This is a genomic window from Paenibacillus pectinilyticus (assembly GCF_001700435.1).
GTDB lineage: Bacteria > Bacillota > Bacilli > Paenibacillales > NBRC-103111 > Paenibacillus_E > Paenibacillus_E pectinilyticus.
In genome coordinates this window covers 288,736-346,406 of sequence record NZ_LYPC01000027.1, presented here as the reverse complement: position 1 = coordinate 346,406, position 57,671 = coordinate 288,736, and the positions used below count along the sequence as shown (strand labels likewise).

At 45.8% G+C, this 57,671-nt stretch carries 48 protein-coding genes and 1 riboswitch (2 of these 49 only partly in view); of the genes, 13 read left to right on the top strand and 35 right to left on the bottom strand.

Annotation, left to right across the window (positions count from 1 at the left end):
- Window positions 1–1,738, bottom strand: partial view of a glycoside hydrolase gene (locus tag A8709_RS23220; RefSeq protein ID WP_065855630.1) — the 5' portion only. The gene continues 602 nt to the left of window position 1, outside the view; only the first 1,738 of its 2,340 coding nucleotides appear in the window; it begins with the start codon at window positions 1,736–1,738; its stop codon lies off the left edge, out of view.
- Window positions 1,739–1,926: 188 nt separating this feature from the next.
- Here A8709_RS23220 and A8709_RS23215 point away from each other — a divergent pair, with 188 nt between their 5' ends.
- Both A8709_RS23215 and A8709_RS23210 read left to right on the top strand, forming a co-directional pair.
- Entirely contained in the window at window positions 1,927–2,574 is a 648-nt protein-coding gene (locus A8709_RS23215) for a response regulator transcription factor (RefSeq protein WP_065855628.1), read from the top strand.
- Window positions 2,567–3,946, top strand: a complete 1,380-nt coding sequence (locus A8709_RS23210) for a sensor histidine kinase (RefSeq protein WP_065855626.1) — start codon at window positions 2,567–2,569, stop codon at window positions 3,944–3,946. The genes A8709_RS23215 and A8709_RS23210 overlap by 8 nt, the downstream gene beginning before the upstream one ends.
- 12 nt (window positions 3,947–3,958) lie before the next feature.
- Here the strand turns inward: A8709_RS23210 and A8709_RS23205 are convergent, their stop codons facing one another.
- The 14 genes from A8709_RS23205 to A8709_RS23140 form a co-directional block, all read right to left on the bottom strand.
- Window positions 3,959–4,885 (bottom strand): SPFH domain-containing protein, encoded by a 927-nt coding sequence (locus tag A8709_RS23205; RefSeq protein ID WP_065855624.1) that lies wholly within the window; start codon window positions 4,883–4,885, stop codon window positions 3,959–3,961.
- Window positions 4,886–4,889: 4 nt separating this feature from the next.
- Entirely contained in the window at window positions 4,890–5,318 is a 429-nt protein-coding gene (locus tag A8709_RS23200; RefSeq protein ID WP_065855622.1) for an NfeD family protein, read from the bottom strand.
- Between the two features lie 202 nt (window positions 5,319–5,520).
- Entirely contained in the window at window positions 5,521–6,870 is a 1,350-nt protein-coding gene (locus tag A8709_RS23195; protein WP_084225347.1) for a glycoside hydrolase family 30 protein, read from the bottom strand.
- Between the two features lie 14 nt (window positions 6,871–6,884).
- Window positions 6,885–9,176, bottom strand: a complete 2,292-nt coding sequence (locus A8709_RS23190; RefSeq protein ID WP_065855620.1) for a beta-glucosidase family protein — start codon at window positions 9,174–9,176, stop codon at window positions 6,885–6,887.
- Window positions 9,177–9,277: 101 nt separating this feature from the next.
- Complete coding sequence (locus A8709_RS23185; RefSeq protein WP_065855618.1) at window positions 9,278–11,389, bottom strand: glycoside hydrolase family 52 protein; 2,112 nt, start codon at window positions 11,387–11,389, stop codon at window positions 9,278–9,280.
- A gap of 60 nt (window positions 11,390–11,449) precedes the next feature.
- Window positions 11,450–12,997, bottom strand: coding sequence for a glycoside hydrolase family 43 protein (locus A8709_RS23180; RefSeq protein WP_065855616.1), 1,548 nt, complete (start codon window positions 12,995–12,997; stop codon window positions 11,450–11,452).
- 106 nt (window positions 12,998–13,103) lie between these two features.
- The gene (locus tag A8709_RS23175; protein ID WP_065855614.1) at window positions 13,104–14,642 is read right to left on the bottom strand and encodes an ABC transporter substrate-binding protein; all 1,539 of its coding nucleotides are present in this window, start codon (window positions 14,640–14,642) and stop codon (window positions 13,104–13,106) included.
- Between the two features lie 123 nt (window positions 14,643–14,765).
- Window positions 14,766–16,358, bottom strand: coding sequence for a response regulator transcription factor (locus A8709_RS23170; RefSeq protein WP_065855612.1), 1,593 nt, complete (start codon window positions 16,356–16,358; stop codon window positions 14,766–14,768).
- Window positions 16,333–18,120 (bottom strand): sensor histidine kinase, encoded by a 1,788-nt coding sequence (locus A8709_RS23165; protein WP_065855610.1) that lies wholly within the window; start codon window positions 18,118–18,120, stop codon window positions 16,333–16,335. Before A8709_RS23165 ends, A8709_RS23170 begins: the two co-directional genes overlap by 26 nt.
- Window positions 18,121–18,299: 179 nt before the next feature.
- Window positions 18,300–20,741, bottom strand: coding sequence for a glycoside hydrolase family 3 N-terminal domain-containing protein (locus A8709_RS23160; protein WP_065855608.1), 2,442 nt, complete (start codon window positions 20,739–20,741; stop codon window positions 18,300–18,302).
- Window positions 20,742–20,755: 14 nt separating this feature from the next.
- Entirely contained in the window at window positions 20,756–22,216 is a 1,461-nt protein-coding gene (locus tag A8709_RS23155; RefSeq protein ID WP_065855606.1) for a sulfatase, read from the bottom strand.
- Between the two features lie 54 nt (window positions 22,217–22,270).
- Complete coding sequence (locus A8709_RS23150) at window positions 22,271–23,161, bottom strand: carbohydrate ABC transporter permease (RefSeq protein WP_065855604.1); 891 nt, start codon at window positions 23,159–23,161, stop codon at window positions 22,271–22,273.
- Window positions 23,162–23,174: 13 nt separating this feature from the next.
- A complete protein-coding gene (locus tag A8709_RS23145) occupies window positions 23,175–24,044 on the bottom strand; it encodes an ABC transporter permease (protein WP_084225508.1) in 870 nt (289 codons plus the stop codon).
- Window positions 24,045–24,310: 266 nt separating this feature from the next.
- Window positions 24,311–24,898 carry a TetR/AcrR family transcriptional regulator gene (locus A8709_RS23140; protein WP_065857293.1) on the bottom strand — a complete coding sequence of 196 codons (588 nt, stop codon included), beginning with the start codon at window positions 24,896–24,898 and terminating at the stop codon, window positions 24,311–24,313.
- Window positions 24,899–25,063: 165 nt separating this feature from the next.
- Between A8709_RS23140 and A8709_RS23135 the strand changes: the two genes are divergently transcribed.
- From A8709_RS23135 to A8709_RS23120, 4 genes are all read left to right on the top strand, one after another.
- Window positions 25,064–25,954 (top strand): ABC transporter ATP-binding protein, encoded by an 891-nt coding sequence (locus A8709_RS23135; RefSeq protein ID WP_065855600.1) that lies wholly within the window; start codon window positions 25,064–25,066, stop codon window positions 25,952–25,954.
- On the top strand, window positions 25,951–26,763 hold the full coding sequence (locus A8709_RS23130) for an ABC-2 transporter permease (RefSeq protein ID WP_065855598.1): 813 nt from the start codon (window positions 25,951–25,953) through the stop codon (window positions 26,761–26,763). The genes A8709_RS23135 and A8709_RS23130 overlap by 4 nt, the downstream gene beginning before the upstream one ends.
- A 153-nt stretch (window positions 26,764–26,916) precedes the next feature.
- On the top strand, window positions 26,917–27,669 hold the full coding sequence (locus tag A8709_RS23125; protein ID WP_065855596.1) for a hypothetical protein: 753 nt from the start codon (window positions 26,917–26,919) through the stop codon (window positions 27,667–27,669).
- A 24-nt stretch (window positions 27,670–27,693) separates the two neighbouring features.
- Window positions 27,694–28,374 carry an NAD-dependent epimerase/dehydratase family protein gene (locus A8709_RS23120; protein ID WP_065855594.1) on the top strand — a complete coding sequence of 227 codons (681 nt, stop codon included), beginning with the start codon at window positions 27,694–27,696 and terminating at the stop codon, window positions 28,372–28,374.
- 623 nt (window positions 28,375–28,997) lie between these two features.
- Here the strand turns inward: A8709_RS23120 and A8709_RS23115 are convergent.
- On the bottom strand, window positions 28,998–30,284 hold the full coding sequence (locus A8709_RS23115) for an MFS transporter (protein WP_065855592.1): 1,287 nt from the start codon (window positions 30,282–30,284) through the stop codon (window positions 28,998–29,000).
- A gap of 42 nt (window positions 30,285–30,326) precedes the next feature.
- Entirely contained in the window at window positions 30,327–31,082 is a 756-nt protein-coding gene (locus tag A8709_RS23110; RefSeq protein ID WP_065855590.1) for a PIG-L deacetylase family protein, read from the bottom strand.
- Between the two features lie 352 nt (window positions 31,083–31,434).
- Here A8709_RS23110 and htpG point away from each other — a divergent pair, with 352 nt between their 5' ends.
- Window positions 31,435–33,315, top strand: a complete 1,881-nt coding sequence (gene htpG / locus A8709_RS23105) for a molecular chaperone HtpG (protein WP_065855587.1) — start codon at window positions 31,435–31,437, stop codon at window positions 33,313–33,315.
- Between the two features lie 56 nt (window positions 33,316–33,371).
- Here htpG and A8709_RS34730 read toward each other — a convergent pair whose 3' ends face one another.
- Complete coding sequence (locus A8709_RS34730) at window positions 33,372–33,545, bottom strand: hypothetical protein (protein WP_167357158.1); 174 nt, start codon at window positions 33,543–33,545, stop codon at window positions 33,372–33,374.
- An 84-nt stretch (window positions 33,546–33,629) separates the two neighbouring features.
- Window positions 33,630–33,727: riboswitch (cyclic di-GMP riboswitch) on the top strand.
- Between the two features lie 42 nt (window positions 33,728–33,769).
- Between A8709_RS34730 and A8709_RS23100 the strand changes: the two genes are divergently transcribed.
- Together A8709_RS23100 and A8709_RS23095 are read left to right on the top strand one after the other, a co-directional pair.
- Window positions 33,770–33,958: a hypothetical protein gene (locus A8709_RS23100; RefSeq protein ID WP_141692631.1), complete on the top strand. Its 189-nt coding sequence runs from the start codon at window positions 33,770–33,772 to the stop codon at window positions 33,956–33,958.
- Between the two features lie 283 nt (window positions 33,959–34,241).
- Window positions 34,242–34,664 carry a DUF4183 domain-containing protein gene (locus A8709_RS23095; RefSeq protein WP_065855583.1) on the top strand — a complete coding sequence of 141 codons (423 nt, stop codon included), beginning with the start codon at window positions 34,242–34,244 and terminating at the stop codon, window positions 34,662–34,664.
- A gap of 89 nt (window positions 34,665–34,753) precedes the next feature.
- Here A8709_RS23095 and nrdR read toward each other — a convergent pair whose 3' ends face one another.
- Window positions 34,754–35,233, bottom strand: coding sequence for a transcriptional regulator NrdR (gene nrdR, locus A8709_RS23090; protein WP_028557296.1), 480 nt, complete (start codon window positions 35,231–35,233; stop codon window positions 34,754–34,756).
- A gap of 111 nt (window positions 35,234–35,344) precedes the next feature.
- Here nrdR and A8709_RS23085 point away from each other — a divergent pair, with 111 nt between their 5' ends.
- Window positions 35,345–35,554, top strand: coding sequence for an alpha/beta-type small acid-soluble spore protein (locus tag A8709_RS23085; RefSeq protein WP_065855582.1), 210 nt, complete (start codon window positions 35,345–35,347; stop codon window positions 35,552–35,554).
- A gap of 66 nt (window positions 35,555–35,620) precedes the next feature.
- Here the strand turns inward: A8709_RS23085 and A8709_RS23080 are convergent, their stop codons facing one another.
- The 5 genes from A8709_RS23080 to polA form a co-directional block, all read right to left on the bottom strand.
- Window positions 35,621–36,202, bottom strand: a complete 582-nt coding sequence (locus tag A8709_RS23080) for a lytic transglycosylase domain-containing protein (RefSeq protein ID WP_341833436.1) — start codon at window positions 36,200–36,202, stop codon at window positions 35,621–35,623.
- Window positions 36,203–36,222: 20 nt separating this feature from the next.
- Window positions 36,223–36,819 (bottom strand): dephospho-CoA kinase, encoded by a 597-nt coding sequence (gene coaE, locus A8709_RS23075; protein ID WP_065855578.1) that lies wholly within the window; start codon window positions 36,817–36,819, stop codon window positions 36,223–36,225.
- A 43-nt stretch (window positions 36,820–36,862) separates the two neighbouring features.
- A complete protein-coding gene (locus A8709_RS23070) occupies window positions 36,863–37,612 on the bottom strand; it encodes an MntP/YtaF family protein (protein WP_065855576.1) in 750 nt (249 codons plus the stop codon).
- Window positions 37,613–37,710: 98 nt separating this feature from the next.
- Complete coding sequence (gene mutM / locus A8709_RS23065; protein WP_065855574.1) at window positions 37,711–38,571, bottom strand: DNA-formamidopyrimidine glycosylase; 861 nt, start codon at window positions 38,569–38,571, stop codon at window positions 37,711–37,713.
- A gap of 53 nt (window positions 38,572–38,624) precedes the next feature.
- Window positions 38,625–41,288 (bottom strand): DNA polymerase I, encoded by a 2,664-nt coding sequence (polA, locus tag A8709_RS23060; RefSeq protein WP_065857291.1) that lies wholly within the window; start codon window positions 41,286–41,288, stop codon window positions 38,625–38,627.
- A 225-nt stretch (window positions 41,289–41,513) separates the two neighbouring features.
- Between polA and A8709_RS23055 the strand changes: the two genes are divergently transcribed.
- Window positions 41,514–42,263 (top strand): HAD family hydrolase, encoded by a 750-nt coding sequence (locus A8709_RS23055; RefSeq protein ID WP_065855572.1) that lies wholly within the window; start codon window positions 41,514–41,516, stop codon window positions 42,261–42,263.
- A gap of 36 nt (window positions 42,264–42,299) precedes the next feature.
- On the opposite strand, the gene A8709_RS23050 is transcribed toward A8709_RS23055, so the two are convergent.
- Window positions 42,300–44,042, bottom strand: coding sequence for a GGDEF domain-containing protein (locus A8709_RS23050; protein WP_065855570.1), 1,743 nt, complete (start codon window positions 44,040–44,042; stop codon window positions 42,300–42,302).
- A gap of 187 nt (window positions 44,043–44,229) precedes the next feature.
- Between A8709_RS23050 and A8709_RS23045 the strand changes: the two genes are divergently transcribed.
- The gene (locus A8709_RS23045; RefSeq protein ID WP_065855568.1) at window positions 44,230–45,801 is read left to right on the top strand and encodes a response regulator; all 1,572 of its coding nucleotides are present in this window, start codon (window positions 44,230–44,232) and stop codon (window positions 45,799–45,801) included.
- A gap of 99 nt (window positions 45,802–45,900) precedes the next feature.
- On the opposite strand, the gene phoU is transcribed toward A8709_RS23045, so the two are convergent.
- The 5 genes from phoU to A8709_RS23020 form a co-directional block, all read right to left on the bottom strand.
- On the bottom strand, window positions 45,901–46,560 hold the full coding sequence (gene phoU, locus A8709_RS23040; protein WP_065855566.1) for a phosphate signaling complex protein PhoU: 660 nt from the start codon (window positions 46,558–46,560) through the stop codon (window positions 45,901–45,903).
- Between the two features lie 23 nt (window positions 46,561–46,583).
- Window positions 46,584–47,345 (bottom strand): phosphate ABC transporter ATP-binding protein PstB, encoded by a 762-nt coding sequence (pstB, locus tag A8709_RS23035; protein ID WP_065855565.1) that lies wholly within the window; start codon window positions 47,343–47,345, stop codon window positions 46,584–46,586.
- Window positions 47,346–47,348: 3 nt separating this feature from the next.
- Window positions 47,349–48,206 carry a phosphate ABC transporter permease PstA gene (gene pstA, locus A8709_RS23030; RefSeq protein WP_065855563.1) on the bottom strand — a complete coding sequence of 286 codons (858 nt, stop codon included), beginning with the start codon at window positions 48,204–48,206 and terminating at the stop codon, window positions 47,349–47,351.
- A complete protein-coding gene (pstC, locus tag A8709_RS23025; RefSeq protein ID WP_065855561.1) occupies window positions 48,203–49,138 on the bottom strand; it encodes a phosphate ABC transporter permease subunit PstC in 936 nt (311 codons plus the stop codon). The genes pstA and pstC overlap by 4 nt, the downstream gene beginning before the upstream one ends.
- A gap of 160 nt (window positions 49,139–49,298) precedes the next feature.
- Window positions 49,299–50,201 carry a phosphate ABC transporter substrate-binding protein gene (locus A8709_RS23020; RefSeq protein WP_065855559.1) on the bottom strand — a complete coding sequence of 301 codons (903 nt, stop codon included), beginning with the start codon at window positions 50,199–50,201 and terminating at the stop codon, window positions 49,299–49,301.
- Between the two features lie 256 nt (window positions 50,202–50,457).
- Here A8709_RS23020 and A8709_RS23015 point away from each other — a divergent pair, with 256 nt between their 5' ends.
- Window positions 50,458–52,410 (top strand): methyl-accepting chemotaxis protein, encoded by a 1,953-nt coding sequence (locus A8709_RS23015; protein WP_065855557.1) that lies wholly within the window; start codon window positions 50,458–50,460, stop codon window positions 52,408–52,410.
- Window positions 52,411–53,225: 815 nt separating this feature from the next.
- Here the strand turns inward: A8709_RS23015 and motB are convergent.
- The 5 genes from motB to A8709_RS22990 form a co-directional block, all read right to left on the bottom strand.
- Window positions 53,226–54,032: a flagellar motor protein MotB gene (gene motB, locus A8709_RS23010; protein ID WP_065855555.1), complete on the bottom strand. Its 807-nt coding sequence runs from the start codon at window positions 54,030–54,032 to the stop codon at window positions 53,226–53,228.
- On the bottom strand, window positions 54,029–54,826 hold the full coding sequence (motA, locus tag A8709_RS23005) for a flagellar motor stator protein MotA (protein ID WP_065855554.1): 798 nt from the start codon (window positions 54,824–54,826) through the stop codon (window positions 54,029–54,031). Before motA ends, motB begins: the two co-directional genes overlap by 4 nt.
- A 376-nt stretch (window positions 54,827–55,202) precedes the next feature.
- Window positions 55,203–56,012: a carbohydrate ABC transporter permease gene (locus tag A8709_RS23000; RefSeq protein ID WP_065855552.1), complete on the bottom strand. Its 810-nt coding sequence runs from the start codon at window positions 56,010–56,012 to the stop codon at window positions 55,203–55,205.
- Window positions 56,009–56,884 carry a carbohydrate ABC transporter permease gene (locus tag A8709_RS22995; protein WP_065855549.1) on the bottom strand — a complete coding sequence of 292 codons (876 nt, stop codon included), beginning with the start codon at window positions 56,882–56,884 and terminating at the stop codon, window positions 56,009–56,011. Before A8709_RS22995 ends, A8709_RS23000 begins: the two co-directional genes overlap by 4 nt.
- A 68-nt stretch (window positions 56,885–56,952) precedes the next feature.
- Window positions 56,953–57,671, bottom strand: partial view of an ABC transporter substrate-binding protein gene (locus tag A8709_RS22990; protein ID WP_065855547.1) — the 3' portion only. It continues 625 nt past the right edge of the window; the window shows 719 of its 1,344 coding nt (coding positions 626–1,344); the start codon falls outside the window, past its right edge — the gene reads right to left on this strand; it ends in the stop codon at window positions 56,953–56,955.

The following is a 57,671-nucleotide window of genomic DNA, read 5'->3' as shown; positions in this document are numbered from 1 at the left end:
GCGCATAGGCAATCACACTTGCAGCAAAGTCATTTCCTCCCTCTGAGCCTACAACCATGTTCTTCTCTTTCGCGAAATAATCCAGCCGCGCTAACCTATCATTCAAATCCTGCTGTTGTGTAGTTAGATGAGCGGGTGTGTAATCATCATAGATTTCCCCTGTGGCATCGCAGTCCACGAACCAAGAATTGAAACCGATGCCATCCTGCAAAATCCCGGCAACACGGTCCTTGACACTTGGCATAGCAAGCGTAGGATTCAACTTGCGGCCACGCTGCAAGAATCCAGCGACCTTCTTCCCATTTTGCCCCGTGATCGTTGCATTTTCATAAAGAGACGTGTCCGGGAAGAAAGCCGTATTCCATGATGGATCCCCTTTTTCTTGGATAGAATGATAAGAATCGTAGGGTGCGATGAGATAGCCGATCTTATTCGCCTCACTGACCATCCGCGGGTTCATCAATCCGCTAGACCAGTTCGGAAGGCCCAACCATGCGTTTGGGATCCCCGCTTCTTGCATTTCCTGAATGACTTTCGTCGAATCCGCTTGCCCCCAATCCAATACGGGTGAAACGGCCTCCTTTAAGACACTTTTAAGAAGCAGCTTATTCAAGTCATACAGCTTTTCCTCACTTAGTTTGTCTACACCCAGCCCAATGAGCTTGCGCGCTTCCTCGTCAGGGGTAGGGAACTGGGTTGGATTGTACAATTCACGCATTTTCAAAACTTGATTCAAGGCGGTCAGAACCACTTTCTTCTGGTAATTATCCAAGTAATCCTGTTTGGATAGCTGCTTTACGACTTGATCAAACTCAGCACTGCCATCTGTTGTATGGGAAAGAAGCTTACTAAGCCAAGGTCCCAACTTCGGGAGTAGCTCGCGCAACTGTGTCCATTTCACATCAGGATCCGTCAGAATCGTTTCACTCCACAAGTAAATTTGAGGTGCTCCATACAGCTTCGTGATATTCGGATTGAGCTTGGCCTTCTCCTGAAGCGTGACGATCTTACCGTGCTCTGATACATAATTTTTGTAAGGTTGGACAATTTGCTGCGGATCATTCTTCGTTACATAGAGGCGGAATCCATAGCTTTTATCCTTATTCAGGCTGGGGAAGTCATGTGTAAATTGAAAGGTGACATCCGGCGACGCATCAAAATGAATGTCATTATTGAATTTATTCGTTACGACATAGACAAGCGATAATTGACTCTTACTCTGAGCAAAAAAATCCATCGAGAACGACTCACTCCAGCTCAGAGTCTGATCCTTCAAAAATTCGCGCCAGCTAACGTCGGCTGCCGGGATTTGTTTCCCTTCTCCGAAGGGCAGTATATAACTATCCGATTTGACTGATGGCCACTGGAACTGTGCGGCTCCGATTGACTCAATTCGGATGTCGAGGTACTCGTTTTGTTTAACGACACTCACATTAACTTGATTCGGATAGGTCCATTTGACGCTATCCTTTATCCTGACCACATTCGTAACGGGAGCTTTGGGAAGCGGCACGGATGCTGGGATGTGTACCCCATCTTTGATGATATCTATCGCAAATGTTTCGGGATCGACTTCGAATGTGAATGGCTCTATCGCGGTTTTCACAGAAGCCGTTTCACTTGGTGTAGAGTGCACATCTATCGATGGTGAGGGTTGTGAAGAATCCCCGCCCCAACATCCCGTCAAGGACAGACAGAGTATACTTGTCGCGCACAGCGTAGTGAATTGTTTTTTCATCGTTCATCCTCCAATTTCAGTGATCATGGTTCGAGATCATTGTAATGGAGCATTGTTACAGCAATGTGCCAAATGACTGAGGAAGTTGCGTAGCACCAACTTGATTCGTGATTTCAGCATCTGTCATACTGATGTAACAAAGGGATGGTATCGTAACAACCAAAGCCATATAGATGGAGGGATTCAATATGAACGTGCTGCTTGCAGACGATGAGACACTAATGCTGCAGATTTTAAAAGCCTATTTCGTCGCGGAAGGATTTAACGTGCTCCTCGCGCAGGACGGTGATGAAGCGATCGACCTCTTCTATCAGCATAAAGTGGACTTGGCGATATTGGATTGGATGATGCCCAAACGCAGTGGCATCGAGGTATGCCAAGCTATGAAGAAAACGAGCCGTGTGAAAGTCCTTCTACTTACAGCCAAGGGAGATCCGGATGATGAATTTCATGCGTTGCAGTCGGGGGCGGATGATTATTTGCGCAAACCATTTGATCCTCGTATTTTACTTATAAGAGCGAAAAAATTGCTTCACCTCATGGCACCAACCGTAATTGGCGATCTGACTGTGGACATAGAAGCTCAAAAAATATATCGCGATGGCAAAGATATCCTTGCTACGAATAAAGAATTCGAATTGATGAGATATTTAGTCGTCAACAAAGGGCATATCGTCACACGCAAGATGCTGTTAGATCAGGTCTGGGGTTTCGATTATTTCGGGGAAGAACGGACGGTTGACACACATATACGCAGGCTAAGAGAGAAAATTGGCGAGCATTGGATCCGAACATATCGTGGCATGGGGTATGCCTTGGAGGATCATCATGAGTAGATTGACCCGTAAGCTTCTCGTACAGATCACACTGACGCTCTGTGTTGTATTCCTGCTCTCCTTTGCTGTGAACACCTACCTCTTGCCCAAATACTTTTTATATGAGAAAAAACACAAGCTGGATGAGCTCGTTACGGAGCTCAAGCCGATGGATCTCAAGGTGTTATCCGGGCAAATGAGTGCCATTGAGGAACACCATCAAGTTACGATCGTTGTCAGCTCCTTATCGGAGTCGGTTGATGATTTGAATAGCGACTTATTAACGCAGCTGGGCCGAAAAGGCATTACATTAAGTAAGTTTTGGTTAACCGAGGACAGTGTAAGAATCCTCCGTGAGGGAGGACGGGTCAATAAAATCTTCGATCAAGCCAAATTGAAGTCAAGTTTTCTCGTCAATTTTATGAGTGTCGATGGCTCGGTAATCGCCATTGGGGAATCCATCTCCCACTCCGCGGATACGATTGGGATCGTAAATCGATTCAATGCGTATCTGTGGATCGCCATGTTTCTACTGCTCGTCCTGTTGTCCGTCCTGTATACCAAACGTATCGTGAAGCCTCTTGCCGATCTCATGCAGACAGCTGAATCGATCTCCAACTTAACCTTCAGTAGGTCAAATATTCAGACAGGCGATGAAATTGAATCGCTGGCACGCAGTATCAATCAAATGAGCGATAATTTGAGAGAAGCCCATCAGACTTTGGAAGCGAAAAATGCCAATCTCCGGCACTTTATCTCCGATATTTCGCATGAATTGAAAACACCTTTAGCTTTAATCCATGTTTACGCTTCTGGGCTTCAAGATGGTTTAGATGATGGTACCTATGCCAGCGTCATTCGGAAGCAAAGTGAAGACATGGCAGGGCTCATCGACCGATTGTTGGAGCTTGCGAGGCTGCAAGAAGAAACTTTGCTATTTGAACCTTTAGCTTTCCAAAGCCTTTTACAAGATACAATGGCTGCTTATCATACCGCTTTTCGCCAGATGGGTCTCGAGCTGCGAGTCGACATGGCTGTAAAAGAGGAAATGTGGGTGATGGCGGATCGGGGTAAATTGGAGTCGGTGCTGAACAACTGGATAACCAATGCGATGACATACACAAGCAGCGACTACGTTTCGATCAAAGTCGAGACCATCGAGAATGCCGTGCGCTTCCAAATCTCGAACCCAACGCAGCACACCAAAGAAGCCGATTGGGCGCGTGTATGGGAGCCCTTCTATGTGCTAGAAAGCTCCCGCAGTAAAAAGTTTAGCGGTACAGGACTTGGGCTATCCATTACTCGCGCCATTTTACAGCAGCACAACGCCTCATTCGGCTTGACGGTGGAGGAAGGGATGGTTACGTTTTATTTTGTTATGGCTGTTCTTTAATTTGCCAGGAATTTAGTCTATCTTGAACACTTTGGCCATCGCGCCTACTGAGCCTAATGTACTGACAACATCCGTTGGGATGAAAATCGTAGAAGCGGCTCCTTTGGCCATCTCTGAAAGTGCTTCGAAGGACTTATATGTAAGAATCTCTGAAGTAAGACCGGCCTCATTTAAGGCTTCGATTCTTGAACGTTCTGCATTCGCCACTAGTCGAATGGCTTCTGCGCGTCCTGAAGCTTCCAGCTCCTGTGACGTTTGCTTCGCCTCTGCATCCAGAATTTGGCGCCGCTTCTCCGCTTCCGCAGCAAGTATGACAGCAGATTGCTGAGCTTCTGCTCGAAGAACAGTGGCTTGTTTTTCTCCTTCTGCCTGCAATATATTCGCCCGTTTTTCCCGCTCCGCTCTCATTTGCTTCTCCATGGAGGTCTGAATATCAATAGGGATTTCCAACTGTAATATTTCTACCCGATCGATTCGAACTCCCCAATTTTCTGAAGCATTATCTAGCGCTTGTCGCAATTCAGCTTGAATTCGATCACGATTCGAAAGAATTTCATCAAGCTCCATTTTACCTATCGTAGAGCGCAAAGCGGAAGCAACGATATTATGGATACCTTGCACATAGTTAGCAATCCCATACGTAGCTAATTTAGGATCAACGACGGAGAAAAAGGTTGCAAGCTCGACACCAATAGCCACGTTATCTTTGGTAATAACGGATTGAGATGGTACTTTCTCCTGTTGAATTCTCAAATCATGTCGACTGCGAATCGTATCAATGATGGGGATGATGATGTTTATTCCTGCATGAAGCGTTTTGTAAAACTTTCCTACTCGCTCAACAATCGCAACGGTTTGTTGCGGTACAATCCTAATCCCTTTCACAATCACAATAATAATTAATACAATGAGAACAAGCACCATAATAATCCCTACCATACGATTACATCTCTCCTTTTTTCACATATAACTTCGAAACTCTAACCTCGATTACAACCACTTCTTCACCTTCCTGTATCCGATCATCCGCAAATGCACTCCACATCTCGAAATTCACCTTCACTAAACCGCCTTCACTAGGCTTAATTTCACTTATCACGTAAGCTTTTTGACCGATTAATTGATGCGGTGAAGGCAAAACTTCTTTGGAAGATGAAGGTATTAACCTACGGGCAATTGGCAGCAAAAATACATAGATTACAAACGCAAAGACAGTAAATACACATAGCTGTATGAGGAAAGAAAACTGGGAAATAGCAGCAATCATTGCAAATAAAGCACTGGCTGCGAGTACTAACATGTAAAACGTACCTGTGTGAAGTTCTAGAATCACAAATAAGACGACCAACACAAACCAAGCTATCCACAGCAATTGGTTACCGCACCTCACTTTCTACTGCAAGCTATGTTAAGAATTATGTATAATCAGGCTTGACTATGTATTTATTTTCGCTAGATTAATTCATCACCTCAGCCAAACATACAAAAAAAACCACAGCTTACACTGTGGTTTCAGGGGATGAAGCTCTATTAGCTAAAACAAATTCAAGTAGCGATCTTCCAGCATCATTTTCTCAATTTTCAAAAACGATCGTGTTGAACGATTCCGGCTCCAACCTAAATGTCTGAACAGTGTTTCCGTTCGACACCCGAACGTCCCGAGAGTCTTTGAAAGGATTGGCGATCACGATGATGATGCCGCCATCCGGCTTCTCAAAGGCGAGGGCATTGCCTGTCCAATGACCTATCGTACCGATCCGTCTTGTGCCCTCGGGTACGAAATGAGAGAAATGCTTCATTACGTAATACTCCGGATTGAAGATGGCTCGTCGTTCCGCGGGGTCCACCGTAATCATCGAATTCTGCTCCCAGCCCCATGTGCTGCGGCCTTTCGGTTCCAGTACCATGTTCCAATAGATGTACGCATTCACACCGTTCGTAAAATAATGCTGGTACAAATTAAACACGTATTTCGCATACGCCCATGTGTTCGTCCCGTCGCCGCATTCGTTCTCTGTCTGCATGTACCGAAGCTCCGGATAGCTTAGCACGGTTCTTTGGATGCCATACTTGCCTGCCCACTGGTAGCCGACACCTTTGACATATTTATAGGCTTCCGGATCGCTGAGTACCGTATGCGCGTAAGCATCGTGGTCCGCTGTTTTCTTCTTAAGCCATTCATCCCAAGGCTCCGGAGAATTAATGGTTCCAAGCCAAATTTCCGTGTCCAATCCGTGTTTTTCGAAAGCTGGGCCTAAGTAATCACGGATGAACTCCCGAAGCTGTTCACCTGTCCAGACACAGGATGGGAACTTCTGATTGGCGACCACCTCGTTCTGAACGTGAACCTGGTGAATGGTAATACCTTCTTCCCGATAAGCCTCTACAAACTTAACAAAGTAGAGCGCATAAGCCTCCAAAATCTCCTTCTCCCAGCGAAGCGTACCGAAGTTGTACGCCTTTGGGAATTTCATCCAGGTCGGAGGACTCCAAGGCGATGCGAACAATTTCAGATTTGGATTCAGTTTTAATGCCTCTTTGATATAAGGGATCAAATATTGACGGTCTCGATCGATCGAGAAATGCGCCATCGCTAGATCTCCGTCCGTTTCATTCAAGCTGTACCACTCATGGGCGTAATCGCTTGCCCCTATCGGAAGTCGGCAAATGCTAAGCTTCTGGTCTCCATCGGGATGAAACAGGGAATGGAGCATTTCCACTCGCTCCTCATCGCTTAGATAGCTCAATGCCGTGAACCCGAGCTCGTTGAAGCAGCCGCCGAAACCTTCCACGGTTTGATAGCTGTCCTTGGTAATTGTAAGGCTTGCTGTACTGTCTACCGCAGCTTCCGCTGGCGGAATTGGTTTATCCGTCCAAAGGGACGACTCGGTACTTGAAATCCAAAGAGTTGCTGGTTTGTTCATTTCTGCTTCCTCCTTCATCTAACGGTTCGCGAACCGTTCAGCTTCTCTAAACAAGCTTCCAAATCTTCATTCGTAAAAGCGCCTCTGCTTAAGCCGATGAAAGTTCTTAATGGCAAATAGTTAGCAAATGCAGTCAGCGCGTCATTCATAACTCCTTCATCTCCCTCGGCGGGAAGCGGAAACGGGGAGTGTTTCAGAAGCTCCCAAGCATCTGACCGGGCATTCGGATCCTCCAAAAGATCTCCGATAGTCGAGTTGCGTGTATAAGTAGGGACAAGAACCGTTGTCGACTGTACGAAGATCGTGTCCGATAGGACGATATCCACCGAAGAACGGGCGATCACAATAGTGAACTCCCCGCTCTCGACGCGCCAATCCTTCAGCTTGACGTCGTAGAATGCGAAGGAGCGCTTATCCAGCTCGAAGGATACTTCCTTCTCCTCCCCTGGGAGCAGGTCGACCTTGGTAAAGCCCTTCAGTTCCTTCTCGGGCCGAACGACTGCGCTTACGTTATCCCGAACATAGAGCTGAACGATTTCCTTGCCTTGACGAGTTCCGGTATTCTTTACCTTCACGCTTACGCGTACGGATTCCTCGTCGGTCATCTCCTTCCGGTCGACAAGCAAGTCTGAATAAGCAAAGCTTGTGTAGCTAAGACCGTGGCCGAACGGGAACAATGGCTCGATTTTCTTCGCCTCATAATACCGGTAGCCGACGAAAATGCCTTCCTTGTATTTAACTGTATTCCCTTCACCAGGAAAATTCAGATAGGAAGGGTTATGCTCCAGTCGAACGGGGAATGTCTCGGCAAGCTTGCCGGAAGGACTCACTTCGCCGAACAAGATATCCGCGATTGCACCACCCAGCGCTTGGCCCCCTAAGTAACCTTCCAATACCGCCTTGGTCTTGCTCAGCCAGGGCATTTCGATTGGAGCACCGTTACTCAGGACCACAATGACGTTGCCTTGAACCTCGGCGATCGCATCGATAATCGCCGCTTGATTGCCCGGAATGCGCAGGTGCTTGCGGTCGAACCCCTCAGATTCGTATCGCTCGGGAAGACCGACAAACAAGATCGCGAAGTCGGAGGTGCGGGCAGCTGCCACAGCCTCCCGGACAAGCACTTCGTCAGCGCTATCACGGGCAAGGTCGTACCCTTGTGCATACGTAAAGGAAGCTTTCGCTCCAGCAACGGCCACCAGTTCTTCGCGAATCTTCTCCAACTTGGTCGGATGCACGTGAGAGCTACCGCCTCCTTGATAACGAGACTCGACTGCCAGCTCTCCAATGATGGCGATCCGCCCCGACTTTGGCAGCGGCAGCAGATTATCTTCGTTCCGAAGCAGGACCATGCATTCGCGCGCAACCTCCCGCGCCAAGCGGTGATGCGCTTCTGCATCATAGGAGGCATCCGCCTTTTTATTGTCGGCGGCCATAAAGATAATACGAAGCAGCCTCTCGACCGCTCGGTCCAGCGTCTCCTCGGACAATCGACCGCTCCGCACCGCCTCGACGATCTTCCGGTCTCCGGCTCCGCGGCTGGACGGCATCTCAAGCTCAAGACCGGCTTCCAAGCCGTTCACCCGCTCGTTGACCGCGCCCCAGTCCGAGACGACGAATCCTTCATATCCCCACTCGTCTTTCAGAATATCCGTAAGCAATGTGCGATTCTCGGAAGCGAACGTACCGTTCACTTGATTGTAGGCGCACATGACAGTCCACGGCTGAGCCTTCTTGATCGCACCCTCGAAGCTTGCCAAATAAATTTCCCGAAGCGTGCGCTCGTCCACGACAGAATTGCCCGTCATGCGACGGTGCTCCTGGTTGTTCGCGGCGAAATGCTTAAGCGAAGTACCTACTCCCTGGCTCTGTACACCGCTGATATGGGCCGCGGCAAGCTCGGAGCTGAGATAAGGGTCTTCGGAGAAATATTCGAAGTTGCGCCCGCAGAGCGGGGAACGCTTGATGTTTGCTCCTGGACCAAGAAGGACAGCGATGTCTTCTGCTTGGCACTCCTTACCGAGAGCTACACCGACATTGCCGATTAGCTCGCGGTCCCAAGAGCTCGCCAGTCCCGCAGCAGAAGGGAAGCAGGTCGCAGGGACGCTGCCGAATATCCCGAGATGATCGGTGCCGGCCGTTTTCGTATCTTGCTTGCGGAGACCGTGCGGTCCGTCCGTCACCATAATAGAAGGAATACCCAGCCTCTCGACCCCCTTCAACCGCCAGAAGTCGAGCCCAGAGCACATCCCCGCTTTTTCCTCTAGCGTCATTTGCTTTAATATAATTTTAAGGTCTCGCGTCATATCGATTTGCCTCCATTGCATGATTCTATTGACCTGTCACTCCGATTGAGAGATTATCCGGCAAAAGGGATCTGAAGTCTCTCTCCCAGTTTTTTTTATGTTCAGAGCTCCTCCAGCCACAGGATGCTGGTGACGCCACGGGGATAGTATTTGCTGCCGACGATCTCGCCGGAAATGACTTGGTCGCTCCAACTCCAAATTGACAAGGTTGGATGAGTAAGCCACTTCACGTGCGCGGCATCCGCTGCCGCACCTTTCTCGTCCCATGGCATACCGAGAATTTGCCGAGCGATGAATTGACATAAATAGACTTTACTGAGCCACGAGTTGTTACTGGTCGACGAAATTTTCCAGCCGCCGTCCGGGAACAGGCAGATACTGTCCTGCAGTACCGTATCGAGGTGCTGCTTAAGCGTCCGGATGTAAGCACCGAAACGCCCATTCGGGTCGAGCGCCTCCCGGCTGTTCGTGAAGTAAGGGAAAATAAGGCCCTCGATCGCTGGAATGATTTTGGAGTCGTTCCCCTCCCCGATCACAGCCGGGATATAACCGTCCGGGGTCATGTGGCTGACAATCGTTGTCGCGCATTTCACTGCCTGCTCGCCTGCCGCCTTTGATAGTTCCGGCTTTCCATTCTCGCTAAACAGTTTCTCAAGTGCGACGTAGGAAGCCCAGCTTTTGCCCGCCAAATAAATGTTGTTCCTCGCCTGACCCAGCGACACGTCCAGGCTGTCGTAGGTCGTAATCTCGGCGCCTCCCATGACGCGCGAGCTATCGAGGCCCATGATGCCGTTACGCTGCGCAGGATCTGGATGATCGCGGTTCTGCATACTGTCGAAGCAGCGGATGAACACGTCCATATTCGCCTCGAGCCATTCCCGATCCCCGGTCTGCTCTGTATATACGGACGCGCAGAGCACCCAGTTGACCAGTTGCTCATAGGTCATATGCGAAAAACAGCCATCCAACCCGTACAGTTCATACGAGGAGTAATGCGGTCGTGACACCGTATTGCCCATGCCCATATCATGGGTAAAGCTAATCCCGCCAGGATATTCGGTCTCGTCCCCCGGAAACCGGACGTTATCCTCATAGCTGAACCGCTTGACGAACATGTCCAACTCGTTCTTGACCGTCCAAGGATTCATTTTCAGCTCGAAGAAAAGCTGATCGATCGTCAGGTCGAACGTGTTCATCATCCGGTACTCGCCCTCGTTGACGACCCAGAACGGCTCGCCCTCTGCATCAAGCAGTTGCGTAGACCCGTAATAGCTGCGGATCGCGTGCGTCATCATGAACTTCTGATCATCCGACAGATTTGCTTCGTCGATCATCCGGTTCGCTTCGCGTGCCCGGCAGGCAACCGCTTCGAAACTTGACAGCGCGAACGAAGCAACCGCTTCGATATTTCGAAAGTAACGCGTATACAAATAGGAAGAATCCATGCCAGCCGTTACGACGCCGGAGCGGTGGAAGCATACCGCGAACTGGTACGTCCGGCATTCGCCAGCAGGAACATCCATGATCAAGGCGCCGACCGTTCCCAGACCGAACGTCCAGTTTTCCTCATGCTTAGCCGTAAGCATATGCTCAAGTGTGAAATACAGCGCCGAACGAACACCCGGATCGGATGAAGCGATTGCGGAATGTCGCCCTTGGCCGATGCCCGATATTCCGTCGCACGTATCGTCAAGACGGCGCATTGAACTATACGGGTCGCTGCCCTGGTAGCCGAAGAACGCCCGGCGGCTTCTGCTGCCAGTTGTGTTGTCGATCGTCAGTTCCGCGAGCACCGCCGGCATCAGCGTCAGCTTAAGCTCTTCATCGGCTGCGGCGGCAGGATCCGGCACCGATTGGGCTTGGGTATAGATTGTAAACGTCAAATCGCCGGCTTGCCAAGAATCCGTACCCAAATGAAAATCGCGCTGAATCTCATTCTCCTGGAACGGCAGGACGTTCCGCGGCATGTTCAGCTTCGATTCCGAATTTTCGACGTCATACCGCTTGCTCTCATCCTCTGCCGACGCGTAAAAAGGAAGAGCTTCGTAAATCCCGCTGCGATCCTGCGACTCCACACCGATATATACGTTCTGGCGAGGTGATTGTCCGAGCTCGAGGTCAAGCCCACCACCGCTCCCGGGGAACCCGAGAGTGAAACTTGCGAAGGCGCCAATCGGTGAATGATGGGCGTTAAAAAATTTATTTTCTGGCATTGTGTAACCTCTTTCTAGGGTTCTTTTTTAGCAATCGTTCACTTGATTCGCTGAGCTACTTTATAGGGACCGATACTCAAAATAGTCAAAATACGCCGGCGTCTTGCTTCTAGTTCCATTTCCAGTCGCATACATCCCGAAATAGACACCGGTAAAGCCGCCAACGGCTTCGGTCGATAAATAACTGGATTCTCCTTTGCCAAATTCGGTAGCCTCCCCCTCCGGTTGCGCGAAGCTAAAGGTGTAGCTCTGTTTACTCGCTTTAATACCAAGAACGATGGCGGAGCGATCGTACTCGGCTTCCTGCTCCACCTTCCACAGGCTGCCGATTCGGCGCCGGAAAATCAATGTTTTTTTGCCATTCATTCGTGTAACTGCGATCTCGTAGTGTGCGGATTCATTCATAAAAACGGTAAGCCCGGCTTCCTCTCCTTCATCAACCGGATCGAATTCCAGAAGTACGGAAACCTCGCACTCGAAATTCTGCTGTCTGCGTCCGAGGAACGACGAAGTGTCCTGTTCATTTAATGAAGCTTCCATGCCGTATAAAGTCAGCCAACCCGGACGCTCCTGAAGCGACCAAGAGCTCTCGTGAGGGGTTCGCAAAAAATTCCACTGAAAACCTAACTCTTGCGCATCGAAATCGTCCCTGACGAATCTCGATCGTTTATCCATTTGCTGCGGTGTTTGCGCAAAGGAGGGAGCCTCCATTTCCAACGCCACTTGGCCATTCTGCCCGATGATCGGCCAGCCTTCTTCCGTCCATGTAACTGGTGCTAAGAATGTCTCGCGTCCTAAATGATGGCGGTACGGGTAGCCGACCGGACGTATTCCCAGAAAAACCGTCCACCAGCTGCCGTCATGCGCTTGCACCAGATCAGCATGCCCGATCGCTTGTATCGGACTCTCCGTGCTTCGATGGGTTAATATCGGATTATGTGGGCAGCTTTCGAATGGCCCGTACGGTTCGTCACTTTTCGCTATCGTCACCATATGTCCATACTCGGTGCCGCCTTCAGCAATTAAGAGATAGTACTTGTTATGAATCCGATACAGATGAGGGCCTTCGGGAAATCTGCCGCCTGTCCCCTGCCAAATGTTCCTGCGTTCTGTGAGCAAACTCCCCGTTTCCAAATCGACTTCCGCTTGATAAATCCCCATCGATTCTTCATTTGTTGCTGTTCCGGTTATATATACCTTCCCATCCTCATCGAACAACAAAGATGGATCAATGCCTCCCCAATCCAGATCGATAGGGTCGGACCAAGGACCTTCCGGCTGCTCCGCCCAAACAATAAAATTTTGGGAAGCCCCCACGTTCGTCGTAATCATATAAAACCTGCCCTGATGATAACGTAACGTAGGCGCAAAAATCCCTGTAAAACCAATAGCATTCCACTGATTCCAATCTTTCTTCGTTAGCGTCAACTGGCTTTCCCGAGTTAAGCAATGACCGGTTTGGTCCCAGTTAATTAAGTCCCTGCTATGAAAAATCGGTACTCCTGGGAAATATCCGAATGAACTGTTAACCAAATAGTAATCTTCGTTCACCCTGCAAATACTCGGATCAGGATAAAAGCCGCTAATGACGGGATTAGTATATTTCATAGCCGGTTGCCTCTTTTCTAGTTCAATTAGCTATTGACTCGCTTTCGCCATAAAATTCAAACCCCAATCAACAAGAGCGAAGTTGATTGGGGTCGTCATATCAAGCTTATTTAGTCGTCTTCGCCCATGCATCCATTTGCTTTTGCTTTTCTGCAATAATTTTATCTATGCCTGCTGCTTTAAGCTTGGAGATATACTCCGGAAGCGCCTTATCCGGGTCGAGCGTTCCTGTTTCAATCCCTTTTTGATATTGATTGGTGACGTTGGTTACCGCAGTAATTTCCGTCTTCACCGGATCGGCATCAAAGCTGAAGCCAAGCGCTTTGGACTTCTTCGCGCTTTTATTGAATTCCATAGTCTCTTTCCAAATGTCCGGACTATCCCCTTTAAACACATACGAGAGAAATTGGTTGCCCCACATCCAACTTAACCCCATATAATAACCGCTTGTATTCGCGTCTATGCCTTGAGGGAAGTCGATCAAATTATCAGAAACCTTCACATAATGCTTGCCTTCAATACCCCAGTCAAGCAAGTTAATCAGGTCTTTATCCGTGTATAGCAAGTTCAACAGCATCATCGCACGATCAGGATTCGTTGAATGATGTGGAATCCCCCACATAATACCGGTTGTCGTGAATGTAGTAGCAACAGGATCAATCAGCGTTGCAGTAACCATCTGATATGTCGTTTGTCTGGATGTCATGCTATCAAATCCAGGTTTCGTCGGTGTCAAATATCCGAAAAGTTTACCCGCTTTAACCAGATCATTCGACGACATTTGATTCGTCGCGGCATCCTTCAGTACATAACCGGATGTGTACCAGCTTCTGAACTTTTTGATGTACGCAGCGTATTCTGGCGATTCGACATTATTGACGATCTTCAAACCGTTATCGTAATTCGGCAATACGCCATAAGCGTCGCCTAAGCCATCATACGGAATATAAGTTTGCATGAATGTCGAGTTACTGCCCCCGGGAGCAATCGGAGTTAGATTTGGCTCTTTCTCTTTAATAATCTTCAGAACCGACTCAACGTCATCTAACGTTTTGATCTTGCTAACATCAATATTGTTTTTGTCGGCAATATCCTTTCTCATCGTAAATCCGAAACCTCTCGCAAATTCCCGTATGGACGGGACGCCATAATTTTTGCCTTCGACTTTGGAAACGTTGAGATAATCGGCCCCAACTGCAGTCGTAATGCCTTTACCATATTTCGTAATAAGATCGTCCAGGGGAAGCAATTGGCCTTTAGCCACCTGATTTGTATAAGTTCCAAGAATTAACATCAAATCAAGCTTTTCATTGCTGCTCATCATGAGGTTCGTTTGCTGATTCCAATTCCCGAAGCTAATCGGAAGAAGCTTGACTGTAGCGTTAATCTTCGTTTGGGTAATTTTGTTCACTTCATCCTGAATAAGATTCATATTCTTCGGCATAGCGCCGAAAATCGGGAACGCCAAGGTAAGATCTGCTGGCGTTTTCGTGTCAGCATTAACCGTCGAACTCGCAGATGGAGAAGCTGAACTTGTGGATGCGGTTTTTTGATCGCCTGTATCCTTACCGCATGCCGTAAGGAATAGCGTCGTTACCATCATCGTGGCCAGAGACATCGTAATGATTTTGGTCTGTTTTCTCATGTGTTAACCCCTTTTTAGTGAAGTCTAATGGCGTTGCCATGCTTTAATGATAGCTCAGGGATCAAAAGCTTACTAACAGTTTGCTGACTTTTTCGTTACCGCTTTCCTGACTTTTTTTCTTCATCATGACCCATTCTGCTGCTGGCGAAAATCATTGGGATTTATGTTCGTAACCTTTTTGAACATTTTCGAAAAATGAGAAAAATTAGAGTAGCCCACAGATAATGCGATAGTTCCTATCGGCATATCGCTCTTGCTCAGCAGCTGCTTGGCCAGATTTACTCTTTCTTGCAGCAAATAATCGGAGATGGACACTCCCGTCTCTTTCTTAAAAAAACGGGACAAGTAATCGGGATGCAAATAAACATGCTCGGCCATTTCTTCGCGTGCTAACTCGGATTGATCCAAATGAACGGCAATATATTGTTTGACGCTCTCAATAACCGAGGTAGCTTCTTCCACTGCTTCCGCCTGATCCATTGCTTTCCCAATCGTATGCCGAATCCAGGCTAATAGGTCCGTTACTGATCGCGTAGCGTTGTGGGACAGCGTCACAGATAGCCCATCACAAAATAATTGATGAGCCTGGATGCCCTTCAGATTCAATACAAAGTACGTCATCTGAAGGAAATCCTCATAGAATTGACGCAGTAAATTCGCATCCAAACCTTCTGTTTCCACCAAATTTTCCAGAAATTCCGTCGCTCCCGCGATAACCTTCTCCTTCGTTCCCTTCTTTAACATCGCTGACCAGACTTTCATATCCGGTAATATAATCTGTTCGTGTGAGACGGATTTCCCGATTAACGAAAATACTTTATTATTAAACGCCACATTATTCTTATCCAGCGCGATCAAATCCTGAACAATAGATAGAATTTCGTGCATATAACCGTCGTTTCCGAGATAACAGCATAAATCACAATAGAAATACCGATTGCAAGACGCAATATACGCTTCACTGCTGCGGACCAACCCCTCCAGGAGTTCATCGTTATAGGTCTCAAAATTAAGGATGACGAGAATTTTCCCTCTGTCAATCGGTATCATCTGCCCGTTTGGCACTTGCTGTATAATCATTTCTTGCGCCGAATTTTTGAGTGCATATTCCAAAATTTTCTCTTCGCGCAAGCTTAATTCCTTATGCCAGCGTTGAACGCTGATTAGCACAGGTAGAAAAGTCGTCGTTTCGGGGTAGATCAGATTACGATTTTCCGCTGCTTCCTTGATGACCTTTTCATGGGAAGGAATCGTTTGATCAAGCAGATCCATCCAAAATCTTTCCACCAGCAAAGGGTGATTTTGAGCCCACAGCTGATTCACATGCTGAAGCTCGCTTTGCTTGGAGATCTTCTGCTTCGCCTTCGAAATTGCTGCTTCAAGCTCATTCACAAGCGCCGGCTTGATTAAATACTCCAAACTCCCTAATTGAATGGCCATCTTCGCATATTTAAAATCCGCATGAGCGGTTAAGAAGATCGTCTCTGTTTCCGGGTAATGCTCCCTTACCCACGTAAGCAGCTCCAAGCCGCTGCCCTGCGGCATTTCAATATCACAAAGCATAATATCGATGGGGTGCTCCGCAAATATTTCTTGAGCCTGTCTCATGTTGTATGCCGTATAGAGTTCAGAGATTTCATTCTGTGCCAAATCCAAATCCGATTTAACACCTTCAATAACATGCATTTCATCATCTACTATTAATAGTCGAACCATGATCTGTACCTCCGGTTAGCTTTTTCGAATGAATAGGCAGCGTCATTTCAATTATTGCTCCCCGAGGAGAGCCATTGGAAAAAGAAATACGTTCAGATTGGCCATATAACAACCTCAGCCTCCGCTGAACGTTCCATATTCCAACATGCTCGCCTTGTTCCGTGACCAGACTTTCGCCTCTTTGTAGAAGTGCTAGTATTTTATCTGGAAAGCCCTTGCCTGTATCTTGAATCACAATGTGAATACAAGGAACGCCTTCCAGATCAGTGACATCAACAGTTATCGTAATATGAATAGCTTCATCCAGCGTAACCGCATGCTTCACCGTGTTCTCAACAAAAGTCTGAATAATAAGAGGAGGCACATAGGTATCAATCAAAAATTCCGGTGCGTTAATTTCGCATGTCAGGCTCCCCGGAAAGCGAAGCTCCTGAATGCGAAAATAATTCCTTGTATGTTCGAGCTCCTCTTTCAGCTTCACTAAGTTAAGATTGCTCCTGAACATATACCGGAAATATTGCATTAAAGATAAGGACATCTCCTTAATCAATTCATAATTTTTCACTTTGGCCAAGTTGTACAGAACATTTAAGGAATTCATAAAAAAATGAGGGTTAATCTGCAACTGTAAGCGCTGAAGCTCTTCTTTTTGTTTGCTTAATTGTTCCTCATATACGTTAATTCGTAGTTCTTGAATTTGCGACATCATTGTGTTGAACGTCTCGTTCACAATAATAAATTCATCAGATGATGGAACAGCATCAATTCTTGACTCCAATTGACCATTCCGAATCCGTTTCATAGCAGCCATCAGACGGTTTAGCGGATGTATGATTGTTCTTCGTAAGAAATACAATCCTAACGGCAAAGAAATGAGGCATGCCAAGGTGACGAGCTCAACAATTTTCCGTAAATAGGGCAGCTTTTCAAGGATCTTCTCATCAGGCACGAGTGCGACAAGATTGAAATTCCCTTTGGATGACGGTTCACCAACGACTAAGAAATGACGATCTTTGCCTGATAAATAATACTTCTCCATATCAGCATTTAGCAGAACTTGATTCCGGTTTACAAGGTCTTCATTCGTCATGGGCACACCATTTTGACTTGCGAATAAGGCTCCTCCGTTTGCACCGAAATCAATCGTTCGGAACGGAACCATCAGCTTGTTCGCTTCGATCCAGGCACCAAAATAAACATCCCCAGATTTCAATACATACATCATATAGTAGGTATCATTGATCTTTTGAACTTCCCATGACTTTGTATAAAATCGTTTGGGATCCGTGTTGGAATCCACCGTATGCCTAATGGCGTTAAACATCTCCTCTTCTTCCTCAATAGAGTCGCTATCTCTGGTGACTCGCAACATGTCGTTTCTCTTTGGAGCATATAGGAAGAAGGAATTAACAGATTTATACATGCCAATATCATTCGATAATTTATTAAACATCAATATCTTGTTGAAATTAAAATCATAATCCGAATTCGACAATTGATAGGCTACAAAATCTGAATCGACCACCACGGTGTTATTCATATACTTATCGATGTCTTCCAAAGATTTATCCACTTGACTCATATATAAAATCATCATGTTCTTATAGGAATCTGCTACCTGATTACGCACGACTTCCGTTGAATAGACGCTGTAATAAATCATTATCGAGATCAACGGAAACGTTAAAATCATTACGCCCAGCACCAATTTCATCCGAATCGAATTCAGGGAATACTTCCTTTTCAGCTCATCTGCGTTCATTGTACATCTGCCCCTAACCGCTTTTAGACTGCAACAATTTCGATATCATTACTGTATCATTTTTACTGCGCATTCATAAAAGGAAAGAAAGCCCATTTGAAAGCTCTCGCGAGCCTAATCAAATGGACTTGTTCATCTTATTCGTAGTGATCTGCTGCTGGATTCAGCTTCGCCTTCTTCTACGACTTTACCTCAACATCTGCATAAAAAGCTCGTACCTTCCCATCAATAAACAAATCCGAACGGATGCTGAAGGTTCCTGTAGCTCGGATATCATGCGATGATGCCCCAACCATCAATTCCATTTCACCGGATTCGACTTTCCATTTCATATCTGCATCCAGGAAAGCAAATTGACTCATCTCTATGGTGAATCCTATTTTTTTCATTTCTAATGGTGCTAACGGAACTCTGACGAACCCGGCAAGTTCTTTAACCGGACGAACTATACTTGCATACGTATCACGTATATAGAGTTGAACGACTTCCTCACCAAATACGTCCCCTATATTCGAAATATCTACTTCTACTTCTAGGTTTTCATTGGGCTCGTATACGGCTTTGCTAATACGCAGATCCGAATACTTGAATGAAGTATAGGAAAGTCCATGACCGAAATAATATCTAGGTTCGTACGGGCAATCTACATAACTCTTTAACGCACTCATTGTTCCTACATGATAACTAGAACCGTTATCATGGTTATAGAAAATCGGAATCTGTCCCGCATTATAAGCTACCGAAACAGGCAATCTCCCTGCCGGATTGTAGTCTCCAAACAATACATCAGTAATCGCCACCGCACCGTATTGACCTGGATTCCAAGCTTCAATTATGGCATCCATGTGTTGATCTGCCATGTCACTTGAAATTGGCTTACCGTCAAAATGAATGGCAACAATCGATTTATTCAGGTCCGCCAGCTTCTTGATGAAGCTTTCCTGACATTCTGGCAGATGAATGCTAGTAGAATCAACTCCTTCACCAGTCGTACATGACGTTCCCCACCCATGCTTGCCGCCTAATGTTAATATAACAATATCGGCTTCTGCCGCGACTGCCAAGGCTTCTTTATGCTTGGAAGTGTCATTGCCTGCGTAGGCATATCCATAAGAGTAGGTCACTTCGGCCTGCGGGCACGCAAGCCTAATCTGTTCTAACAGAGTAGTGGCTCCCGGGTAATACCTCTTCATTTGGCCTTCTACGGCAGCAAACTCAACCTTCACCTGACTTCCAGGATACGTATAGTTATCCTTGTCTGCACCAAACTCGTCTATGCTCAAGTTCGAGATTTTCTCGAAATCGACGCCTGCCATCGTATTTCCGATACCAAGCATGTTTTCAGCCAACGTAGCGAAGGAATAACCCCCGAACAACGATCTTGTCGATGAAGCATGATGGCCAATCACAGCGATCTTCTGTTTGATCCGTTTCAACGGGAGCACACCGTTATTTTTCAACAGAATCAAGGACTGTCGAGCCGTTTCCAACCCAATTTGCTCATTCTTACGGTCAGTAAAAATAGGTTCAATTTCCTCTTTGGACATTGGGAACGGGTTTTCAAACAAGCCTAATTCGAATTTGGCAATCAATATGTTCCGAACAGCCCGATCAAGGACTTCTACTTCGATATTCCCGTCCTTAATTCGCATCATCAATTCATCATTGTAGCAGTCCTTGGAAGGCAATTCCACATCCATCCCGGCTCTTAAAGAACGCTCCCCCGCCTCCGTTTTACTCTCACAGAGTTTTAGTCGCGTATGTTGCTCTAAGATCGAAGTGTAATCGGATACGGTCACACCATTGAACCCCATTTCTTCACGTAGAAGTCCCGTAAGCAGCTTGGAGGACCCTGCCACGGCTTCTCCATCGATTGAACTGTAGGTATTCATGATGGACTTCATTTTCGCGTTGGTGATGGCCGCTTGGAACGGTTTTGCATAAATTTCTCTCAGCAATCTTGGGGGAATTGGAGTCGAAGCCGCATGTATGCCTCCTTGTGCGGCTTGATAGCCTAGAAAGTGCTTTGCACATGCGATAACCCCTTCTTTAAGCTCTCCATCTTTCTGCAGCCCCGATACAAAGGAGGTTCCCATAGCCGATGCTAATGTAGGGTCTTCCCCATAAGTTTCACCCTGACGACCGAAGCGTGAATCGCGCGAAATATCCAGTACCGGAGCGAATGCATGCATAGCTCCGACTGCTCGTGCTTGTTTACTCACGATTTCCGCCATTTCTTTATGCAATCCCGGATTCCATGTTGAGCCAATCCCGATGCCAGAAGGAAAGCTGGTCGCTTCCGGTACCAACGCACCGGTTAATGTCTCGATATGGAATAACGCAGGAATATGATGCTCACTTAGTTCCATGATCTTCTTCTGAATACGAGTTACTTTTTCAACGACAGCTTCTTTATCACCCAACATGCCGGCAAATAACATGGAAACTTCTCCGACACCTTGCGGATTGTCCTTTTCTAATTGTTCAATGGAATCCTTCAGCGGCAAATATCCGACGATTTGCCCCATTTTCTCTTCCAGACTCATCCTCTGTAAAAGATCATTTGCCCGTTCTGCAGCGGAGTGAGCAGGATTTAAGTATTTGATATTCGTTTCATTCATACGCTTCCGCTCCCCTATAAACCTAATCGGACATACTGCTCAAGCGGTGCTTCATTTGCTTCCATAAGCTGCTTGAGCATGCCGATCATGTTTGTCTCGACATTCTGATCCTGAATGGGATGTTGCTGAAACGGATCCTCGTTAACGTCAAATAGCAATGTACCGAAGGAATGGAAATGGCTATACCCGGCAGCCTTTATCTTCAACGTTTGTATCCCCTTCGTAAAGGAGAACGGCTCTTGTAAACTGATCTCCTGCAGCTCCTTCAATGAGAACCTGCTCCGCATATGAGTCGGCATCAGCGTGTAGTGATATAACGGCGTATTATCCTTAGAAACCGGAGCACGCATATAGACGTAGCGGCCATCCGTCACATTCACGTGTGCGCCGTGCACTCCGTAAAGAGCGGCCTCGCGTACCCGATGGTCACTGGCTATCGTTTCCTTAAGAACCTTCCCCTGCATATCCACAGGAATGTCCAGTCCAAAAAATTCAAGCAAAGTTGGAGCTAAATCGATAGTCTGCACCAAGCTGTTCCTGCGTTCATTGCATTTACCGCTTCGCGGGTCCCATATGAAAAGTGGCATATGGGCAATCTCGTTGTAGAATGGCATGATAACTTTGGCCCACCAATCATGTTCCCCTAGTAAATACCCGTGGTCAGTATTCACAATAAGCATCGTGTCCTTCCACAGATCCAATTCATCCATGGTATCAAGCACTTTGCCGAGATAGTGGTCGCACATGCTGAGCAGGGCCGCATATTCAAACCGGACGTGTTCGATTTCTTCTTTCGTTTCCTTTACTTTGCCGTAAGGGGGCCAATCAAAATGCTTTCCCTCGTACTGATGCGGATATAAGTCGCGATATTTTTGAGGCGCATAGAAAGGCTCGTGCGGGTCAAATGTTTCTATCTGAACGAACCATTGGTCCTCCATATGGTTCGTCCGTATAAACTCCAAGCCCTTCTCCATCGTTTGAGCTTGCGGGAAATCCTTCTCTTCCCGAATATATTTACGGTTAACCCAATCTTGCCGGGTCCACGGGTCCAATTGCTTCGTGGCGATCATCTCCGGTATCTGCGGATCGGCTACCTCCCCCTTCCATGAATCGCCTTCCTGCCCGCGAATCAGCTCGTATGAGCTGTATCGGGTGTGATAGGTGCCGCCGCCGTCTTCCCAGTAGTGCTGATGATCGGTTACCAGATGCGAGTACACACCATTCTTCTTGAGTAACTCTGGCATGGAGTCGTCGAAAGGTTCTATTGGGCCCCAACTGCGGTGAAGAAAGTTGTAACGCCCCGTGTGAATCTCACGTCGCGCAGGCATACAAGGCATACTTCCCACATAGGCCTGGTCAAAAACAACGGTTTTCTCGGCCAGCCTTGCGAAATTCGGGGCATGAATCCAATCGCCCCCGTAAGGAGGAAGCATGTGTCTATTTAGCGTATCAAACATAAGCATAATAGCCCTCATTTTATACCCTCACCTTCATGAATTATCTATTTGTCTGAATGTACAGAGTAGAAATTATCCTTTTACCGCTCCAATCGTAATCCCTTTAACAAAATATTTTTGGAAGAAAGGATAGGCGATCAGAATCGGGATAACCCCAATTACCGCAATAGCCATTTTCACGGCAGAGCTAGGAAGTGTTTGCAGGGCTGCACCCGCATCTGAGCTATTGAACTGGCCGCTCGCTAGAAATTGGGCATCCTGTAAAATACGGTTCAGCAAATTTTGAATACTGTAATAATGCGGATTTGTAATATAAATCATGCCGTTCATCCAGTCATTCCAATACGCTATCGTTTGGAAAAGCCCTACTGTTGCTAAGATCGGCATGGAGAGCGGCAGCACAATCGATCCGAATGTCCTGAATTCGCCAGCCCCGTCTATATTCGCAGATTCAATAATAGCCATCGGAATCGACGTTTGAAAATAGGTCCTCATTAACATGACGTTAAAGCCGTTCATGAGAAGTGTCGGGATAATCAGCGCCCAAATCGTGTTCTTGATATCCAGTAGCTGCGAATAGATCAGGTAGGTGGGCACCAACCCCCCATTAAACAGCAGCGTGAAGAAGACGACAAATGCCAATACATTTCGAAGCGGATAATCCTTGCGAGAAATAGGATAAGCCAATAAGGAGGTTATCACTAGGCTCACTGTCGTTCCTACGATTGTAATCAGCACTGTGATACCGTATGCTCGAAAAATATCTGTTCCTTCCTCCAAAAGATACTTATAGGCAAGCAGACTATATTGATGTGGAAAAAAGGAATACCCATTTCGTATAATCTCGTTTTCATCTGTAATGGAAGAAATGATCAAGAGCACAAAAGGAATTATACAAGCCAAAGAAAGTAAAACCATGAAGATATGCCCAAACCATTGCAGCGCTTTATTTTCATTTTTCATTGCTATCACCTCACTAAAACAATGCATTGTCTTTGTTGAATTTGCCAACCAAATAGTTTGATGCAAGGACGAGAATGAAGCCCACAACCGACTGGTACAGACCGGCTGCTGCCGACATTCCGATATCTCCGAGTCCCATCAATCCCCGATATACGTAAGTGTCGATAACGTTCGTTGTCGAGTAGAGAGCGCCTGAATTCATCGTAATCTGATAGAACAACCCGAAGTCGGAGTAAAATATTCTTCCAATACTGAGCAGAGTCAACATCGTAATCGTCGGAGTCAACGACGGAAGCGTAATATGCCGTATTTGATGCCATTTGCTGGCTCCATCCAGCTTCGCGGCTTCATAATATTCTTCATCAATACCAATGATGGCAGCAAAATAAATAATACTGCTGAAGCCAATCCCTTTCCATAGATGGATTAATGTAAGAATGTATGGCCAATATTGGGATTCCTGATACCAGTTAATCTCCTGCATTCCCAGAAAAGGAAGTACCGTTTTGTTAAGAAACCCGGTTTCCAAACTGAGGCCTGCATAAGCCAAGTAGCTGACGATAATCATTGAAATGAGAAATGGCAGCAGTATGATGCTCTGATACAGCCTGGTCATGAAACGATTCTTGATTTCATTTAAAAGGATCGCGATTCCGATGGAAAGCAGCGTCCCCAAAATAATAAAAACCACATTATATAGAATCGTATTTCTCGTGATAATAAAGGCGTCCTCGGTTTTAAACAAATACTCGAAATTTTTAAAACCTATCCAGTCGCTCCCCCATATTCCTTTGGAAAAATTGATATTCTTGAAAGCAATAACAATTCCGAACATGGGTAGGTAATTATTGAGTACAAGATACAATAATCCTGGTACCGTCATTAGTGTAAGTGGAATAAACTTTTTGAAACCTCTTTTTTTTATCGTTCTCGTCTCTTTACGTTCAGTGCTTACGACTGCTGCCTCTGTCAAATGAATCCCTTCTTTCCCTCTTCCTATGCTGTCATGCTCTTATCATAAAACAAGGACGGAATCGTCACTAACAGTTTGCTGACTTTTTCGTTACCGCTTTGCTGACTTTTTGAGAGGAAAAGAAAACACAAAAACCACAGCTTTCACTGTGGCTTTTGAATATTGAAATATTCATGTCAGGAACGAACCCCATTAAAAAACAGATGCACCATTTCTTCAATAACCGTGTCCATATTATTATGTTTCTCTGCATGAGCGATCATCGTATCTGCCTGGTTTGTCATCATCTGCATGTACATCATAATGGTGGATGTCGAAATTTTCTCAGAGATCTCTCCTGCTTTTTTGCCATCTTCAATGAGCTTAATAACCATCGGTATTCCCCTCGCCAGGTACTCCTCATGAACAAATTTCGCCAGCACAGGATCCTCCAACCACACCTGCTTCATCATCTGAAGCCCGAACGTGCGTGACGATTCTTTTTTCTGAAAAATAATATATTCAATCTTCTCCTTCAAAGAATGCTCCGCTTCCATGAACGCCTCGAAATCTGTAATCGTCTTTCGGATATAAGTGATGAACACCTCGCGCACAAGCACTTCTTTGCTGCCAAAATAATTATAAATCGTCACCTGCGACACGCCCGCTGCACTAGCAATATCTGCGATGCGCATGGCCTGTGCACTAGTCGTTTTCAAAAGTTCCAGCGTTGCCGCCATAATGTTATCTTTTTTGAGCTGGGCTCTTTTTTCGTAGCCGTTCATCGTCATTTGCATCACCTGATAATTGGAATAATGAAATTATATCACAAATATATTTCATAAGTATTGACGGGCTAACCGTTCAGGAGTAACATTAGTTTTGAAATAATATAAAACCAATATTTCATAACTTCACTTGCAGTGTTCGCATCCATGGAGGTGGCGCTAATGTTAACTGTTCAACAGTTGACCAAAACCTTTCCCAACGGGAAAGGCATATTCGACGTATCGTTCACGGTTCAAAAGGGTGAAGTCTTCGGATTCCTTGGCCCGAACGGGGCAGGTAAATCGACGACCATTCGGCACATTATGGGCTTCATGAAACCGGAGCAAGGTACTGTGCAGATTGGCTGTCTCGATACATGGACCGAACAAGGCAAAGTGCAGCGGTATCTCGGCTATTTACCTGGCGAAATCGCATTTATAGAAGGCATGACAGGACTCTCGTTCCTGAATTTCATGGCCGAATTACAAGGGATGAAGCAGACGGCCTGGCGGGAGGAGCTCATCGAGCGGTTCCAATTTGATGTCAAAACGCCCATTCGCAAAATGTCCAAAGGGATGAAGCAGAAGGTCGGCATCGTTGCTGCATTCATGCACAGGCCGGAGGTTATCATTTTGGACGAACCAACTTCAGGTCTCGATCCTCTTATGCAAAAGGTGTTCATCAACTTGGTCCTGGAGGAAAAAGCACGGGGAACGACGTTCCTGATGTCCTCCCACAGCTTCCAAGAAATCGAGCGAACCTGTGATCGGGCTGCGATTATTAAAGACGGCCGTCTGATTACCGTCAAGGATATTCACGAACTGCAGTCGATGCAGCGTAAGCTTTTTGAAGTCACCTTTGAGCGTGCGGAAGATGCTGATCTTTTCATGAAAACCTCAGGTATGCTGATTGAATCTCGTGAAGGCAATCGTGTGCGGGTCGCTGTGCAGGGCGAATATGCGGCGTTTCTAGCAGCTACCTCCCGGTATGCCATTCGCAACCTGGATGTGTTCACACAAAGCCTAGAAGATGTGTTCATGAACTACTACGACCGGAAGGGGACGATCACATGAATTCCGCACTCTATAAGCATATGATGAGCATTCATCTCAAAGGAATGATGAACTATGCGTTCGGCTCCGCCTTCTATATTCTGCTGATGTTCTGGCTTTTCCCTAGCTTCGCTAGTAATAACACTGCATTGGATGATTTGCTCAAAAATCTACCCGCCGGATTGACGAACGCCTTCAATCTGGGCAGCGGTTTTGGCTCAGTTGAAGCCTTCATTTCTGGTGAGTATTATGGTCTGCTGCTCGTACTGATCTTGTCTATTTTTTGCATTCTCTTCACCACCCAGCTGATGGCTAAATTAGTAGACCAAGGCGCGATGGCCTATCTGCTCGTTGTGCCTACGACACGTAGTAAAGTTGCGTTTACACAATCGGCTGTTTTTGTGACCGGACTCTTCCTGATTATCATGGTTACGACGCTCTGTGGTTTTGCCGGCTATGCGTTATTTATCGGGGATTTGAGCAACTTCCATGGCGATGCTTATATCCAAATGAATATTGCCGCATTCCTATTGTTCTTCGCTGTAGGCGGAATCGCTTTCCTTGTCTCCTCGCTCGCTAATGACGAAAAAAAGGCACTAGGCATCTCCGCCGTGCTGACCTTCGGATTCTTCAGTCTCGATTTCCTGGGGAAGCTAAGTGACCAGATCCATTGGTTGCGTAAGCTAAGCTATTTCTCTCTCTATGACCCCAGCGGCGTGATTGGTGGTAAAGTGGATCTCGCTTTCCCTTGGGTACTGTTGGCGCTGATTGGCTTCGTCACCTATGCATCAGCCATTGTGCTATTCCGCAAGCGGGATTTACCTCTATAAAGTAAGCCACCGAGAATTGATATCCCGAAAACCGCCCTAGTAGCAGAAAAATCTGCGATTAGCGCGGTTTTTTGGCGTTTTAGCCTATACGAGTTGCCGCAAAATTAGTATGATACTAGCATCACACTTCGATAGATAAGGAACGGAACCGACATGACAGAAAGACTAAGGAAACTGCCCCAATGGATCGGATTTCTCATCATTTTGACGATCCTATCCCTCGGCACAACGCTAACCGCCTTTTCACCGCTTTACGCAAACGGACTTATCAATATTGTTATTCCTATTTGTATTCTGATTTTCTTGCGAGCGGATTTCTTTGAAAAGTTGAAGTTATCCACACTGGTCATCGGCCGAATCCTCGTTGTGTTAACGTTTCTAGGTTATTTCCCTAGCGATTGGCTGGTCCCGGTTATTGTGTGGCTGCTGCGGATTAACATCCTGGAAGCCACGCTGACCGACTTTAAGAATAAAAGCTTTTACAATGTTGTCTCGGGGCTTGTTCTAATTGCAACGTCTTTTGTGATCTCTGGTGCGTGGCTCGGTAGCTATTACATCACGGTGAATGAAGCTATGATTTTCTGGGCTATCGCTTACACCCTTTGGAATTGGGACTTCGTTATTTATGCGTTTAAGCAGCCCATCGGCTTCTACCATATCGCTGTGTTGACAACACCATTACTGCTCGTTTGTCTCTCAGCTAACCCTGGTTTATGGCTGATCATGCGTGCTAACTCACTGACGTTTGCGGGTATTTTTCAAATATCAGGAAAAGCTTATATCGAGTCCTATCTAGCCAGTGATGCTATACAATCTTTTATTATCTGGATTAAAAGGAAACCCATCCAAATTAGCGTGATGCTTATCAACGTTATTTTATGTTTAGTAGCTGTTCTATTCTCATAATCCATAGCGAAAGGTGCGAATGCAGTGAATGTCCTTATTTTTGGCGCAACGGGAATGGTTGGACAAAGCGTGTTGCTTGAGTGTCTACGCGACCCCCAGGTCCACAACGTAATTACGATCGGCCGAAATGCAAATCAGCAAACACATCCTAAACTTCGTGAATATGTCCTTAAAGATATTACCGATTTAACTGCGCTTACAGATGAGCTCACACAGGTAAATGCTTGTTTCTTCTGTTTAGGCGTTTCGTCTGTGGGCATGAGCGAAGAGAAATATCACGTGATTACCTATGATTTGACTATGAATATTGCCACTCAATTGGCAGCCATTCAGCCGCATATGACCTTCATTTATGTCACGGGTGCCAGTACAGACAGCACAGAACAAGGCAAGAGTATGTGGGCACGGGTCAAAGGCAAAACCGAAAATGCTCTGCTTAAGCTGCCATTCCAATCAGCCTACATGTTCCGACCTGGGGCCATTCTGCCAATGAACGGCGTTAAATCGAAGACCAAAGTATATCAGATCGGGATTGCCATCTTGCGGCCGATTTTCCCTCTTTTACATCGATGGTTCCCCAATTCTGTCATCAACTCCGAGCAGATCGGCCGGGCCATGATCCATGTTGCGCAAGTTGGCTACCCGAATGCGATTCTAGAGAGCATCGATATTCGTGAAGCTGGCGGGGGGAAGCCTGCTAGCTGATAGATAAGGAAATAGATCAGGGGATGGAAAGTTAGACAAGTGATTGGCAGATCGAAAGCAATACTGTTGATCAGCAGTTCGAAAGTCGGAGCAATGACCAGCAGTTCGAAAGTCGGAGCAATGATCAACAGTTCGAAAGACAGACCATTGATTTGCAGTTCGCAAGACAGACCATTGATCTGATAGAAAAACCTCAGCCACTTGGCTGAGGTTTTCGTTCATATGTTCGTTCATGTCTGTTTTCTATTGTTCCATAGATGTTCCACCTGAGTAGATGGATTTTATACAGTTAATTTAGCCGAAATCATCAATATGTGAGGAATAACTGGATTTCCTACAACTAAAATTGCCGATTTCTCTTCGAAAGGGTAGATCTGACTTAATTAGCTGCAGGTTTTCCAGTTATTTGATATTTCCGATGAGAATCGCGAATAATAACTGTATGTTTTACAGTTGTTGCTATTAGGCGTGCATTGTAGCCGATTCAATCGACCACTCACCATCCTGCAAAGCGATGTGGTTCATGCTTCCGCGGAAGCAGATATGTAAGCGGCATCATCTAACCATTCATCGTCCAGCCGGTATACTCGGTATAGGTTTCATAATTTCAGAAGAGTACCCTCCTAGCTGTTAGCGCCTCTATGCTTCTTCTCGGAGCTTTGATATTTACGCAGATATAGGAAGGCAATCACCAAAATAATCAACGGCAATCCACCAATCAGGAAGCGGAAGCCGTGAATCGCACTCGTGACCTGAACTTCCTTATCCGCATCATAGCCGCTCGTCGCGAAGAAAATACCCATAATCCCATACTGGATTGACATCCCGATACGGATAATGAAACCATTTACCCCATAGTACATCCCCTCACGACGTCTTCCCGTTTGCTGTGCATCGAAATCAACAACATCCGAAAGCAACACATGCAAGGAAAGCATGAAGCCAGAAACCGGGATTCCGAGCAGAGCACCAATGATAATGACCGTTAGGGATGAGTGTGCAAAAAGGAACCCAAGCGAGATCACCGCATATAACACGGATGAGATCATCGCGACATGAACTGTCGATAAGCGGGTACCGCTCTTCGCCCAAATGAACGACATCGGGATCGCCACGATAAACACCGCTCCTAAGAAGACAGAGTTCATGGTCCCAGACAATACAACGACATATTTGGTATAAAACGCCGTGAGTGACACGAACATCGTTGTCGTCAATTGAATCAATAAATTCGCTACGACGTAGGAATTGAACAGCTTATTTTTGAACGTCTGAACGGTAGCTTCCTTGAATTCAAGGGGTTCTGACTTACTTGCAGCTGGATTTTCGAACGATCCGTACAATGAAACATACAAAGAAATAACAGCAATGATTGCAAAAATGCCAGCCATCAGCCCCCAACCAAGGGACAGGCCTAATGACTTTGCAAGTGCGATTCCGATGATCATCCCGACGATGCTAAACATTTGTTGCAAAGCGGATACTTGATAGCGGTCTTTTTTGTTTTGATACATCTCAGGAAATAAAGCTCCGGTGTTGAGGCCGATGAACGAGTAAATTAAATCGAAGAAGAAGGTTAAGGTGAAGAAATATATTAACAGCATGGTCGAGCTGCCTGCAGGTGGATTAAACAGGAAAAAGAAGAGCACGCCAAACGGCAAACTGCCGAACAAAATGTAAGGAATACGTCTGCCGAAGCGCGTTTTGGTACGGTCGCTCACATAGCCGGCAACCAAATTAAATAGGGCGTTCAGAAGCCCATAAATGATCATACCGATGGAAATGGAGGTGCCAGAAACATTCAACACAGTGACATAATAAAAAACGGCAATAGCGCTGAAAGCTTGCCACAAGACGCTGAGCCCAATCTGATTCGAGCTGTAGGCGATTTTTTTGGAAAGAGTGACCATGTTGAACTTGCCTCCTCACGAGTAATGTTCCTGTTTAACTTGTTAGCTGTATAGCGCAGATGGAAAAAAGTGTAGCTGATGTGAGGTAAGCACTTTAAAAGCTTCAGCATATCCTTTAGCTTCCGGATCCTGCTTCAACTTGCCGTACATTTGCACAGCTTGATAATCAAAATACCCTTTAACCAAGGGCCAATTAACATGATCAAATTGACTCTTATGGGCCAAAATAGATGCCATTTTCGTCTCCCAGTGAGACGTTACATCAATAAACGTGTTCGGATGCGACGTCGCATAGAACGCAATTTGCGGCACATCATACGGCTTAGAGCCTGGGAAAAGAATCTCGTTGGACGAGAAAAGCATCGCGGATGCCACAGCTTTGCCTGTTTTGATATGATCGGGGTGAGCCTCATACGGCATCCATGGATCAACGGTGAACAGCATGTCCGGCTTTTCTTCCCGAATAATGGGAATGAGCTTCGCGAGCAACTCTTCTTCGGTGTAGTTCCCCATATCAGGTAAATCAAGTGCGATGTGCTTGGATACGCCTAAAATATCCCCAGCAGCCAGCCTCTCTTGGCGGCGAATAGCTGCGATCGCTTCAGGCTCTATTTCGCCTGTGGACCCGCTGCCCCTGCCATCTGTCACGGTAATGTAAACGATTTCACAACCGCGCTGTGCAAGCTCGTAGATCGTTCCTGCGGCCCCTACTTCGTTATCATCAGGGTGAGGTTGAACGCATACGATTTTTTTGACTTCTAATACATCAGGAAGACCTAATATTCGTCTGATATCCATGTGACATCCCTCCAATATGTCACATTCTATCATAAAAGGTGGATTACTGTCGAAAATATTCCCTAGTACAAGACATGAGCAACATGACTTTCGAAATCGCACATAATTTATTTATTCAAAATCATCTTCAGCGAAGAATACCCCTAACAATTTCAACACTCCACAACCATCATTTCGCCAGAACTATCTAAGGCATGTCTTCCTCTACTATTGTTTACGATTTTTTATCGCCCTTTCCAATTGACATTAAAATTCAGGGATGTTATAAAGTTAGTGTATAGCACTCACAGTGTGCGAGTGCTAATGACTCATCTAACACATACCCTGTTACATATCGAAAGGAGATCTATCCGTGGAAAAGAAACAGTTTCAAGCCGAATCCAAGCGTCTTTTGGAGATGATGATCAATTCGATTTACACGCAACGTGAGATCTTTCTAAGAGAGCTAATCTCCAACTCCAGCGATGCGATTGACAAAATTTACTACAAGGCGCTAACAGACGACTCGCTCGTTTTTGACAAAGATAGCTATTTCATTAAAATTACAGCTGACAAAGAGAACCGCATCCTCACCATCCGCGATACAGGTATCGGGATGACGAAGGAAGATCTAGAGAACAACCTCGGGATTATCGCGAAGAGCGGCTCGCTTGCTTTTAAGAAAGAGAACGAAAGCAAAGACGGCCACAACATCATCGGTCAATTCGGGGTAGGTTTCTACTCAGCATTTATGGTCGCGGACCACATTGCTGTAACGAGTAGAGCTCTTGGCAGCGACACAGCTTACAAATGGGAGTCTGACGGCGCTGACGGCTACACCATCGCACCTGCAGAGAAGGATTCCGTAGGAACGGAAATCGTGCTCTCAATCAAGCCAAACACAGAAGATGATAACTACGACGAGTACCTAGACGAGTATCGCCTGAAAGCGATCGTTAAGAAGTATTCCGACTTCATCCGCTATCCAATCAAAATGGATATTGCCAGCAAACGTCTGAAAGAAGGCAGCGAAAGCGAATTCGAGGACTATCAAGAAGAGCAGCACGTGAACAGCATGGTGCCGATTTGGAGAAAGAACAAAAGCGAGTTAACACCTGAGGATTACGAGAAGTTCTACCACGAGAAACATTACGGCTTCGACAAGCCGCTTAAACATATTCATGTCAGTGCGGATGGCGCGGTGGTCTATCAAGCGATCCTTTTCATCCCTGAGAACATGCCATATGACTACTATTCCAAAGAATATGAGAAAGGCCTAGAGCTTTACGCGAACGGCGTTCTCATTATGAATAAATGCGCGGACCTGCTGCCTGATTACTTCAGCTTCGTTAAAGGGATGGTCGATTCCGAAAGCTTATCGCTGAACATCTCACGTGAAATGCTGCAGCATGACCGTCAGTTGAAATTGATCGCCAAAAACATTTCCAGCAAAATCAAAGGCTCGCTACAAAGCCTCCTGAAGGACGAGAGAGAGAAATACGAGCAATTCTACAAGTCCTTCGGCAGACAGCTAAAATTCGGCGTTTACAGCGACTACGGCACGCATAAAGAGCTTCTGCAGGATCTGTTGATGTTCTCCTCTTCCAAAGAGAAAAAGCTCGTCACATTGGACGAGTATATCGCGAGAATGCCTGAAGATCAGAAGTACATTTACTATGCTTCCGGTGAATCCATGGAACGTATCGATAAGCTTCCGCAAACGGAAATGGTGACCGACAAAGGCTACGAAATCCTATACTTCACAGATGATATTGATGAATTTGCGATCAAAATGATCATGACGTACAAAGAGAAGGAATTCCGTTCTGTTTCCAGTGGGGATCTTGGTATTGATGTCGAGGATAACCAAACCGAGTCCGAGTCTGACAAAAAAGAGAATCAAGACTTATTCGACTATATGAATGGTCTTTTGGCTGGCAAAGTCACTACCGTTAAAGCATCCAAACGCTTGAAAAAGCACCCAGTATGTTTATCCACAGACGGTGATGTGACCATCGAGATGGAGAAAATCTTGAATGCCATGCCGAACAACCCAAGTGTAAAAGCGGAAAAAGTGTTGGAAATCAACGTGAACCACGACGTGTTCGCTTCCTTAAAGGATGCTTTTGAGAAAGACAAAGAGAAATTGAACCTGTACACGGCGCTCTTGTACAACCAAGCTCTCCTCATCGAAGGCCTGCCGCTGCAGGATCCGGTTGAATTCACGAATGATATTTGCAAAATCATGGTTTAATCGTATTTACTAAAAATACGCTATCAGTAGCACTGCAACTTCCTGTTGCAGTGTTTTTATTTGGGATCCGATGAGGATGAAGCTTCTGTCTCAGCCTGGGTCTTAGCGTCATCTGACTGCGCGTAGACATAAGCGATTAAGCGTTCATGATCGATGCCAAGTGCTTTCGCTACTTTTACAATATCCAATTCATAAGAAATATGATTAAATTTTGGGCTATTGACGGACATATGCTTCAACCATCCTTCGAATTAATGTAATTAATAGTCAGTGAAACCTTACCTGTGATATAGTTTTCATATCAGCTGTTATTGGTACGAAAAAGGCAAAATCACTGAAAAGTGATGACGCAAAGCTATAGGGACTAAATTGGCATGAAGTCTAGTGTCCAAAATGTTAGCCAGCTACCGCCTCCGTCCGATAATGGCAGTACGACCAAAGGAGGAAAAGAATGATGCATAAAACAGTAATTAATGGCTCGATAAGCTTAGACGTGAAGCAGTTGGTTGATAACCTTCATCTTCCGGAAAGTGAAATTTTGGACATGTTCTCCTTTACGTTTGATAACAACGTATTAACACCTGAGGAAGCCTCTCGATTTATTCAGTTTCTACGAAGCGAACTGGACAAACGTACTCAATAAACGAATTATGCCTCATCGGTTACAAAAATACAGTCGGTTGCTGTCATGCTCTTATTTTTTTTTCAAAAATGATGAATTGGCGCAGCTACGGACTTCTTGGGTAAAAAGCAGCAAAAAGACAGCGGGAAACCCGCTGTCTTTTTTTCGCTTTTTGTCAGAATACGAAAAAATAACGCAATCGCGCAGTGCCACCTGCCGTTTCCCCAATCAAACAAGCCCTACTTGACATATGATGTAGGAAATAAAAGCAGCTATCGCAGTCATTCCAGAAAGGAGGACAACCATGAGCGAGCATCTCATTACTTCTTATGCAACAGCAACAAGTCAAGTATCCGGGACCATTACCACGACAACAACGACAACCCTTACCCCTGCTGTTAAACGCTTCTCAGCAACAGTCGTCATTGGGAATATTCTTTCTGGTGTGACAACCATTCCTTCTACTAGCTTTAAGGACGACTCTGGCACTACCCTTGCAGCCAACAGCCTTACGGTCCCTGGCAGTAATGGCTATTATAACGTTTTTGTCAATGGGGTTCTGCAGCTAGGCGGCATTCTTACTTTAACAACAGCAAGCCTAGTCATTAGCAATTCCTTGACGATTGGAGTCACGGTCTTGCTAGAAACGTTATCCTTCACGGCAAGCTCGACCTCTACCTCAACGACGAACAATCTTGTCGTCACAACAACCATCCATACCAACTAAGCTAACAGGCAAAGAAAGCCGCTTCATCTCGTGATTGAAACACACGCGATGAAGCGGCTTCGTTATGTTACGCATACAGGCAAAACAATCTATTTATCCCGGAGTAATCCGGTGTCATGCTTTCCCAATATTTGCGTTAACTCCTTCAGGAACATGTTGATATCCTTGAATTGTCTATACACAGAGGCGAAGCGAATGTAGGCCACTTCATCGACGGGGTACAATTGCTCCATCACAATTTCGCCAATGCCTAGGCTATCTACTTCGGCATGTGCAGTCGTGCGCAGCTGCATTTCAACTTCAGACACCAGCATCTCCAGTCGTTCCATGGATACAGGTCTTTTCTCGCAAGCACGAATTAGACCTCGCAATATTTTCTCACGACTAAATTCTTCCCGACTTCCATCCTTCTTAATCACAATTAGGGGTGTTTCTTCTACCATCTCGAAGGTCGTGAATCTACGCGCGCATTTCTCACACTCACGACGGCGACGAATGGATTTATTCTCATTGGCGGACCTTGAATCAAGCACTTTCGTACCAGAATGGTCACAGAACGGACATTTCATTCGCTTTCCCCTCCTTTCTTTCTGATCATATTCTTTACCAGATGTTACATGTCTTGAAACTCTGCGTACTGCACACAATAGATTTACCAACCGACAAGGAGGTGAACAGACATGAGCTCAAGCAACACTTTAGTCGTTCCACAAGCAAATGCAGCCTTGGATCAGTTGAAGTACGAGGTAGCTCAAGAGCTAGGTATCGCTATCCCACAAGATGGCTACTATGGCAACATGACTTCTCGTGACACTGGCTCTATTGGTGGTAGCATTACTCGTCGCCTGGTACAAATCGCAGAACAATCTCTAGCAGGTCAATTCAAATAATTTTGAATCAACCAGGCTCGTGACTCTGCCACACAGGAAGCATTGGACTCTTCGCTCCCCCGGGAGCTAGTCCAATGCTTCTTTGTATGAGGACATGGCAACACCGTTCCATTGATCTGTGTAAAGCTTCGTATACTTCTCATAATAATACAGAACCCGTTGCACATAGTGTCGCGTTTCGCCAAACGGAATATCACGAATATTCCCTTCAGTACCGTCCCAAACACCGTTATTTTTCCACTTATTTACGTTGCCTTGACCCGCATTATAGGCCGCGATGGCGTAAACTAAATTGCCATTATAATGTTTGATGAGCCAATTCAGATACCACGACCCCAAGTAAATGTTCACATCCACGCGAAGTAAATCTTCCTGAGTATGCGGCCCAAGATTAGAGGATTCCACAATCCAGTCGGCTGTGTCTGGCATGAGCTGCATAAGCCCAATTGCCCCTTTACTCGATTGTAAATGATACTTATAATTCGTTTCCACTCGAATAATCGCAGCAATCAGAAAAGGGTCTATATTGTGTTTCGCCGCACTCTGCTTAATTTCCTGCTGAAAGTAGATCGGGTAAAGCTTTCTTCCGATATAAGAGCTATTCATAAAGAGAATCATGACAAAAATGATAAGTAAAAGAGCAAACATTCGTTTTTTTCGAAAGAACGTCATGCTAATCCCTTCCCTACCCAAAACCGCTCCACCCTCATGTTGGTTTCTTCCCATGTTCCACTATTATCAATAACGATATCCGCCAGCTTACGCTTCTCTTCAATCGACATTTGTGCATCTAGCCGAAGCTGAGCCGTTTCTACCGTTAATCCATCGCGCGCCATAAGACGCTCCAATTGAATATGACGCGGCACATACACAACCATAATTTCCTGGAACATCGACATCAAATTCGATTCTATGAGTAAAGGAACATCGACCACAACGAGCTTCGTTGGGTTGTCCCGTTCATACGCTGCCATTTGTTCACGCATGCTTGCGCGAATAGGGGGATGAAGGATCTCCTCCAACTGCTTACGCGCTTCTGGGGAGCCGAAAATAATTTCACCTAATTTTTTGCGTTGCAAAGATCCATCCGTACCAATCACTGCTTGTCCAAAGTGTGCAGCAACCTGTTCAAGAACAGGGCTGCCAGGCAGGACAACGTCACGAGCGATCTGATCTGCATCTACTAAAAGGGCACCGCGGCTAACGAGCATGGAGCTAACCGTGCTTTTTCCACAGGCAATGCCTCCTGTTAAGCCGATATTCATAAGCTGATCTCTCCTAAACGTTTCATAGATGTAGATGAATGGATTACAGCATTTTCAGAATTCCCATAAGAATAAGTACACAACCCGGAAGGATAGATAACTTCTTGAGCCAAGGCATTTCTGCATACCGGAAACCAACTCGCAACCCTAATGCAAGTAAAGACCCACTCGACAGCGATATAACTGAAGCGGTTAAAAGAGGTACGAAACCAAGAAGCGCTGCACCAATACCCGCTCCAAAAGCGTCCAAAGACAGCGCTAAGCCAAGCAAGGTAGCCTCAGAGGCTGAAATATTCCCAGACTTATCAACATCTGCGATGGAAGGCGTACGTAGGATTTGAATAACAAGACCAAACCGTTTCAATTCAATACTGAGAATCTCTTTGGTTCTTTGCAAGGTGTCAAAAGCCAGTGGCTCCACGTAACCAGAGTTACGAATGTCTGTTAAGGGAATAGAACTAACGGCCAACTGCTCGCGTGTAATCGCACCTGCATCCTGCTGCGCTTGGTCTTTCTGATCTTTCTGGCCTTGTTTGGTTTGGATCAGTGCCCAAGTACCAATTCCTATGAGAATGACAGCTCCAATCCGTTTCGCAAAAGAAGGTGACATAAAGGATGACATGAGAACGCCGATCTGCATCGAGGTGAAGATGATGATGCCGGACCACAGCGATATTATCGCAATTGAAACGAGCGGGATTCGGATTTTACGTAACCCATACATAACACCAACACCGAACCCATCCAATGAAACGGCAAATGCCAAAATAAGCAGAGAAATGACCGGGAGCATACGACCCCTCCTAAGCGTTTTACCTGACAACGAGCTCTGCGAGCTGTTTATCTAGGCTAAGTACTCCATATCATATGGGGAGGGTACGCTTCTCGTGCCTATTTCTCAGACTTCTTTGTGGTACGCCCGCGTTTCAACGGTTGGCAGGTAAGACAAATGTGTGTCCCTCTGCCGCCGACAACGGTTTTGACAATCTCATTTCCGCAGGATTTGCAAGGCTGTGATTGCCTGCCATAAATGTTCAGTTGATGTTGGAAAAGACCGATCTCACCTTGTCCATTGACATACGATTTGATCGATGAACCACCAACCTCAACAGAGTCTTGGAGGGTACGAATGATCGCCTCGTGGAGCAGCATGAGCTCTTTCTTGGTAAGCGAGGAGGCTTCCCGTTCGGGATGAATGCGAGCTAAGAACAGGGACTCGTCTACATAAATATTCCCAATACCCACAATATATGCTTGATTGAGCAGCAAGGGCTTAATCTTCGTCGAGCGATGGGCAATCACATTGCGAAAAGCTTCGAAGGTGAATGCCTCATCCAACGGCTCTAATCCGAGCTTAACTAAGGGAGCCTGTTGCAGCTCTTCCCCTTTCGGGAACAGATGCATCGTGCCGAATTGACGAACATCTTTATACCGCAGCTCACTCCCATCTGTAAAACGAAATAGCACATGGGTATGCGGTTCTAGCGGATCATCTCCCGCGTATAAGCCATATCGGCCTTCCATTCGTAAATGGGAGACCATCACATAATCGGACAGCACGAAACGGAGAAACTTGCCTCTTCGTTCAATCGTTTCAATGATTTGTCCTTGCAGTAGGATTTCAAATTGCTGAATGTCGTCAGGCTTCTGTATGATACGAGGCAGCCTGACCTTCACATGGTCAATTGTTTTTCCTGTAATTAATTCATTTAATGTACGTTTGACGGTTTCAACCTCGGGTAGCTCAGGCAAGGGTATTCACCTCCTTCATGATGTGGGAGCAGCTAACTCGGATGGAACCCTTTCTACTTCGCATCATACCAAGTAAGACCGAAATCCACGTCCGCCCGCAGCGGAACATCCAGCTTCAGTGCGGCTGCCATAACCTCTGGCACGAGCTCACGCATAATGTCCAATTCATCTGCCGGTACTTCGAAAACAAGCTCATCGTGTACTTGAAGCAGCATGCGGCTCTTCAGTCCTTCTTTTACCAAACGGTCTGCCATTTGAACCATGGCCAGCTTAATGATATCTGCAGCTGTTCCCTGAATCGGCGTGTTCATCGCAGTTCGTTCTGCGAATGAACGGATATTAAAGTTCGATGCTGTAATTTCAGGTAAATAACGGCGACGCTGCAGTAAGGTTGTGACATATCCATCCCTGCGGGCATCCTTTACAATTTCATCCATATATCGGCGAACCCCTTGGAACACAGCGAAATACTGTTCAATGAACTGCCCTGCTTCTTTACGGGTAATATCTAAGTTCTGAGACAAGCCATACTCACTGATGCCATACACTATACCGAAATTAACGGCTTTCGCTTGACGGCGCATATTGCTGTCGACCGCACTTTCCTCTACGCCGAAGACGTCCATAGCTGTCTTCGTATGAATATCCATATTCTCAAGAAACGCTTCGGTCAGCTTCTCATCCTGTGAAATGTGCGCTAGCACGCGCAGCTCGATCTGCGAGTAATCCGCAGCAAGAATGTACCATCCTGGTTCGGATGGAACGAAGACCTTGCGGATCTTACGGCCCTCCTCCAGACGAATCGGAATGTTCTGGAGGTTCGGGAACTGGCTGCTGAGACGGCCCGTCGCGGCGATTGTTTGCCGGTAATAGGTGTGCACCTTACCGGTCTCTGGCCGCACCTCTTTGAGCAGCCCCTCGACATACGTCGACTGCAGCTTCGCAAGTGAGCGGTAGTGCAGGATCTGCCCCACAACTTCGTTGTAAGGGGCAAGACGTTCCAGCACCTCGGCATCGGTCGAGTAGCCGGTCTTGGTCTTCTTCGAAGCTGGCAATCCCAGCTTCTCGAATAGCACCTCACCAAGCTGCTTCGGTGAGTTGATGTTGAACTCGACGCCGGCGAGCTTATAGATGCTGGACATGATCGTCTCCAGCTGCTTGATAAGCTCCGCACCGAGCGATTTGAGCCCTTCGGCATCCACGGTGATGCCGCGCATCTCCATCTCGGCTAGAACGCCTGCGAGAGGCAGCTCAAGCTCGTAGAAGAGGCGATGCATCTCGCCCTTCTCTAATTCATCCCGCAGCACGGGCACCATGCGCGCCATCGCCATCGCTTTGCGACCCAAGTGGTCGCTAAGCGCAGCGAGTTCCGGCAGGCGAAACTTCGCGCCTTTGCCGAAGACATCCTCGTCTGCCTTCACGTTAGGCAGACCATATTTCACAGACAGGCCGCTTAAGGACAGATTCGACTCCGTCGGATCGAGGAGATAGGCGGCCAGCAGCACATCGAAATCCACCCCTGCGAGGTGGATGCCTTGCCACGCGAGCGCCAGCTGCGCGCGGTGCAGGTCGAAGAGCTGCTTCTTCTTCGACGCATCGCTGAGCCAGTCGCGCAGCGGCTGACCAGCTGCGCTTTGCAGCAGCGGGAACGGCACATAATACGACGTGTTGGTTGCACCGTCGTCAATGAACCATACCACCCCAACCATGATGGCTTGGTGCGGGTTCTCGCCTACCGCTTCCACATGGATAGCGGCATGGTCGTCCAATTTGGCAATCAGCTCACCTACATTGGCTTCGGTAACGGCAACAGCTTCCAAATTCTCAATGATAAGATCTTCGGCCTCCACGGGAACGGACCCGAAATCCATTTTCTCTAGCAACGATTTGAATTCTAGTTTGCGGAACATGCTGGACAGTGCTTGTCCATCAAAACCTTCATAGCGGAACGAATCCCAAGCGGTCTCCATCGGAACTTCACGATAGATCGTTGCCAGCTCTTTGCTCATGAGGGCGCTCTTGGCATGCTCTTCCACTTTCTCTTTCATCTTGCCTTTCAGACTTGCCGTATTGGCCAACACTTCTTCGACTGTTCCGAAATCGTGCAGCATTTTAAGCGCTGTCTTCTCACCTACGCCGGGGATGCCCGGAATATTATCGGACGTATCGCCCATAAGACCCTTCAAGTCGATAATTTGATTCGGTGTTAGACCATACTTCTCTTTAATCGCTTCTGGATCGAACCGATCCATCTCACTGATTCCCTTGCGGGTAATCGCAACTGTGACCTGCTCCGATGCCAGTTGAAGCATGTCCTTATCTCCAGAAACGAGAAGAACCTTTTCCCCTTTAGCATCCGCCGCTTTTGTCAACGTCCCGATGATATCATCAGCTTCATAGCCGGACAGTTCGAATTGCGGGATTTTGAAGGCCTTTAGCAGTTCTTTAATCAGTGGAAATTGTTCCGAGAGCTCCGACGGCGTTTTGGCACGGCCGCCTTTGTATTCCGTGTATTCTTTATGTCGAAACGTAATTTTCCCAGCATCAAAGGCAACGAGAAAATGGGTCGGTTTTTCTTCTTCAATTAATTTCAAAAGCATAGTTGTGAAGCCATAAACGGCATTCGTGTGTAAACCACTTGAATTGCTAAGCAGCGGCAGCGCATAGAAGGCACGAAACGCAATTGAGTTCCCATCAATAATAATAAGCTTATCCATAAGTTCCACCCCGATTTTTGACATACTTCCTTCATCATAGCATACGAAATTAAAATAAAAAAACGGTTCACTACATAAACATGTAAGGAACCAGAATAAACGAATACACAGTCCCTCTCGGACAGGAGCGTTTATCAGAAATACAGCCAACTTATCCGTGTCAAAAAAATAATTTCTGATAGCTGCACGTTAGGATGGCCCGGTCTTCAGAAGGAGGTTCTCCGTATGAGCCCTTTTTTCTCACCCGCACGTAAAAAGCTTATTTTTTTTGATATGAACAATACGATTCTCGATCGCAGACAATGCTTTGACTCGGCTTTTCTTGAAGTTATGCAAGATTTCACGGCCAGATGGGAGAATGACGATTCGAAGTTGACCGCGCAAGAGGCCCTGCAAAGCTATAAGTCCGAGTGGAGCCGCCATCGTAAAACACCCATCCGAAGCCCCATCTCACCTGACGAACTCCGGCATATTTGTTTAATCAAGGCGCTCCATCCATATCCTTTGGGGGTGAATACGGCATTCACACGTTCTTTTTTCAATCAAGTGGAAGAACGGGAGGATCATTTCGTTGCCCTATTTCCAGGTGTAGAGGATACGCTCGAAGCGCTCTCTCACCATTATAAGCTTGCGATTATTAGCAATGGAAATCGGAAACGGCTGCAGCGTAATCTAGAGAAAATGAAATTAACAGCGTGGTTTGATCATGAGCGATTGTTTACTTCGGAGAATGATGGGCCGCGGAAGCCGCATCCAGCGATTTTTGAAGGAGCGCTGCGATCCATGAGTATGCAGGCCAACCAAAGTGTGATGGTCGGCAACTCATGGCGCAATGATGTGGTCGGCGCTGCTTCTACGGGAATGGACGCGGTTTGGATACATCCGGGGAATATTAAGAAAATTTCAGAGAGACGAATCGGTAAACAGAAAGTGATCATCGTCCGTTCCTTCAAGCAACTGATTTATACATTTTGAATCTATAAACATGATTTTTCATGGGTTTTCATTGACTTAACCAATCGTTTGAAAACAATAAATACTGCCTTGATGTGCCTTCGCTTTTTTCTTGAGCTGAGCTGCTGTTTGCGAAATATAGTCTAGTGAAATAGGGGACTCACAATTGCAAATGACTAAGGATAAGGACACCGTGACCCCCTCGCTTTTCACTTGCGTGCCGCCCCGATCCACCACATACTCCCATTCTTCGCCTTCGTAGAACATACGAACACCCGTTTCAAACCGATTGATGATTTCCTGACATAAGAGTTTAGGTGATAATGAGGTAGAAATTGCAATAAAATCATCCCCGCCAACATGTCCCACAAAATCAGTAGGCGTTCCGTAGAAAGCGATCGCTTGCTGCATTAAATCCGCCATATATTGAATTAATTGATCCCCTTTTTGGAAACCGAACCGATCATTATACCATTTAAAATAATCCAAATCCGCATAGATCACATGAAACGGTACTCTTGCTGTAAGGCGCTTATTCAGCTCCCGATTAATTTGCAAATTCCCCGGAAGACCCGTAAGTGGATTCGCTACGCGGGCTGACTCCATTTTCACATTGGTAATACTCTCTAATATCGTTCGAATGGACGCAGATCCTGCCATCTTCCCCTGACTCGTTATGATCACTAGGTCATATAAATGGTGAATCGCACGGGATGTTGCCATCTGAGATACTTGTTCCACAGGCGTTAACTCATCCACGATCAATGGAGAGTCATCCATTACACTGTCAATTGTGCGGTTCCAGTACAAGGAGAACGCATATTGTCCAGCTAAATGTTGAAATAACCGATCTCGCATCACCAGACCGCGGGGCTCGTTTTCATGAACGATGACAACTCCGACTGCTTCTTGATTTTTTTTGAAAAACTCCGCAACTTCGGAAATTTGCACTTTCGTATGGAACACACCTACGGGTGTTTTCAGCTCGCCAATATGCCAAGTCATAGTTCCTCCTTGTACGTTGCGATGCTGCCAAATGGTCATTTTATGTGTGTCTTGAACCGTCGCAACCGATGTAGAAGGCCTCCCGAGTAAAAATCCTTGCGCATAATGCACACCCATTTGTGTTAATTTGGCCAGCTCTTCTACCTGTTCAATGCCCTCCGCAATCAACGAGATGTTCATTTTCTGCGCAAAGGTAACAAAAGTCTCAAGTATATACGCTTTCACTTTATTCAAATGAATGTTCTCGATCAACGAACGATCGATTTTAATAAAATCAGGCTGCAGCTCCGCAATGGCTTGAAGCGAAGAATATCCTGCCCCCGCGTCATCAATCGCAATGCGATAGCCTTGTGTCCGGTAATGGGCTAGAATTTTCTTAGCCAAAGTGAAGTCCTCGATCGAGCTTCTTTCCGTGATCTCAAACACCACATTGCTTGGACGAAGTCCATACTGCTGCAAGATTTCAAGTGTTTTCCCAGGAATAAAACCAGGATCCTCCAAAACGTGTGACGAAATATTAATAAATAACAATTGCTGTCCGTGCTCCAAAATGGAACCTTGTATCGCTTTCTCACGAGCCAATCTCTCTAGTCGATATAACTCGCCTTGCTGCTCCGCATACTGAAACATTGCGAGTGGCGAATGAAACGGACTGTCTACCGGTCCACGTGTTAGGGCCTCATATCCCATCACTTGCCCATCTTGCAAAGATACAATTGGTTGATATACGGAAGAAATCCGTTGTTCTTCGATCAATTTATGAAACTGTATCGCGACTTCTGACTGAGTATTCATGTCCATCATCCTCATCTGTTTCTGCATGTATCTCCAGTCTATCAGACCAAATGATAGGTAAGATTAACCATATGTAAAATGTATGTAAAGACTTTAATTAAAAAAGAGGGAATTCCACTTTTTCCGCGAAAAGGAAGGTATGGATTGTAAGGTGCGTATAGTTGATCTCGCCCGGAAAGGATAAGCGATGGAACAACAAGTAAAAATCTTGGCGGTAGATGATCGCTATGAAAACTTGCTGGCACTGAATAGTATTTTGGCCTCTTCTTCCTATGACGTGATTTCGTTACAATCAGGGGAGGAAGCTCTGCGATATTTATTAAAAGAGCCTGCTGATCATATCGCGGTTATTTTGATGGATGTGCAAATGCCAGGGCTTAGCGGTTTTGAAACGGTCGAACTCATCAAGCAACGGAAAGCATGTCAGGATATTCCGATTATTTTCTTAACCGCTCTCAGTACCTCTATTGAGCATGTTTTGCGAGGCTATCATGTGGGTTCCATCGATTACTTATTTAAACCTGTTCATCCCAAAATGCTGCGCATGAAAGTGGATGGATTCGTAAATATGCATTTGAACCATCAGCAATTGAAATCTCAGAGTGAGCTTCTACACAAACGCACGCTAGCGCTGGAAGAAACGAATCGCAAGCTGGCAGAAGCTGAGGAGAAATTAATTGAACAGAACGTGCTCCTTGAGAAATGGGTCGAAGAGCGCACCTCGGAGCTCGTGGATGCGCACGAGAAACTCATGAACTCCCAGGAGCATTTCAAAAAAATGTTCATCCTCTCCCCTTCCTTGATGGCGATCCGACGTCTACCAGAACTCACGTATATTGATGTAAATGAAAGCTGGAAAGAGCATACCGGCTATGGCAATGAAGTCATCGGCACCGCACTCGATCTGATGCGCAACGAGCAAAACATGCCAACAAAAACAGGTGATATCGTTCGTAACGAAAAGGTTCGGTATGAAACGAAATCAGGTGAAGTCCGATTTGCCCTCCTTTCCACCGAGATTATTGATATCGAGGATGAGAGCTGCTTGCTTGAAGTCGCTGTTGATATTACGGAAAGCTTAAGGTTTGAATCCGAAATGGCCCGCTTAGCGCAATTAAACCTTGTCGGTGAAATGGCTGCAGGCATTGCGCATGAAATTCGGAATCCGATGACGACCATTCGCGGCTTCCTGCAGCTGTTTCGTGAGAATGATCGCCATATGCAAAAAGAATATATTCCTATCATGTTAGAGGAATTGGATCGTGCGAACGATATTATTACGGAATACCTTTCTCTTGCCAAAAATAAACAATCCTATCAACGACCAGAGAGTTTGAATCGGATTATTGAGAGCTTGCTGCCATTGATTCAAGCAGAGGCTGTCATGTCAGGTAAACACGTTAATGGACAGTTCGGTTATTGTCCAGAGATTCAGCTCGACGATAAGGAAATGCGTCAGCTTATCTTGAACATGTGTATGAATGGACTGGAAGCGATGAGTATGGGCGGCACGCTGACAATTGAAACCTTTCAAGAAGCCGAACATGTCGTCCTTATGATCGCTGATCAAGGCTCTGGCATCCAACCTGAGCATCTGGAGAAGCTCGGACGCCCTTTTTTCACAACGAAGGACGAAGGAACAGGGCTTGGTCTAGCTATCTGCTACAGCATAGCAGCGCGGCACCGTGCCACCATAACCGTGAACTCGAGCTCGTTAGGCACAACGTTCATGATTCGTTTCCCGCTTTCCGCAGGATAACTGAGTGTCACCAAGAAAAGATTTTTCATTTATTACAAAATGCAAAAAGAGGATGCCCCGCCACTTACATGGCTTCGAGCATCCTCTTTTTTTTATGTGTTAAACATTTAGATCTTTGCGTTTCCCCGTGACCATATAGATCACGCCTTCACCAATATTCGTTGTATGATCCGCTACGCGCTCTAGGAAATGCGCTACGAAGAGCAGATGAGTCAATTGACGATTGCGATGATAATCCGTACCCATCATGCCCATCAGCTCCTGCATCACAGTGCTGTATAGCTTATCTACGCGATCATCTTTCTCGGCAAGCGATGCCGCTCTGTGAACGTCGCGTTCTGTATAGGAAAGCAGGCTTTCGTGCAGCATCTCGATGGCAATTTCCGCCATTTGCGGGATGACTTCAAGCGGCTTCACAAGCTCTTCACCGGAGAACCGAATGGTAATCTTCGCAATATCTACCGCATGATCCGCAATACGTTCTAGATCAGTTGCGATCTTGAGTGCCGTCCCAATGATACGCAGGTCACTTGCCATTGGTTGTTGCAACGCGATAAGACGCAAACATAATTCATCTATTGTCGTTAGATAATCATCAATCAAATCATCGGTTTGGATGACTTGCTGTGCGGCCTTTTCATCAAGATTGGCTAATGACTCCACTGATTTAAAAATTAATTTTTCTACGCTCTCTCCCATTTGCTGCAATTCTTTTTGCAGCAACGCCAATGACTGATGAAACCCCGGTCTTGCATCCATGTGCATCTCTCCTTCTATTGGTGTTAACCGAATCGACCTGTAATGTAATCTTCTGTACGTTGATCATTCGGATTGGTGAAGATCTTATCGGTTTTATCCGTTTCTACTAAATAACCGTTAAGGAAGAAGGAGGTCATATCTGATATTCTCGCTGCTTGTTGCATGTTATGTGTCACGATGATGATCGTATACTTCTCTTTCAAGGTTTGTGTCAGTTCTTCGACTTTCAGTGTCGAAATCGGATCCAGAGCCGATGTAGGCTCATCCATAAGCAGAACATCAGGTTCTACCGCTAGTAAGCGAGCAATACATAAACGTTGTTGCTGACCGCCAGATAAGCCCATGGCAGACTTGTGCAGTCGATCTTTAACTTCGTCCCAAAGTGCAGCTTGTACAAGACTGCGCTCTACGATTTCATCAAGCACGGCTTTCTTCTTCGTGCCATGAATACGCGGACCATATGCGATGTTATCATAGATGCTCATTGGGAACGGATTCGGGCGTTGGAATACCATGCCGACGCGTTTACGCAGCGACACGACATCAGAATCAGTACCATAAATGTTATGGCCATCCACAGAGACATTTCCTGTAATTCTTACGCTGTCGATCAGGTCATTCATCCGATTCAACGTACGTAAGAAGGTGGATTTACCACAGCCCGATGGACCGATCAAAGCAGCGATAGTTCCTGTTTCGATACTCAACTCGATATCGTGAAGGGCATGATTTTCTCCGTAAAATAAATTCAGCTTATCTGCTTTAATCTTATGTTTGGTCGGCATATGTTATTTCCCTCCGGAAAGTCTTTTTTGTAGAATTCGGCTTGGTATAGACACTAGTAGATTGAAGAGAAGAACAACGATCAGCAATAAAGCTGCACTGCCTTTCGCAATGTCTTTCGCATCAGGGACGAGTGATTCTGCACCGATATACCATAAATGAACGGAGAGGGTCTCTCCCATTTTGAGCGGATTGAAATCTGGAAAGAAACGAGAAACCGATAAACCTGCTGTATAAATAAGAATTGCGGATTCCCCAAGAGCACGACCAGCAATCAGCGTGATCCCTGTAATGAGACTTGGCAATGCAGCTGGAATTAACACTTTGCGAATCGCCTGCCATTTCGTGGAGCCTAGCGCAAGGCTAGCTTCCCAATAGGAATCAGGCACTGTACGTATAGCTTCTTCCGTAACACGAACCATAACAGGCAAGTTCAAGAGGGCAACAGTTGCCGCGCCGCCGATTAAGGAGAATTTAAGCCCTAGTAAATTAGCGAACAAGAGAAATCCGAACAGACCAAATACGATGGACGGCACAGAAGACAGCGCCTCAACGGATACTCGAACGAGGTCCGTAAACCAATTCTTTTGCGCATAAATAGCTAAGTAAATACCGGAGAATAATCCGATAGGAATTGAGATCACAAGGGATAAAAATAAGACATAGAACGAGTTGAATAATTGCGGCCCAACCCCACCGCCGGCTTTAATCTCTTCAGGCTTTCCGAAAATGAAATGCCAAGATAGATGAGGGATGCCATCGCCTAGTATGCGTACGAGAAACCATGCGAGAATCCCGATAATGATAATGCCTGATGACCAGAAGTAAACCGTCGCGATACGATCTGTTGTTTTACTTGTCATTTAAGTTCACTCCTCTTAGCTACGATACGGATCACGAGAATAAGAGATAAGGAGATGACAAGCAAAACTAAAGCCATCAAGTAGAGCGCATTATTCCATGCTGTTCCGTAATTCGTGTTCCCCATATCTTTCACAATAGCTGTCGTTAATACGGTTGTAGAATCTAACAACGATTTCGGCATTTGCGGGGAGTTCCCGATAACCATGAAGACCGCCATCGTTTCACCTATCGCACGTCCCATCCCTAGGATGATCGCTGTAAGAATACCTGGTCTTGCAGCTGGTAGCAGTACGCGCCACATGGTTTGCCAGCGTGTTGCGCCAAGCGCTAAGGATGCTTCCTCTAATCTGCCAGGAAGTGAGCGAATTGCATCTTCCGAAATGGAGAGAATAGTCGGTAGAATCATGATGGCTAGGATAATCGCCGCGGGCAAAATCCCGTAGCCGATGCCGCCTGTTATTTTACCGAGTGCAGGAACGATAACCGTCATCCCGATCAACCCATATACGACTGACGGAATCCCGACGAATAAATCCGTTGCCGGACGCATAATTTCACGCATCCATTTCGGTGCGATCTTCGCCATGAACAGTGCGCCTGACAGTGCAAGCGGCACAGAGATAATGACAGCAACAAGTGTCATGAGCAATGTGCTGTATAGAAAAGGAAAAGCTCCAAATTTATTTTGACTCGGTGTCCAATCGGTTGAGAAGAAAAACTCCAAAGGACTGACATCCTTAAACGTTTTGACCCCTTGCATGCCGACGAAAACAATGATTGAGAATATGATTGCAGACACTAAGGCAGCGCTGCCGACAAACACCCATCTCATCATTCTGTCTTGCCTATGCTGATTCTGAGTCCACTTGGTGATGACTGGGCGATTTTCATCTGATTTCAGGCTGGATAGTTGATCTACTACGGAATTCACTGGGTGACTCCCCTTTCTCTTCGGTACACAAGACTTACTATTATAATAGGATATGAATGTTTGTGGATCGTAAATGAAATGTTAAGGGAATGTAAAAGTTTTATGATGGCATAAAAAAAGAGCGCTGCATGTGTATGCAGACGCCCTTGGTGTGTATAACTTATTTTTTCAACAAATCAGCTGGTAAGAACTTCAAATCACGAACTTGCTTACCTTGGAATTCTTTTGTAGTGATGTAGTCGATGAATGCTTTAGTCGCATCTTTTGCTTCACCTTTTGTGTACATATGCTCAACACCAAACAATTTGTAAGTGCCGTTTTTGATGTTTTCTTCGGAAAAAGCTACGCCATCAATTTTCAAAGCTTTAACTGTATCATCGATGTACGGTGTATCAACATAACCAATGGAACCGGATTGACCTACAACTGCTGTTTTCATAGCACCACTGTTTTCTTGAACGATACCTTCTTTGGAGAAATCTTTGCCATCCAAGATGATGTTCTTAACAAGTGTACGGGAACCTGAGCTATCTGGACGGTGTACAAGAACGATTTTCGCGTCAGCGCCGCCAACTTCTTTCCAGTTTGTAACTTTACCAGTATAGATGTCTGCTGCTTGAGCTTTTGTTACGTTATCTACTTTTACATCTTTATTTACGATTAGTGCGAATGGAGCGATTGCTACTTGGTGGTCAACTAGACCTTTATCTTTAAATTCAGCAGCTGGCTCAACATCGGAGTTACCAATGTCAGATGTACCATCAGATACGTTTTTAACGCCTACGCCTGAACCGCCTGCAGTTACGTTAATTGTTACTTTTGGGTTCTTTTCCATAAACTCAGTTGCTGCTTGTTTAACCAATGGAAGAAGTGCGCTTGATCCTGATGCTGTTACTGTACCCGTCAATTCTACTTTAGGAGTTGCTGTTGCTGCCGTTGTTGCTGCTGTTGTTGCCGCAGGAGTTTTTGTCTCCGATTTTGTACCGCAACCAGCCAAAGCCCCCATCATAAGTACCGCGGATAGTGTGAATGTGATTCCTTTTTTCGACATGAAGTTAAACATTTAGCATGTCCTCCTTTGAGTTTATGTTTCTAGTTTGTTTGTGTTCGATCCCCGTCTCGCTTGTGTCGAACGACCTTACTTCTATATCCTAACAACCGAATGTAAACTCCAAACCCACGAAACGTTAACGTAATGTAAAACTTTTAATTTACAATTCATTTACATAGTTCGACGCTTTAGTTAATAGAAGCCCCCTATATTAATAAGTAGTTAGACGGAAAATGTCTAGGCTTGTCATTTTATAGGAGGTATACATATGAGGTATTTGTCTTTGTCCAACTTCTCTATGCGTGCAAAACTGATCGCCAGCTTCAGCGGCGTGCTGCTTATTTTCTTGGCCGTAGCCCTGTTCAATCTCCATCAGGTCACGCAGATTAAGCAGCACATGACAGATCAGAACGATAAAGTCGATTTGAAGGTCATGGCACTTGAGCTTAAAAATCTGGTGCAAGAAATGAATATCATCGCCTCAGGACTTGAGATTTCCAAGAAACCTGAATTTATTGAGAAATATAATAGTAAACGGAAGCCTTATAACGATTCCATTCAACGAATTGGAGATACGGCCAGCACACCCGAGCAGCAGAAATGGCGCAGCCTTTTAATCCAAGCCTCTGTTGATTACATTAATAACTTCGATACGGCAGCCAAAATGGTACAGGACACGAGCATCAAACCAACCGACCTTCAAATTAATCTATTGTATCTATATAGTGAGTCGCAAGAATTAAAGGATAACATCTTCGGTTTAGTCGATAAGTTCTATGTGACATATGCGGATGGTGCCGCACAGGCCATTGCCGATTCTTCCAAAGCTCTCGATAACAGCCGCAACATTATGTTGGTGGCTTCCGCCATTGTCTTTTTCTTGACTTTGGTCATCGCTTTCCTCATTATTACGTCTTTCACCCGTCCGATTTCCATGCTGCAACGAGCTGTTTCACGTATAGCTGCTGGTGATTTGACACACACCATTAACTCCACCGCCAAAGATGAACTCGGTCAGTTAAGCAACAGCTTTGATCAGATGATAAAGCAGGTTCGCGGCATGCTTGGCGCAACCAAAGGAATCGCGTCATCCCTATCGGATCATTCGCATGAATTTCATCGGTTCTCACAACTGACAGCTTCAGCAAATTCGGACATTCTCAAGGCTATTCACGAAATTTCAACTGGTGCTGATGAGCAGGCGATGAAAACAGAGAGCAGCTCACTGCTCATTGCTGAGCTCGAAACGGAAATCCGCGATATCAGCGCGTTTACAAATGAAATGAAGCGCAGCAGTGACGAGGCTGCGGTGAGTACGCAGCAAGGTACGGCATCTGTGCAGGCGCTGAAAGCATCGACAGCACAGTCGCAGCTTCTGCTGCAAAAGGTTGATGCGGCGATGCAGACGCTCAGCGCCAGCTCGAAACAGATCGGCGCCATCGTGCGCTCGATCATGGAGATTTCAACGCAAACGAATGTGCTTGCGTTGAATGCCGCGATCGAAGCGGCCAGAGCCGGCGTACACGGACGCGGCTTCTCTGTCATCGCGGACGAAGTGCGCGATCTGTCTCTGCAGACCAACGGATCGTCGAAGACGATCAGTGGGATTATCGGAACGCTGCAAGTACAGATCGAAGAGCTGCAGCGTTCCATGGTTGACGCTCGTGCGTCTGCGTTGACGCAGAGCAACCACGTGGAGGAAACATTCGGCTCTTTCAGCCGAATTGAACAATCCACGTTAGGCATTCGCGTGCAGATCGAACAAATTCATCAGAAGATTGAACAAGCACAATCGAAAAATGATCACCTCGTTGATTCGGTCCAATTCGTAGCAGCGATTGCGCAGGAAACGGCCGCAGGCGTAGAAGAAGTCAATTCAACCAGCATCCAGCAAGATGCGTCGATCCGCCGAATCGCCGAAGAGTCGGATGATATCTTGGAGCTTGCGCAGCAGTTATTCGCTGAAATCAGTAAATTTCAGATTGCTGAGGGTGATGGCGACGAAAGCAATGATCTTGTATCCAGCATTGCGTCAGAGGATCTTGATAAGGTGTACATAGATGAAAAGAACGAAGCGTATGTCGTTGAACCAATCTCAACTATGGACGGCGTTGCGAGCATTGACCCCTTGTTGGAGCAACGTGATTTACATAAACAAGTGGAATCTTCAGAGGTTAAGCAGGTTCAAGAGGAGAAAAAGGAGCTTGTAACTTCGAAGTAATGCGTGCTAGTAATATGCATTCAACTAATGTGAGGGTGTCCAGTAAGCAGCTTCTATTTCAAGGGCAGCTGTCTTCTTCTGACTAATAAGCACCCGCATTGGGCTTATTGCATGAATGATTGCGAGATCTGAAGCAATAGGCACGCTAGGATTACTTATTATGCAGGTATGCGCTCAAAACAGCACCTCATGCCACCAATACGCACTCGCCGTGGGCTTATCGCATGAATAATCACGATTTCTGAATCGATAAGCACTCCAGGATTCCCTATTCAGCAAGTACTCGTCAAACAAGGCTATCTCAAAAGGTCTAACAAGACCTAAGAGATAGCCTTTTTTTGTGTAATAATAACCATGAACCAAGGAGCTGATCGACTTGCCCCGTGCAATTCTGTATGACTTTTGGGGTAGCCTCTAACTGTTTATAGAATCTGGAATTCAGCACTCGAATAGATGCAAGTCGATTTCTTCGACTTACATCACTCTAGGGGCACGGTTTCTCGTGTGCAAGTCGATTTCTTCGACTTATATCCCACTAGCGGCACGATTTCTCGTATGCAAGTCGATTTATTCGACTTGCATCCTTCTAGCGGCACGATTTCTCGTATGCAAGTCGATTTCTTCGACTTGCATCCCTCTAGTGGCCCGGTTTCCCGTGTGCAAGTCGATTTATTCTACTTGCATCCCTCAAGTGGCACGGTTTCTCGCCTGCAAGTCGATTTCTTCGACTTGCACCCCCTTGTGCCACATCCCCAAAAAAAGCTGAATCCCACAAGTGGATTCAGCTCTTTCGCGGACACACAGCTATGTACCTCTTACTTCGCGATCTCATCCGTCGCCTTAATATTGCGAAGGATGCTCACTTCAACGCGGCGATTTTTCGCGCGGCCCTCTGTCGTATCGTTCGAAGAAATCGGACGGTACTCGCCATATCCAACGGACGAATAGGAGGCCGGCTGAATTTTGGTGTTGGTCAGTAATATTTTCATAAAATTCACGGCACGCTTGGCGCTCAAATCCCAGTTCGTCTCAAAATCAGCACGATGGATCGGGATATTATCGGTATGCCCAGCCACCTCGACCTGGTAACCAGGATACTGCCCTAGTAGATTAGACATTGATGTGGCGAGCTTTTGGGATTCCGGCTTAATATTGGCAGAACCCGAATCGAATAGCGCGCGGTCGCTAATCGTAATCGTTAGCTTTTCATTATCCAGCTTGGTTGTCAGCTGCTCACTCATGTTATTTTCTTTGATGAACGCATCCATACTTTGCTTCAATTCTTTCAGATCCTTCTCTTCCTTCTGAAGTTTAGCGGCAAGCTGACTTTCCGTCTGGCTCTCTTCTTTAGTCGGCGGATTCTGATTTTTGTCATTATTCTTCGTGGAATTCGCGGCGTTATTCACAGGAATTAAATTGGACATCGCGAAAGGCGCTTCGCCCCCCGTGAAGGCATTATTTAAAGAGTGCATGATCGAGTCATATTTCTTGGAATCCAGTTGACTGGATGCGAACAGAATAATAAAAAGAGCAAGGAGTAATGTTAATAGATCCGCATAGGGAATCAACCAAGTTTCATCGATATGTTCTTCATGATCCTCATGTCTCTTTTTTTTACTCACTGTACGGATGACCCCTCCCCTGTGCCTTCTTCATAGCTCGCACGGTCCTTATTCGCAACGAAAATCATCATTTTCTGTTTCACAGAATTCGCAGATACACCCGATTGAATCGAAAGTAAGCCTTCCACAATCATCAGCTTGATTTCGACTTCTTTCTTGGACTTCTGTTTGAGCTTGTTGGCAAAAGGATGGAAGACAACATAACCTAAGAAAATCCCAAACATCGTGGCAACGAACGCCGCCGATATCAAATGTCCCAACTTCTCCACTTCACTCAAATTACCTAGTGCAGCAATAAGTCCTACAACAGCTCCGAGTACGCCAAGTGTGGGTGCATAGGTGCCTGCTTGTGTAAAAATACTAGCAAATTTCTTATGTCTTGTTTCCATTTCTCCAATATCTTCAAGAAGAACATCCCGCACGAAATCAGGGTCATTCCCATCAATAATTAAACGCATACCGCTTTTCATAAAAGGATCGGACAGCTCCTCAGCTTGCTTCTCAAGCGACAACAACCCTTCGCGTCTTGTGATGCTTACCCAGGTAATGAAGGTTTCGATTAACTCTTTTTTTGGCATTAATTTCTGTTCAGTAAAAATAATTTTTAATAAAACGGGAATTTTTTTCATCTCATCTAATGAGAAAGCAATGAACAGTGCCGAAGCTGTTCCCCCGAAAATAATTAACGCAGCCGCAGGATTCAATAAGGCAGCAAGACTTGCTCCTTTTAGTACCATACCAAAGCCAATGGAGACTGCTGCAAGTACAATTCCAATTATGGATGATTTCTCCATGTTCGAGCACCTCTTTTACGATCTATTTGTCATTTCCTACGTACATCAGCTTTTCCGACAATTCATGAGTCCTTCATCCATAATAAGTTTATTTAGGGCTTACCACAATCCTTTTCTGCTAAAAAATAGGACTTAAGTCATGGTTTGTTCATAATTCAGATCAAATCAGGTCGAATCCTGGCGATTCTTTCCTCATTAAAGAATTTCGTATGGCTGGTGTTGATTCCTGCTTGATTCGATCTTTAACTTGATTTACATATCTTACCTTGGCACATCCAACCGATATCAACGCAAAAACGCTTATCTCGGCATCCTTCTCGGAACCTAGATAAGCGTACAATCTTGTATCATTACTACTGGTTCTATCTCTTCTTTCTTATCCTTTAACCGATCCAGAAGTAATTCCCGCGAAAATATACTTCTGTAGAATAAAGAACAGAATAACTGTAGGAATCATGACTGCAACGCATCCTGCAGCCATAACGTTAAACGTCGTTGCAAATTGTCCCGAGAACGTCATGAGAGCCATTGTCGCTGTTTGCAGCTTCGTGCTTGACATGTAGAGGTATTGTGTAAACATGTCGTTATAAATAAAAATTGACTTAATGATAAGCACAGTTGCGGTCGCTGGCATTAGCAAAGGTAAAATAATCTGAAAGAAGATACGCAGATACGATGCACCATCCATCATAGCGCTCTCATCAAGTGCTTCAGGGATATTTTCGCAGAACTGCAAGTACATCCAGACCGTAATAATATCGGTTGCTACATAAATTAAGATTGGCGCACCGAACGTCCCCGTCACACCAAGCCAATGCATGAGCTGGTACAGCATCACTTGCAATAATGCTGCAGGTACGATAACAGAGGCAATGTAAACCGACAAAATGAAATTCTTTAAGAAAAAATCGAACCTGTGTAAAATGTACGCTGTCATGGCACCGAACAGTGCACTCCCTAGTGATCCGCCAAGCACGAGAATGGCACTATTCTTCAATGATGCAAGAATGTGGCCTTCAATAAGCACTCGCTTATAATTAGCAAACGTAACATGTGCGGGAGGCATGATGGCTGAAGTTGCCAAGAAATCTTTCCCTGTCTTAAGTGAGGTAAATATAAGTATGAATAGTGGAATTAAGACAATGAATGTCCAAATTAGAAGAGGAATATGCTTCAGCCATCTCATGCGGTCCGATTCCCCCTCAGCAAAATCTTACGTTGTAGAAACGTAATCACGAAAATAATGAGAATTAGTGTGCAAGTCATCGCAGCGGCAAACCCATATTCATTGAACGTTGTGTACGTTTGGATAATATAGTATAGGAATGTGTAGCTGGCCTGGTTAGGACCGCCGTGCGTCATAATCAAGGGTTCAGTAAATGCCTGAAGCGCCCCACTAATCGCTAAGAACATATTCAGTTCAACGATTCTGCGAATGTTGGGGAGCGTTATTTTCATAAAGATTTGCCAATTCGTGGCTCCATCTATTTTGGCCGCTTCGATCATATCTGAATCCATTGATTGCAGAGCCGCGATATACAGAATCATCGTATAACCTAGCCATTTCCACATAGAGATACTGGCAAGTGAGAAGATGACCAGATGCTCATCACTAAAAAATTTGATCGGAGACCACGCCAAATATCTCATGAAGTCGTTGATCGGACCGTTGCGATAGTCGAAGAGAAAGTTAAACATATAGGCTACTGCCGTGATATTCAGAATGTATGGTAGAAAAGCGATTGTTTTGTATACGTTTTTACCACGCATACGAGATGTCAGCATAACAGCGAAAAACAAAGCCACCACGTTCTGAGCAATGCCAAAAAGCGCATATACAGCATTATTTTTGAGGGAAAGCCAAACGAGTGGCTCCGTGAAAACACGTTTGAAATTCGCAAAGCCCACCATATGATAGGTCGGTAAAACGCCATCCCAATCTGTAAAGCTGTAAAACACCATCCGAACTGTCGGATAAAATAGAAAGGCTGCCATAAAGAGAAGCGGAACAAATAAAAACGCAGAAATAATAATTTTTCTCTGTAACTTGTAGCTCATACGCTCCACTCCTATATCAGTCAAATAAGCCGCCGCTTTCACAGCGACTTATTTCGTCTTGATCCTGTTTATTTCACGGCGGCGCGAGCTTTCTTCCACTTGCCGTTCAATTCGTCTAGCTTAGCGTTGATGTCTTTTCCTAGCGCTACACTAATTAACTCTTGATTATAGTTAATTTGAGCTTTATCGCTGATCGTTTTCCATTGTGAATCGTCGCCTTCATTAAACACTTTTACAGGCTTGTAGGAATTAAATTCATCTAAAGCAGCGTTCGTAATGGTTACCGACTTACGTGCGCTCAATACGCCCGTTTGTTCTGCGTAAGCTTTGTATTTCTCATCCATAAGGAACGTGTACAGAGCTTTTGCCGCTTCCGGATTTTTGGCTTTTTTGGAAATGGACAGGCTCCAGTCTGGCTCATAAGCGACTTTATAAGGACCACCCGTGTTATCGTAAGGCATTGGGATAAAGCCCATATCTTTCGGTTGAACCGGACTGTCAGGCGTATAGAATTGTGCTAACTGTTGGCTGTACCCGTAGTACATACCGATTTTACCTGCTGCATAATCCGCCTTCATTGGCTCCCAATCATACGATACTGGGTCGGCCTCAAAGACACCTGCTTGGGCAATCTTCTGAACGAGTTGGAATGTCTTCCCATATGGGCTATCCGCAGTGAAAGGTGCATCCGTTTCCGTCATACTGTGCTGATACGCTTTGAAGCTATCATTGAAAAATCTTGGAATCGGCTTGGCATAGGTTTCGAACGTCCAGATTGGCTTCATAT

Coding starts and splice junctions, on each gene's coding strand:
- polA (WP_065857291.1), bottom strand. CDS start 41,288: ATGGATAAGCTTATTATTATTGATGGGAACTCAATTGCGTTTCGTGCC.
- A8709_RS23210 (WP_065855626.1), top strand. CDS start 2,567: ATGAGTAGATTGACCCGTAAGCTTCTCGTACAGATCACACTGACGCTC.
- A8709_RS23190 (WP_065855620.1), bottom strand. CDS start 9,176: ATGACGCGAGACCTTAAAATTATATTAAAGCAAATGACGCTAGAGGAA.
- A8709_RS23140 (WP_065857293.1), bottom strand. CDS start 24,898: ATGAACGGCTACGAAAAAAGAGCCCAGCTCAAAAAAGATAACATTATG.
- A8709_RS23145 (WP_084225508.1), bottom strand. CDS start 24,044: ATGACGGTACCAGGATTATTGTATCTTGTACTCAATAATTACCTACCC.
- motA (WP_065855554.1), bottom strand. CDS start 54,826: ATGGAGAAATCATCCATAATTGGAATTGTACTTGCAGCAGTCTCCATT.
- A8709_RS23080 (WP_341833436.1), bottom strand. CDS start 36,202: ATGTTTGCTCTTTTACTTATCATTTTTGTCATGATTCTCTTTATGAAT.
- A8709_RS23150 (WP_065855604.1), bottom strand. CDS start 23,161: ATGAAAAATGAAAATAAAGCGCTGCAATGGTTTGGGCATATCTTCATG.
- phoU (WP_065855566.1), bottom strand. CDS start 46,560: ATGGATGCAAGACCGGGGTTTCATCAGTCATTGGCGTTGCTGCAAAAA.
- A8709_RS23205 (WP_065855624.1), bottom strand. CDS start 4,885: ATGGTAGGGATTATTATGGTGCTTGTTCTCATTGTATTAATTATTATT.
- pstB (WP_065855565.1), bottom strand. CDS start 47,345: ATGCCGACCAAACATAAGATTAAAGCAGATAAGCTGAATTTATTTTAC.
- nrdR (WP_028557296.1), bottom strand. CDS start 35,233: ATGAAATGTCCGTTCTGTGACCATTCTGGTACGAAAGTGCTTGATTCA.
- A8709_RS23020 (WP_065855559.1), bottom strand. CDS start 50,201: ATGTTTAACTTCATGTCGAAAAAAGGAATCACATTCACACTATCCGCG.
- A8709_RS23015 (WP_065855557.1), top strand. CDS start 50,458: ATGAGGTATTTGTCTTTGTCCAACTTCTCTATGCGTGCAAAACTGATC.
- A8709_RS22995 (WP_065855549.1), bottom strand. CDS start 56,884: ATGAGCTACAAGTTACAGAGAAAAATTATTATTTCTGCGTTTTTATTT.
- A8709_RS23125 (WP_065855596.1), top strand. CDS start 26,917: ATGACAGAAAGACTAAGGAAACTGCCCCAATGGATCGGATTTCTCATC.
- A8709_RS23045 (WP_065855568.1), top strand. CDS start 44,230: ATGGAACAACAAGTAAAAATCTTGGCGGTAGATGATCGCTATGAAAAC.
- A8709_RS23170 (WP_065855612.1), bottom strand. CDS start 16,358: ATGGTTCGACTATTAATAGTAGATGATGAAATGCATGTTATTGAAGGT.
- A8709_RS23165 (WP_065855610.1), bottom strand. CDS start 18,120: ATGAACGCAGATGAGCTGAAAAGGAAGTATTCCCTGAATTCGATTCGG.
- A8709_RS23135 (WP_065855600.1), top strand. CDS start 25,064: ATGTTAACTGTTCAACAGTTGACCAAAACCTTTCCCAACGGGAAAGGC.
- A8709_RS23155 (WP_065855606.1), bottom strand. CDS start 22,216: ATGAGGGCTATTATGCTTATGTTTGATACGCTAAATAGACACATGCTT.
- A8709_RS23160 (WP_065855608.1), bottom strand. CDS start 20,741: ATGAATGAAACGAATATCAAATACTTAAATCCTGCTCACTCCGCTGCA.
- A8709_RS23175 (WP_065855614.1), bottom strand. CDS start 14,642: ATGAGAAAACAGACCAAAATCATTACGATGTCTCTGGCCACGATGATG.
- A8709_RS23185 (WP_065855618.1), bottom strand. CDS start 11,389: ATGCCAGAAAATAAATTTTTTAACGCCCATCATTCACCGATTGGCGCC.
- A8709_RS23055 (WP_065855572.1), top strand. CDS start 41,514: ATGAGCCCTTTTTTCTCACCCGCACGTAAAAAGCTTATTTTTTTTGAT.
- A8709_RS23215 (WP_065855628.1), top strand. CDS start 1,927: ATGAACGTGCTGCTTGCAGACGATGAGACACTAATGCTGCAGATTTTA.
- A8709_RS23000 (WP_065855552.1), bottom strand. CDS start 56,012: ATGAGATGGCTGAAGCATATTCCTCTTCTAATTTGGACATTCATTGTC.
- coaE (WP_065855578.1), bottom strand. CDS start 36,819: ATGAATATCGGCTTAACAGGAGGCATTGCCTGTGGAAAAAGCACGGTT.
- A8709_RS23100 (WP_141692631.1), top strand. CDS start 33,770: ATGCATAAAACAGTAATTAATGGCTCGATAAGCTTAGACGTGAAGCAG.
- A8709_RS23130 (WP_065855598.1), top strand. CDS start 25,951: ATGAATTCCGCACTCTATAAGCATATGATGAGCATTCATCTCAAAGGA.
- A8709_RS34730 (WP_167357158.1), bottom strand. CDS start 33,545: ATGTCCGTCAATAGCCCAAAATTTAATCATATTTCTTATGAATTGGAT.
- A8709_RS23070 (WP_065855576.1), bottom strand. CDS start 37,612: ATGCTCCCGGTCATTTCTCTGCTTATTTTGGCATTTGCCGTTTCATTG.
- pstA (WP_065855563.1), bottom strand. CDS start 48,206: ATGACAAGTAAAACAACAGATCGTATCGCGACGGTTTACTTCTGGTCA.
- A8709_RS23095 (WP_065855583.1), top strand. CDS start 34,242: ATGAGCGAGCATCTCATTACTTCTTATGCAACAGCAACAAGTCAAGTA.
- A8709_RS23115 (WP_065855592.1), bottom strand. CDS start 30,284: ATGGTCACTCTTTCCAAAAAAATCGCCTACAGCTCGAATCAGATTGGG.
- A8709_RS23050 (WP_065855570.1), bottom strand. CDS start 44,042: ATGAATACTCAGTCAGAAGTCGCGATACAGTTTCATAAATTGATCGAA.
- A8709_RS23085 (WP_065855582.1), top strand. CDS start 35,345: ATGAGCTCAAGCAACACTTTAGTCGTTCCACAAGCAAATGCAGCCTTG.
- A8709_RS23110 (WP_065855590.1), bottom strand. CDS start 31,082: ATGGATATCAGACGAATATTAGGTCTTCCTGATGTATTAGAAGTCAAA.
- A8709_RS23180 (WP_065855616.1), bottom strand. CDS start 12,997: ATGAAATATACTAATCCCGTCATTAGCGGCTTTTATCCTGATCCGAGT.
- A8709_RS23195 (WP_084225347.1), bottom strand. CDS start 6,870: ATGAACAAACCAGCAACTCTTTGGATTTCAAGTACCGAGTCGTCCCTT.